A 57671-nucleotide genomic window follows, 5' to 3' on the forward strand; every position below is an offset into this window, starting at 1 on the left:
TCGCGGCCAACCTGGGCGCAGGCAAGCGTGACTTTGCCCAGGCAGCCATCGACACCGCAGCCGCCGTCGGCGACGCCGCCGGCGGGGGCAGCGGCACGGTTCCGAGCGGCAACTCGGGTGCAGCCGTTTTGATCGGAGCGGGTGTGGTTGCCGCGGGCGGTGTGGGCACGTACTTGTACTTCCGTAACCGCCGCAAGAAGGGCCAGGCATCCGGAACGAGCTACGGCCCGCAGGGAGAACAGCTCGATCCCCTGGCTTCCTTGAGCATCCCGGACTTGCGGCGAAAAGCCGGCTCCCTGCTCATCGAAGCGGATGACACCATCAAATCCAGCGAACAGGAACTCGGCTTCGCACAGGCGCAATACGGCGATGCCGCCGTCGGGAACTTCACGAAGGCATTGCTGGAAGCCAAGAACCACATGACCGAATCCTTCAAGCTGCAGCAACAGCTCGATGATCACATCCCGGACACCGAAGAGCAGCAGCGCAGTTGGCTCGGCGAAATCATCCGACGCTCGGAGGCTGCCCTCGAGTCGTTGCGTGAGCAAAAGGCCGATTTCGACTCCCTGCGCGAGCTCGAGAAGAACGCGCCGCAGGCTTTGGCCACTGTTGCCGCCGGCGCCAATGAAGCCGAGGCAAAGATCAGTAGCGCGGAGCAATCGCTCAACGGGCTGCGCGAGAAGTACGCGGACAGCGCACTTGGCCACGTGAGCGACAACATCACCCAAGCCAAGGACCGGCTCGCCTTCGTTCACAACGCGACAACGACGGCACAGGAAAAACTCGCCGCAGGTGAGAGCAGCCTTGCCGCAGTGGCAGTCCGTGCCGCCGAAGAGGGCCTGCACCAGACCAACGTGCTGATCGACGCGATCTCCAAGGTAGCGGGCAGCCTCGACGAGGCCCGGAACGCGTTGGAGGGCGCCGTGGTGGAGACCAGCCAGGACCTGGCACAGGCCAAGGCGATGATCCAGTCCGGCGAACACCCGGAGCTTGCGGGCCCGGTGGCCGGAGTCGAAGCCGCACTGGCGCAAGTCAAGGTTGAAATCCAGGGCGGGAAGATCGATCCCATTGCCACTTTGGACCGCGTGGAGAAAGCCCACCAGGCCTTGGACCAGTCGCTCTCGGGAATCCGTGACCAGCAGGAACAGGCAAGGCGTGCACAGGCCGCGCTCCAGCAGACCATTATGGCCGCCCAGTCCCAGATCAGCGCCACCTCGGACTACATCGCGGCCCGACGCGGCGGCGTGGGCACCGAGGCGCGTACCCGTTTGGCCGAAGCCCAACGAAATCTCGACTACGCCCTGTCCATTTCCCGCAATGACCCGGTCACGGCACTGACGTACGCCCAGCAGGCCCAGTCGCTCGCCGCACAGGCCGCGCAACTGGCCCAGTCCGACGTCGATCAGTTCGGCGGCTTCGCGAACCAAGGCTACGGCCGCGGCGGCATGTTCGGTGGCGGAGGCAATGGTGGTGGCCTCGGCGGAGCGATCCTCGGCGGCATCCTCATCAATTCCATCCTCCACGGCGGCGGAGGCGGCTGGGGCGGTGGAAACAACGACGGCGGAGGCGGAGGCTTCTTCGGCGGCGACGGCGGTGGGGGCGGAGGCTTCTTCGGCGGCGACGGTGGAGGTGGAGGCGACTTCGGCGGCGGCGACTCCGGCAGCTTCTAGCATTCAAAGACTAGGTGGGGGGCCGGTCCCCCACCTAGAAGCGGTACAAAAACTGATCACTGGATTCAGTGGGAATCACTGAGCAGGACGAAAGGCAACACCATGGTTAAGCAGTCCATTTTCGGGCGGATCGCACAGCTCGCCAAGGCGAATATCAATGCCTTGCTCGACCAGGCCGAGGACCCGCAGAAGATGCTGGACCAGATGGTCCGCGACTACTCGAACAACATCGCCGAGGCCGAGTCCGCCGTGGCGCAGACCATCGGCAACCTCCGCATGCTGCAGGCCGACTACAACGAGGACATCAAGAACGCCCAGGACTGGGGCAACAAGGCCCTCGCAGCCTCCCGTAAGGCGGACGAGTACCGCGCGGCCGGCAACGCCGCCGACGCCGTGAAGTTCGACAACCTTGCCAAGGTGGCCATCCAGCGCCAGATGTCGGCCGAGAACGAGGCCAAGGCCGCCGAACCCAACATCTCGTCCCAGTCGGAGGTCGTGGACAAGCTCAAGAGCGGTCTCGACCAGATGAAGGGCAAACTCAACGAGCTCACCAGCAAGCGCAATGAGCTGGTTGCCCGCTCCAAGACGGTTGCTGCCCAGACCCAGGTGCACGACGCCCTCAAGAGCATCGACATCATGGACCCCACCAGCGAGGTGGGCCGCTTCGAAGAGAAGATCCGCCGCGAAGAGGCCAAAGTCCTCGGCCAGCAGGAACTTGCGGCCTCGAGCCTGGATGCACAGTTCAACCAGCTTGAGGACCTCGGGGAGCAGACGGAAATCGAGGCCCGCCTGGCGGCGTTGAAGTCGGGCGGCTCGAAGGCTGCGATCGGAGCCGGCGCCACCGCTCCGGCAGACGACACTGTGGACGAAGCCGACTTCGACAAGCTCTAGTCCCACCAACGAAGGGCCGGACCTTGTGAGGTCCGGCCCTTCGTGCTTGCTGGGTGCCTTATGCCCCTACAGCGAGTCGTCCAACGATGAGCCTCATGATTTCGTTGCTGCCTTCCAGGATCTGGTGGACGCGCAGGTCCCTGGCAATCTTCTCGAGGCCGTATTCCGACAGGTATCCGTAGCCGCCGTGCAGTTGGATGGCTTTGTTTGCGACATTGAACCCGGCGTCCGTGGCGACGCGCTTCGCCATTGCGCATAACCTCACGGTGTCCGGGGCGCCGCGGTCCAAGGCGTCTGCGGCACGGAGGATCAAGGTTCTGGCAGTTTCGAGTTCCGTATCCATGTCGGCGATGTCAAACAGCAAGGACTGCTGGTTGATGAGCGGGCCACCGAATGCCGAGCGTGACTTGAGGTAGGCGATGGACTTCTCCAGGGCCGCCTGGCCGCCTCCCAGGGAACAAGCGCCCATATTGACCCGGCCTCCGTTGAGGCCCTTCATGGCGATGCCGAATCCGCTGCCTTCCTCGCCAAGCCGGTTCGCCACCGGGACCCGTACGTCCTCGAAGATGACCTGACGCGTGGGTTGGGCATTCCATCCCATCTTCTTCTCATTCGGACCGAAGGACAGGCCCGGCGCGTCCGAGGGCACAACGATCGCGGTGATGCCCTGGCTCCCCGTGTCCGCAGTCCGTGCCATGACCACATAGATGCTGGAAGCTCCTGCGCCCGAAATGAACTGTTTGGTGCCGTTAAGAACGTAACTGTCGCCGTCGAGCACTGCTTTGGTGCTCAGTGCGGCCGCGTCCGAGCCGGCTCCCGGCTCCGTGAGGCAATAGCTGCCCAAAGCCTCCATGGACGCAAGCTGCGGCACCCATTGGGCCCGCTGCTCATCATTGCCGAAAGCGTCAATCATCCACACCACCATGTTGTGGATCGAGATGTAGGCCGCGATGGTGGGGTCCGCCTTGGACAGCTCTTCAAAGATCAGCGCAGCATCCGTGCGGGAGAGCCCCGAGCCGCCGAACTCTTCCCGGACATAGATGCCTCCCATGCCGAGGGTGCCCGCTTCGCGCAGGACATCCACTGGGAAATGCTTGGTCTCGTCCCATTCCGCGGCGTGCGGTGCAATGGCCGTTGTGGCGAAGTCGCGCACCATCTCTACCACCGCTTGCTGGTCCTCTGTGAGCTCAAACATTGGCACTCCTTTGCAGTTCTTCCCAGTTCTCCGGTTGTCCGGTATTTCTGGCTATTCGGTGCGTTTACTTGCTGACTTTGCCCATCAGCGAAGCGACAGGGCGAAGGAACAGCGGCCTCGCGAGGAACCAGGCGCCCACAATCACCAGGAGGGACACGGCGAAAATACCGAAACCAACCCAGTTGATATCGTCGCTGCCGCCATACATATGGTTGAGGTTGCGCAGCGCCCCGGTGGCGAGGACCAAGGTGACGTGCACGATGGTGAAGAGCACGAAGTACACCATCACCGGGAAATGCACAGCCCGGGCAAGTTCGATGGGATAGATCTTGTTCACCGTGCCGGCCTTCTTGGGCCATGCCGAGGACGTGCGCAGGCCGGTGATGATGGCAAGCGGGGCGGCGATGAAGACCGTGACGGAGTAGGTCAGCAATTGCAGGGCGTTGTAGTTCACCCAGCCGTCTTCGGTGGGCCAGTTCAACGATGCGTACTGGAGGGCGGCGGAAAGGGCGTTCGGGAAGACATCCCAGCTGGTGGGGATGATCCGCATCCATTGCCCGGTGGCAAAGATCACGATGATGAAGACGATGCCGTTCAACACCCACAGGGCATCGAGAGTCAGGTGGAACCACAGGTCCAGGCTGATCTTGGTTGGCGCGTTCTTGGTCCGGATGAATCCCTTGTTGTTGCGGGTCCATTGGGCCGGCGGCCTCTTGGCCGTGCGGACCTGCCAACCGGATCGGACGATGAGCACCATGAAGAAGACGTTCAGGAAGTGCTGCCATCCGAGCCATGCCGGGAAACCTACAGGGGCGTTCGCCGGGAGACTGGATGCGCCTGGGAAGTCGTGCAAGAACGACTGCACACCCGACAGGCCCGTCAACCATTTGGCAAACAAGACGATGAGCAAAAGGACGAGCAGCACGCCTGGAACCACCCAAAGGGGTTGGGACCATTTGCTTTTGGCTGCTGTCGACTTTTTGGCGGGGGTGGACATCTTCTCAGGCACCTCTCGGAAGAACTTTGCAATCAGGGACGCATCAAGCTAACAGGCTTTGGACCGAAGCGGCCAAAGCCTGTTACGCCGTCAGTTTGAACGGGCTTTGACGGCCTCGATGAGTTTCGGGACCACCGTGAAAATATCGCCCACGATTCCGAAGTCGGCCACCTCGAAAATAGGAGCGTCCTCGTCTTTGTTGATGGCCACAATGGTCTTGGCGGTCTGCATGCCTGCGCGGTGCTGGATTGCTCCGGAAATTCCCAATGCGATGTACAGCTGCGGGGACACGCTCACACCGGTCTGGCCCACCTGGGCCGTCTGGGCAATGTACCCGGCGTCGACGGCTGCGCGTGACGCACCGACCGCCGCGCCCAAGGTGTCGGCGAGCTGTTCCACCAGCACGAAGTTCTCGGACGAGCCCAAACCCCGTCCCCCGGAAACCACCGTCGACGCAGTCCGCAGCTCGGGCCGGGCCGAGACGGCGGCATCGTCGTTGAACTGGTCAATGATGGCGACGCCTTCTTCTCTGGCGTCGAGGGACACGGTCTGCAGGTCTGCCGTGGCTGCCGGAGCCTGGCCTTCGATCACCCCCTGCCGGATGGTGAGGATGGGCAGCCCGCCTTCCGCCACGGACTCGACAGTGTAAGCACCGCCAAACACCGAATGCTGTGCAACAACGGTTCCGTTCTCGCTGCTCACCTGCACGACGTCGGCGAGCACGCTCCCGCCGACCCGCACAGCAAGCCGGGCGGCAGCTTCGCGGCCGTCCACCGAATTCGCAGTGAGAATGGCAGCCGGCTCGTAGGCGTCGACGGCCCCGCCCAGGGCATCCACGGCAGGTGCCACCAAAACACTGCCGGCCGCAGCTGTCACGGCCGAGTAGATCCTTGCCGCGCCCAGCTCACCCAAGCGCGCGACGTCGTCGTCCTCCAAGGGTGCGGGCGAGACGACGACGGCGACCGGCGACCCCAGAGTGGCTGCGGCAGCCAGCAGCCCGCGGGCGGAAGCGGCAATCTCGCCGCGGTGGGAAATTTCAATGAGCACCAAGATGTTCGACATTTCTCTTCCTCCCTCAGACCAGGCGGTTCGCAACGAGGAAATCGGCGAGCTCGTCGGCCGCGGTTCCGTCATCGATGAGTTTTCGTCCGGCCGCGCGCGGCGGCCGCTCAACGGTGGAGACCACCACGGTGCGGCTGGCGCCCGTCGGGACACCAAGCTCAGCGGTGGACAACGTGGTGACGTGTTTGCGCTTGGCCGTCAAGATGCCCTTGAAGTTCGGAAACCGGGCCTCCGGGAAACGCTCGGTCACAGTGACGATGGCAGGCAGTCCGGCACGGACATTGAGGGTTCCCCCCTCACCCTGGCGAACGCCGCTCACGCCGTCGTCGGCGATTTCCGCTGAGATCAATGAACCCAACAGTGGCAGCCGGAGATGTTCGGCAACCATGGCGGGCACGACGCCGGCGCGGCCATCCGTCGATTCGTTGCCGGCCATCACCACGTCGAACCCAGTGGACCTCAGTGCGGCCGCGAGCGTTGCGGCCGTTCGGCCGGTGTCGGCGCCGTCCAGGGAATCATCGACAATGTGAACCGCTGAATCGGCTCCCATGGAAAGGGCCTTGCGCAAGGACTGTGTGGCGTCATCAGGACCCATGGTCATTGCCACTACTTCGGCGCCTTTGTTGGCATCCTTGATGCGCAACGCGGCTTCGAGGGCGCGCTCGTTGATTTCATCGAGCACGGAGTCGGCGGCCTCACGGTCGAGCTGGCCCGTTGCCAGGTCGAGCTTCCGTTCCTCGGCCGTATCCGGCACTTGTTTGACGAGCACGACGATCTTCATTCAACAGCTCCCTCGATGCAAATGGCTGACGCTTGGAATCGAGAATACTAGGAACTCCTAGTATTTACCATGGAGCGAAGGAAGGAATGCTTGGAACTCCTATTGATTCTGCCGGGATTTTTCGCGCCGGGCATGGGGATCCGGCCCGGCGACAGGTATCAGGCTTTCGAAGCGATCGATCTAGCCCTGGCGGATGCCGAGGGTGTTCCCGTCGGGATCACGGAACCATGCGCCGCGGGCGGGGCCGAGCTGGGCGATGTGCCCTGTTGTGGCGAGGGATCCCTCTGTGTAGTCGAGGAACTCCACGCCCTTGGCGGCCAAGTCTTGGACGACCGCCTCTATGTCGTCCACTTCGAAGTGGGCCAGGGTGTGCTCCGTGGCAGTAGGCGGACGCTTGAAGACTGAGATCTCGCTGACGGATCCGCACCGGTATCGGACGCCTACCGGAGTCTCCCAGAGGAACGTCAACTCCAGGATGCCGCCGTAGAATTCCTTCGCCCGCTCCAGATCCGTGACGGGAATTGTCGCCACGACCATCGTTGCACTGATCACTAGGACCTCCTCAGGCCGGCCCATTCGGTCAGGATGAACGGGCCATTCGGCCCAAGTGTCTTCCTCCAGGGCCTGGACTGTCAACGAGGACCGGGAGTTTCCGCGATGCTGCTTCGCACGGCCATCACCACGCTGACAAGCACCGACAACGCTATGACCACGGCGATTCCTGCGAAGTTCGGCTGGAATTCCAAGGCCAGCGCCCCGTTTTCGCTTCCGGCAGTCGCGGCAAAAAGACCCGGCAGGGTCGCCGGGGAGCCCGTCGAAATGGCGATCACGCAAGTGGCCACGAACAGAATGAACGCCAGGGCCAATCCAACGGCCACGCCGTCTAGGGCTGCGCCAACTATTTTCGATGCCGCGTTCATTGGGTCCCTCCTCGAGCCGGCCACCGCGGAGCGCCGCCTGTAATCCGGTGATGAAGTTTTGTTCACCCGAGAATCTAGCCCAACATTTCGCCTCTCAGGGGTCGGAGTGGTTAAAATCCGTACAGATTTGCCAAAAATCAGTGTGTTTGCCGGCAATCTCAGTGTGGATCTGGGTGCTTCTGCGTGTGAAAAACGTTTCACCCGGATCGGCCCGCTTGGCTGTCCAAGACCGCGTCCAAGACCAGTTCGATGGACACCGTCGGATTCTGCTGGATCATTCTCTTCGCCGAAGCTGCCGGGGCCGTGATTCCGCGGGCCCGGAATTTATCCATTCGAATGATTGAGCAGAATCCAACATCCGAGCGAGGACGCGCCCGGGATTTGCACACGTTTTGTCCTATAACCCGGAAATTGCGAAAACAGGGGGTTAAACGAAAGAGTCCGCCCATGCGGGCGGACTCTTTCGTCTACTTGGTTGCGGGGACAGGATTTGAACCTGTGACCTCTGGGTTATGAGCCCAGCGAGCTACCGAACTGCTCCACCCCGCGTCGCAAAATCAACTCTACCGCACATTCGGGGACGCCCCTGACCACTCAGATGTGCGCTGCGGCACGTTGGGATCTGGAGGAGCCTTCAGGCAGGAGTGACAGCCCTTGAGAGGGGCTATTCTCGCTGGGACTTGGCGCCGTCCTGACCTTCTTTGCTTCGGGAAAGCGCTTGCGACACGGCGAGTCGCGTCCTTCGGGCGCCGGGGCGGCGCAAAGAAAGTCGGGACGGACAGCGCAGCCGTACCGGGCATACGTTCTACCCATCCCGCGCTCCCCCACCGGCAAATCGGTGGCGAAATCGAGTAGGTGGGTCGGGTTTCCCGACCCACTTCTCACACCCCCGTACGTCCGGGCCTCGCATACGGCGGTTCGCTAAGTCGTTTGAAAGCGATCCCATGCAGGGCGTAAGTGGATGAGGCCTTGACCTTCCCAGTACTCAGCCCAACTTGTCGCTGCAGACATCAAACAGACGGCAAGTCTTGACCCGGTAGAAGCCGCCCTCCGCAAAAGATTGAGGTTAGGCGATCAGCTTCAGGCTATTTGACGGGAACCCTGCGGTCTACGTAGTAGGCGGAGAACACGAGGGCCACCAGTCCCAGGAGAGCTGCACCGTAGTAGAACAGGAGGCCAGGAATGCCCAGGTGAACGCTAAACATGCCACTAAGGAGCAGCTGAACGCCAATGCAAAGCACCAAAAACACGGCGGCGACGTAACCGATCCGTGTGCCCCTGGAGATGCTGGTCCCGCGTGGGGTACTAGCCACAAAATCGGCAACGCTGAATCGATCACCTGCTGTCCGGCGTTGTTCCATCGCTTCGTCGAGGAGGCGCGGTATCTCGGTTTCTGCTACGCCCTTCTTCCTGAGGGCGTACACAATATCCTGCTTGAGGTTTAATTCCATTGTTTCACTCCGTTGTCAAGATCATGCGATTAAACTACATCCCGCGTTCGATTGCGCCAGACACCGATGACGCACGGCACAATGATCCAAATCGCTGCTGAGGAAATCGCCGCGATGGCGTTTCCTCCTTCAGTCAAAACGTTTGAAAGAGTGGCCGACTGCAGAAACGGTGTAGCGTTCCCCGCGAAAAGCCCGATCAGCGAGTCGAACACGAAGGATTGGAACAGGACGAAAACGATAGCTATTGGCGTGGAGAGAAGTGCCGATGCGACCGACGCACCTGAAATTGTTCCAATCACGGTGACGCACGTGAGCAGCCATAGGCTCTTTACGAGGTCACCTAGGACCAGCTCGTATTCCGCAATCGCTGAGAAGCCCGCCGAGGCGAAAAAAGCGACGGCGCAGACGAGCAGTATGACACCGAGGGCGAAGGTGGCCACCGCGAGATACTTCGCGAGGAGCAGCACGCCGCGCTTTGGCTGAAGGACAAAGAACTTGATTGCGTCACGGTGCTGCCAGTCAGAGGTTACAGCCAGAATTGAAATAATTGGCGCTCCAATTCCCGCCGGCAGCGCAAGCGCGGCAAGCATCATGGATACATTGATTGGCTCGCCGCGAGTGGCAGAGACAACGACGAAGACGGCGATCACGAGCATGCCAAGAAGCGCCATGGAGGAGAGGAGCCATCTTGAGCTGCGGGTATTCACCAGCTTCCGCATCTCGACATACATGGCGATTCCCACAGGGTTCGATGCGGCAACAGCCGTCGTCGAAATACTGACCGTCGACGACGCGGAAGTTGCAGTCGAACCAGAAACACTCCGGACAGCGCCCGGTGCCGAAAGGAGAATAACGCCCGCCAGCGCCGCAGCGACGCCCTTTTTACCCCAATCGAGCATGACTTCCCGCGTATCACGTGAACTCATGATTTCCCCCTTTCACTTCACCCACCTTGAGTGCAATGCCAACCTGAATGGGTGTTTTAGATTTAGTCAAATCAGTTTGGAATGGGTGTCCAGAGGCACACCGTTGACATCAAACTCCCTGGCTCGCTTCAAGCAAACCGCTCTGGATGTGACGGGTGGTCGATTTTCCGGACCCGTTCGGGCCGAGGAGTCCGAAGACTTCTCCAGGTACCAGCTCGAACGAGATGTCCCGCACCGCTTGTACCATTCCATAGTCCTTTCCGAGCTCCTCGAGCCTGCAGGTGAAATCCACAGATTTCAATGGTTCATTCACTGTTGGGCAATAGCGTTGAGAGTTTTCGCATCGGTTTCCTCCTATTTTCTTGAACTGGCTGACGGGGAAATCCAGTGATGAATGTTTGTTCCCCCGCCCAAGAAACTATCGCGATATTTCGCCTCTCAGTGTTCGAAGTGGCAAAACTCCGTGCAGATTTGCCAAAAATCAGTGTGTTTTTCGGCAATCTCAGTGTGGATCTCGGCGCCTCCGCGTGTGAAAAAACGTTTCACCCGGATCGGCCCACATAGCCGTCTAAGACCGTGTCCAAGCCCTCCCTGGGGAAGTGGGGGCGGCCGTCTCCGCTGCTCGAATACGACATCCGAGCGAAGACGATCCCGGGCCGGACATGACGCGCCTGGAATTTGCACACGTTTTGTCCTGCAACCCGTGCTTCACGACCGACGAGGGGGTTATAGGACAAAACGTGTGTATGGGAGGGGCTTCCCTCCCAGTGTTGGCGGGCGAATTTCGGGATAGCTAAGCTTTGGAAGCTTAGGGTGGCTGGGGTGCTCGCAGCGGCCCTGTCGGAGCGCTGGTCCGAAAGCGCGGTGCAACGCTGCCTGGTCCATGTCCAGCGCAACGTCCGCACCTACCTGACCGGTCGGCCCAGGACCGAGGCGGGCAAGGCGTTGCTGCGGCTGGGACGGGCCTTGACCAGGATTCACGCTCCGGCGGAAGCGGCGGCCTGGCTGGCAGGGCTCCATGACTGGCACCAACAGCACGGGGATCTCGTCAAAGCCCGCACCTACCGGAGCACGACCGCGATAGGTGCGGGCTAACCAGCCCTGGTGGTACGCGCACGACAGGCTTTGCAAGGCCTACCGGCTCCTGGAACGCCTCGGCCAAGCGGGCACACTCTTCACCTACCTCGAAGGGCGAATACGCCGGGCTGGACATCGCCTCGACAACCAACAGGAACGAACGCCCAGCTCCGGCTCCTGCTGCGGGCACACTGGGGCATGAGCCAGGAACACCAGAAGCGTGCGATCGAGTGGTACCTCTACCTGCACAGGGCAGGACGCTCATGACGCGCCCGGGATTTACACACGTTTTGTCCTACACCCCACGTTTTTCCCATCCCGCACTCCCCCCCACATGTCGATGGAAAACAAAAAGATCCGGCACAGTGTTTCCACTGTGCCGGATCTTTTTCTCCAGTTGCGGGGACAGGATTTGAACCTGTGACCTCTGGGTTATGAGCCCAGCGAGCTACCGAACTGCTCCACCCCGCGTCGCAAGATCTACTTTACCTGTAGGTGAATGTCAGGCCAAATCGAAACGACGTGACCTCCGTCTCCCCGGCCCTGCGGCCAAGCTGCAGGTGCCACCAGATCAAAGAGACCGGGCCAGCCCTTGTCAGGGCTGGCCCGGTCTTTCAAAGGCCCCAGCTAAGCCGAAATCAGCCCGCTGGGGAATTGCCTACTTGCTCGGCGAGGGCGACGGCGACGGGCTCGCCGACGGGCTGGCACTTGCCGACGGGGCCGGGGTGGCACCAAGCCGGGACTCGGCGTCGAGCGCTTTCTGTATTGCCGCGGACAGGAGGCTCTGCTGGGCCCCGTATCCGGCGAAGTCGCCCTTGGCCAGCGCAGCCTGGCCATCCTGGATGGCCTTGTTGGCCTGATCCAGCGCGGCCTTCAGCTGGGCCTGTGCATCCGCTGCGGCGGGCGGCGTAGTAGTCCCCGGCGGAGTGGTGGGGGTCTGGCCGTTATTGGCCGAGTCTCCCGCCGAGGCCCCGGAGTCACCCCCGAAGAGGATCTTCAATGCGCCGTCAAGCGTGGGGGCAAAGCCGACCTTGTCGCCGAAGGCCACGAGCACGCGCTGAAGCGTCGGATAGGACGTCTCACCAGTGGACTTCAAATAGACCGGTTGGACATAGAGCAGGCCGCCGCCCACTGGCAATGTCAATAGATTGCCGTTGAGCACATCGGATGCTCCCTGCCTGAGCAGGTTGAGTTCCCGCGACACTTCAGGATCGGAGTTGAACTTGTTCTGGGCCTGTCCGGGGCCTGGAACCTGGGTGTCCGTTGGCAATTGGAGTAATCGCAACTGGCCGTACGTGTCCGCCTTCACGCCCTTCTGGCTACCGGCGTCGGAATCGGCTGCGAGGAAGCCGTACAGGATGTTCCGGGCGGCGCCGTTGACCACCTGTGGAATGAAGGAAGACGTCAGCTGGAAAGCCGGCTTGGTCTGGTCGGGCATCTGCAGGGACATGTAGAACGGAGGCTGCCGGACGGGATCCGTGACCGTGGGGTCGTTCGGAACGCTCCACGCGTCGTTGTTCTGGTAGAAGCTGTCCGCGTTGGTCACGTGGTAACGCCCAAGCAACTCACGCTGGACCTTGAAAAGGTCCTCCGGGTAGCGGACGTGGCTCATCAGCTGTCCCGACATCTCCGAGTACGGCTTGACAGTGGTCGGGAAAATCTTCTCCCACGCTTTCAGGATGGGGTCCTGGTCATCCCAGGCGTACAGCGTGACCGAGCCGTCATAGGCGTCAACAGTGGCCTTGACCGAGTTCCTGATGTAGTTGACCGCGCTGTTCGGCAAGGCCACTGTGCGCCCGGAGGTCGTCTGCGAATCTGCCGTAGCGTTTCCCAGTTGCTGCTGCTGGGAGTAGGGGAAGTACTGGCTGGTGGTGTAACCGTCCACGATCCACTTCACCCGGCCGTCTACCACTGCGGGATAGGCGCTTCCGTCCACCGTCAGGTAGGGAGCAACCTTTTGCACGCGCTCACGCGGAGTGCGGTCGTAAAGGATCTGGGACTTCTCGTTGACGCCGTCGGACAGCAGCAGGTCCGAGGACTGGAACTTGATCGAGTACAAGAGGCGGTTGAACCAGTTGCCCACGTTGGGGCCACCGTTGCCCGTAAAGGTGTACTGCGTTTCGGTGGACGTGTCCTTGCCGGCCGGTCGGTCCTGTTCGCGGTGCGGGGCGCCGTCCGGGGCGCCGACCACCGAGTAGTCGGGCGAATCTTCACCGAAGTAGATGCGGGGTTGGTAGCTCGCATCGCTGCCAAGGGTACCCATGGATGGAATTCCGGACAGAAGGAAGTCCGGCTTGCCATCGACCGTGAAGGTATTGCCCTTGGCGGCTACGACGCCGTAACCGTGGGTGTAGACGATATGCCGGTTGACCCAGGTCTGCTGGCTGGCGTTCAGCCCGTCCTGGTTCAACTCCCGGACAGCGATCACCGTGTCCTGGGTCTTGCCGTTCACGGTGTAGCGGTCGACGTTCAGAGCCTTGGGGAACTGGTAGTACGGGCGGTATTGCTCCAGTTGGGAGAACGCCGAGGAAACCAGGTTCGGGTCCAGCAGCCGGATGTTAGCGGCAGTCTGGGCATCCTTGGCAAGCGCCCCGGTCTTGGCGTCGGTGGTGGCGTTGTAGGGAGAAACCTTGATCTTGTCCAAACCGTAGGCGGACCGGGTCATGGCAATGTTGCGGTCAATGTACTTGTTTTCCAGCGTCTGCTCCGAGGGGCGGACTTGGAATTGCTGGATGACCCAGGGGTAGACGCCGCCCGCGAGGATGGACGTGATGATCAGCATGGCCGTGCCGATCACGGGCAAGCGCCAACGGCCAATCACGGCGGCCACAATGAAGAGGATGGCCACCAGACCCGCGGCAACGGCCAGGATGGTCTTCGTCGGGATCACGGCGTTGACATCGGTGTAAAGGGCTCCTGCCCAGTGTCCGCCGTTGTTCTGGACGGTGCTGTAGACGTCAAGCCAGAAGTTGGCTCCTAGCAGCAGCAGGAAAACGGCACCGGTCACGGCCAGGTGGATTTGGGCCGCCCGGCTGGTGAAGATACCACGTTCCATAAGCCGGATGCTGCCATAGAGGTAGTGGGTGAGGATTCCCGCGATTCCGGCAATCACCACAACGCTCATGAGGAAGCCCGTGACAAAACCAAGGAACGGCAAGGTCATGAGATAGAAGCTGATGTCCAGGCCAAACTGGGGATCGGCCTGGCCGAAGGGCACCTGGTTGAAGAACAAAAGCACCGCTTGCCACTGGCTCGCGGCCGCGCTCCCGGCAAAGAGGCCGAACAGCGCGGGGATGCCGATCATGACCACGCGTCGCACGGGTTCGAGCTGGGCCTGGTACCGGTTAAGGTTGTCCCTGACCTCGGAGTCCGGAGCGTAGACGGGCCGTGCATGGTAGGCAACGCGGATTGCGTAGAAGACCGGTACGAACATCAGGACGAATCCGGCGAGGAAGATCAGGATCCGGGCAAGGTTCTCCCTGAAATAGACTTCGAAGAAACCTAGCTGCTGGTACCAGAGGACGTCTGTCCACACATTGGCGAAGAAAATGAATCCCACCACGGCGACGGCGACGATGATCAGAGTTGGAGTAAGTGCACCCCGTCTCCGCTGCGGTCTTCCGGGCGGGCTGGTGCTGGCTGGACGGGACAAACTCGATACCTCATCGCTGGTCGTCAGTTAACGGTCATCAGTGCGTGTGTTCGTCGGCCCCGGTGCCGGGTGCTAATGGCGGAGGCCGTCATTAGTGCCACGAGTGGCAGTGGAGCTAAGTTCCATCATCAGTCTAGTTGTTGGAGCATGTCGGGAGGCGGGACACATTCTGGCCCGAGGCGAGTCGCTCGACGGCTGATTTTGCGTCCGCCAAAGTGTCCACTTTGACTACCTGGAGCCCGTCCGGAACGTGTCCAACGACCTCGTCGCAATTGGCGGCAGGCGCGAGGAAAAGCGTGGCCCCGCCGTTGCGGGCTCCGCGCATTTTCTGGGCGATTCCACCAATGGGTCCCACGGTGCCGTCCGGTGAAATGGTGCCGGTGCCGGCCACATGCTTGCCCCCCGTGAGGTCGCCGGGGGTGATGCTGTCGATGATGCCCAGTGCGAACATCATTCCGGCGCTCGGTCCGCCCACCTGGTCCAGGGAGATCTTGACGTCGAACGGGAAAGTGAACTTGTACTGAAGCAGTACGCCCAGGATGTACTTGCCGTTCGAGCCCTTGCCCGGAGTGATGCTCACCGTCACGGGCTTGCCGTTCCGATCGACGACGACGGCGGCAGGCGCGCCCGCGCCGTCGGCCAGTGCGGTTTGGACGACGTTCAGGGACGTGACCGCCTTGCCGTTGATCGACGTGAAGACGTCCCCTGTTTGGAGTTTGCCTGCCGAGGCCGAGCCATCGGACAACCCTGCGACTGCAAGCTTCTGCCCGTACGGAATGTTCTCTTCCTTGAGGGCCGATGCAACTGCGTTCTCCTGGGAGGTAGTCATGGCAAGCGCGCTTTCCTGTTCGGATTGCTGCTTGGTGACGCCCTTGGGATAGAGAAGTTCTTCGGGGTATACGGCCTTGGAACCATCCAGCCAGGCTTGGAAGGCCTCGAAAATGTTGACGGGGCCGTTGGGGCCGCCGTTGATGTAGACGGTGGTCAGGTCCAGATTTCCTTTGGCAGGATATGTCGCGTGCCCGGTAATGCTAATGACCGGCTTGTCGTGGTCCGTGCCCAAGGTGTTGAACGTCGGTCCGGGAGATTCCACGACGTAAGGAACAGGGAGGACAGCCGCGGCGATTCCCAACACAATGGTCAGGGCGCCGGAGACAAGCATCGCGACGTACCGGCCGTCATGGCGCCGTGCCGGTTGGGGTGCGTGGGGCGGTTCCTCCCCCGCGTCCTGGCCTGGCCCCTGCGACGGTGCGGTGTCGTGCTCCGGGGAATGGCCTTGCGACGTTGGCACGTCCGGGGAGTTGGAGGGGTCGAGAGGCTGTCCGGGTTCCCCGGCAGCTCCGGGGCTCGGCAAACTAGTCAATGAAAGACCTCTCCGCGCCGGGAACCGTGTGCCCGGCGCTACCGTTTCGACCCCCTCATGGCGGAGGCCAGTAAACATACCAACGATCCACCCTACTTTGCTGTGCCCGCCTGAGGTGCTTTGCCTAGAGCGAACGACGCGTTCCTGAGGCAGACAGCCCCGGGGCATCGCGGTACCTTGAAAGTGATCACCAGTCACACCGACGATCGGCGGCACCATGACTTCCAACCCCAATACCCCTCCCAACGGAGACGATTCACCCGTGGATCCCTTGGCAGAAATGCTGAAGAACCTGATGGGCGGGCAAGGCATGGGCAATATCGACCCCGCCGAATTGGCAAAGGCCGCAGGGCTGCCGAACGACCCCAACATGCTGCAGCAAATGTTCGCCCAAGTGCAGGCCATGATGAGCTCCACTTCAGAGGGTCCCGTCAATTGGCAGCTCGCCCACGAAAATGCACGCCGTGTTGCCGCTGCCGGCACGGATCCTTCCGTGAATGCCGTGCAGGCCCGCGAAGTCGACGAGGCGCTCCGGCTCGCGGAACTCTGGTTGGATCCGGTCACCGACCTTCAGGCAACGGGCCTCATTGGCCGCGCGTGGTCCCGCGCGGAATGGGTGGAAGCCACCCTCGCTACGTGGAAACGGCTCACGGAGCCGGTGGCCAACAGCATCGCCAATGCCCTGTCTGACGCCCTGACCCAGCAAATGCCGGAAGAAATGAAGGCCATGATGGGTGGCACCTCGTCCATGTTGCAGAACATGGGCGGAGCCATCTTCGGCATGCAGCTGGGCCAGGCGATCGGCGCCCTGTCAGCCGAGGTGGTCAGCTCTACCGACATCGGCGTTCCACTGGCTGATCTCGAGATGGCACTGCTACCGGCCAATGTGGCGAAATTCGGCGAAGGCCTGAGCGTCCCTGAGAACGACGTCCGGTTGTTCCTCGCCGTCCGCGAAGCCGCGCATGCCCGGCTCTTCGTGCAGGTTCCATGGCTGCGCGGCCATCTTCTTGGAGCGATCGAAGCTTACGCCCGGGGCATCCACATCGACTTGTCCCGCGTCGAGGACCTCGCCCGGGACCTGGATCCCGGCAACCCCGAGGGCATTCAAGAAGCCCTCTCCCAAGGGGTGTTCACGCCCGAGCGCACTCCCGAACAATCGGCTGCCCTGGAGAAGCTCGAAACGGCACTGGCGCTGGTTGAGGGCTGGGTGGACGAACTCACGGCCGCCGCCACCGAGAATGTGCTGCCATCCGCGGTCGCACTCCGTGAGACGGTGCGGAGGCGCCGCGCCACGGGCGGACCCGCTGAACACGCGTTCTCGTCCTTGGTGGGACTCGAGCTGCGTCCGCGACGCCTGCGCGAAGCCGCAACGTTGTGGGCGGCCCTGAAGGACGAACGTGGAATCGCCGGCCGCGATGCCATCTGGCAGCACCCCGATTTGCTCCCCACGGCGCAGGACCTCGACGACCCGGCGGGCTTCACCGAACGGCGCCGCTTGGCTGAAGCGAGCGACACCGAGGTGGACGATGCGCTGCAGAAGCTCCTTGAAGGCGGCTACGACGCTCCGAAGGATGAGAGGAACACAGAAGGCAACGAGGAGGCTCCGAAGCCTGAAGACGGAGACTCCCCTGACAACACGGAGCCCGGCGAGCCGAAGGCTTAGCCACTCCTTGAGCGCCTAGTCGGCGTCGGCGTCCCAGCCTCCGGTTGGAGCGCCGGCGCCTTCTTCATCCGGTCCCAGCCCACGGGACGTCGCAAAGGCGACGCCCTCCAGGAAGGCCTTCGCCCGCTGTGTTTCGGGGTACGCCTCGAGCAAGCGCCAGAACGCGGCGTTGTGGCCGGCCACCAGCAAATGCGCGAGTTCGTGGAGCAACACGTAGTCGATCACCCATTGCGGCATCGACTGAAGCTTGTCGGAAAGCCGGATGGTCCCGTCCGCCGGAGTTGCCGAGCCCCACCGTGACTTCTGGTTGCTGACCCAGCGGACCGACGTCGGGATGGCTCGCCCGCCCAGGTACTTTGAGGACAATTGCGCGGCATGACCCGCAAGGGCTGCATCGCTCGCGGGTTTCCGCCTGCCGGCGCCCCTGGCGCCCCGCTCCCCCTGACGCTTGAGCTTGTCCAGCATCCGCCGGACCCATTCGTTTTCTTGTGCCTTCGTGAAATGGGCAGGGATCGCCACAACGGCGTTCCCGTCCTCCCAGAAAGCCGCCACGGTACGACGCCGGCGGGCAGAGCGGCGGACGACGACGGGAATGCCATCATCGGTGGTCAGCGGCAGATCGGGCTGGCCTGCTACCCGGGGCACTAGGCCGACCCGTTCTCGACCAGAACTGCCAGCACGGCTTCGCCGTACTTTTCCAGTTTGGAAGGCCCGACACCGGCGAGTTTCGCCAGTTCCTCAAGGGACTCCGGCCGCGCCTCGGCGATGGCCGTCAATGTCGCGTCAGTGAAAACCACGTAGGCGGGAACTTCGTTGCTCAGGGCCTCTTCCTTCCGCCATTGCCGCAAAGCCTCAAAGGTCTGGTCCTCGTACGTGGGCGGGCACTGGCTGCAGCGGCCGACTTTGCGTTCAGCCCCAGTGGCGAGCATGGTGCCGCAGACCCTGCACGACGCCGGTGCTGCCGCCTTGCGCCGTGGCGTGGGGCGGCTGCGCGCGCTGGCTCCGAGCACAGAGTCGGGACGGAGGCCGTCGAGGAAGCGCGAAGGCTTGCGGTTGGCACGGCCACCAGGCGTGCGGGCCGTGGACCAGGACAGGTTCAAGTGCTCGCGTGCCCGCGTGATCCCGACATAGAGCAGGCGGCGTTCCTCGTCGACGCTCTCGGGAGTGTCGGCGAAGGAAATAGGCATAAGTCCCTCGCTCAAGCCCACCAGGAATACGGCATCCCACTCCAGGCCCTTCGCGGCGTGCAACGATGCGAGCGTCACGCCCTGGACGGTCGGGGCGTGCTGGGCCACCGAACGCTCCTGGAGTTCGTTGACGAATTCCATCAACGTGAATTCGGGCCCTCGGCTGACGACGAGTTCGTCCGCTAGGGCCACCAGTGCGGCCAGCGACTCCCAGCGTTCGCGGAGGGCGCCGCCGCTATGCGGGGCGGCATCCGTATAACCGAGCGAAGCCACGATGTCCCGGACAAGTTGGCCCAGCGGCTCCTTGGCGGAGTCTTCGGCTACAGCACGCGTGGCGGCGCGCAACTGCAGGATGGCGTCACGGACTTCCTTGCGCGCGAAGAACCGCTCACCGCCGCGCAACTGGTAGCCGATACCCGCCGAAGCAAGGGCTTGTTCGTACGCTTCCGATTGGCCATTGGTGCGGAACAGCACGGCAATCTCGCTCGCCTTGGTGCCGGCGTCGATCAATTCCCGGATCCTGCCTGCGACCACCGCCGCCTCGGCCTCGTCGTCGGGGCATTCCATGAACCGCGGTTCCGGTCCGGCCGGGCGCTGGGCGACCAACTGCAGGGGTTTGGCCCAGGCTGCGTCGGCAACAGTTCCACCACTGCGTCGGGATCCGAGGAGGTCGTTGGCGAGCTTCACCACTTGGGGCGTGGAACGGTAGTCGCGAACGAGTTTGACGACCGTCGCCGAAGGATAATGACCCTTGAATCCAAGGAGGTGCTTGGGAGAGGCTCCCGTGAAGGAGTAGATGGTCTGGCTGGAGTCGCCCACCACGCAGAGTTCGTCGCGGCCGCCAAGCCACAGCTCAAGAAGCCTCTGCTGCAGCGGGGAAACGTCCTGGTACTCGTCCACCACAAAGTGCCGGTACTGCTCGCGGACCGTGGCTGCCACTTTCGGGTCCTCCTGAAGGATGCCCACCGTGATCAACAAGACGTCCTCGAAGTCGATCACGTTGCGGTCCGTCTTCACATCCTCGTAAGACTGGAAAACCCGCGCGACGGCGGTGAGGTCGAAACCTCCTGGAGTGCCGCGGCCGTGCGCGTTCTCAAGGTAGTTGGCCGGCGTCAGCATGGAAACCTTGGCCCACTCGATCTCCGCCGCAAGGTCGCGGATTGAAGCGCGGTCGGTACTCAGCCGGAGCCGCCGCGCGGCTTCGGCGATCATGTTCGCCTTGTGGTCCAGCAAGTTTGGCAGTACGCCACCCACCGCCTGCGGCCAGAAGAACTGCAGTTGCCTGAGCGCAGCAGCGTGGAAGGTGCGGGCTTGGACGTTGCCGACGCCGAGATCCCGCAGCCGGCTGCGCATCTCGGCGGCGGCCCGGGAAGTGAAGGTGACAGCCAGGAGGCGCTGAGGGCTGTAAACGCCGGAGTGCACACCGTAGGCGATGCGGTGCGTAATGGCCCGGGTTTTTCCCGTACCCGCTCCCGCGAGGACGCACATGGGACCAGTAAGGTTGCTGGCGACTTCCCGTTGCTCGGCGTCAAGGCCGCCGAGAATCCGGTCCTCGAGTGAAACGGTGTCGCTGAAAATGCCCTCTGTCACTGCTGGAGATCCTCGATGACGCCGCCGTACCAGTGCTCGATCAGGGAGCGGGCAATCGAAAGCCTCGTGGAGATCGTGATCTCGCCGCTGAGCACGGCTGCCTGGAGTTCCGCACGGCTGAACCAGCGCGCCCGGGTGACCTCTACGCCGTCGGGCCGGGCCTCGACGTCGTCCGTCGTTGCAGTGAACCCGAGCATCAGCGAGGCCGGAAACGGCCACGACTGCGAGCCAAGGTACTGGCAAGCGGTGACCCGCACACCCACTTCTTCCCCGATTTCGCGAACCACGGCCTGTTCAAGCGATTCCCCGGGCTCAACGAAGCCGGCCAGCGTGGAGTAGTTCTTGGCGTCAAGCGGCCCTCCTCCTCCCAGGAGCAGCCTGCCGTCGGAACCGACCACGGTGACGATGATGGCCGGATCGGTCCGCGGATAGTGCTCCGATTTATCCCGCGGGCACCGCCGGACCCAGCCGCCGGCTTCGATTTCCGTGGGAGTCCCACACTGCGGGCAGTGGGTATGGGTGGCATGCCAATTGGAAATGGCGCTGGCCTCGACAAACAAGGCTGTGTCCATGGCACCGAGGCGGGCGGCGACCTCCCGGAATCCCGCCCAGGAGCCGGCGGCAGGAAGGCCCGCGGCTCCAGGCGAAACCGGCTCAGTCGGAACGAAGAGGACGATCGGTGTTTGCTCCGGGACCGAGGAAGCAACAAGGGTCCGGCCGAGATAAACCACGGTGAGCGGTCCGCCGGCGGCTTGAAGGTTTTCGAAGAGCGGCGCGGCGTCGCCCAGCCACAGCTTGTCACCCACCACGAGGGCCTGGCGCTGCGACAACACCATGGCCTTGGCCGATCCTGAGGAGATCACTTCGCCAAGCATGCCTGGCTTCAGGCGCTCGGCAGATCCGCGGTCAACCATGGCAGGGCGCACTGGAAGAACGGTATCGATAAGGTGGTTTGCCGGCGCCTGGAACTCGGTGAAACTCATGTACCTACCGTACTGACTCCCACAGACAATTGACATTTGGATCTTTCAGCGATCCACGCCCCTTGATGCTGTTTTCCAGCGGATCTCAAGACTCGCCGCACTGCATCGCTGCCAGAAGCGCTTGTCAATCTACCGTGGAAGACGTGAGAAGAACACCGTTCGAACTGGCCGCTGTAGCTACTGCGGCGGTGCCCGGCCTGACGCCCATGGCTGCCGCCTCCGCCCCGGATGATGCTGCCGATTTCGATTCGGCGCTTCTGCTGGACTCCGAGGGCAAACGGTGGCGTGTCCGTTCGCCGCGCCATCCGGAAGCCAGCACTCGGCTGGAAACCGAATTCATGATTCTGCGGGCTTTCGCTCCGGCGATCCGGGCCGAGCTGCCTTTTCTGATGCCCACTGTGGCCGGAACCGTTCGCCAAGGTGCGCTGAGCACATTTGTGTACGCCCACTTGGCTGGCGCCACGCGCAGCATCGAAGAGTTGTCGACCTGCAGTGATGCCTTGGCCAAGGAGATCGGTGTGGCACTGGCCGCCGTACACGATCTCCCCCAATCGCTCGTCAACAATGCCGATCTCCCCAGCTACACGGCCAACGAATTCCGCCAGCGCAAGTTGAACGAACTGGACCAGGCCGCCACCACGGGCAAGATTCCGCCCGCGCTGTTGCGTCGCTGGGAGCACGCACTCGAGGACGTGGCGTTGTGGCGCTTCAACCCGTGCGTGGTCCACGGCGATCTCCATGAAGACAATCTGCTGGTCGAAGGCGACAGCGTGACGGCCGTGACGGGGTGGACCGATCTGCGCATCGGCGATCCCGCGGATGACTTCGCCTGGCTCGTGGCGTCAAACGAACAGCGCTTCGTGGAGTCCGTATTGCGGCACTACACGGAAGCCCGGCGGGACACGCCCGATGGCCACCTGCTGCGACGCTCGGCGCTTCTCGCCGAATTCGCCCTGGCCCAGTATCTCGTCAAGGCCTTGGCAGCCGGTCATAACGAGATGACGGCAGAGGCCGAGGCGATGCTCAAATCCCTCGCCGACGACATCGAGGAGCAAAACGCATTGGCAGCCGAGGAGGCCGAAGCCGCCGCGGCGGAGCTTGCCGCCGCGCAAGGGCTCGCAGCATCGGCAGTCGTTATGGCTTCGGAAGAGAAGGTCCCGGAGGGCGACTCCGCGAAGCCCACGGTGAGCGTTACAGCTATCCCGGAGCCTTCGGGAGATTCAGCAGACCGGACCGACCCGTCGCCGGCGCCGCCGTCCGAAGCAGACGACACCTCGACGACGGCCCTCCAGATAGTGGAGCCCATGCCGCTCCAGGACGCCAAGGACCACTAGTCCTTCCCGGCTTGGCTGCCGTGGTTCCGGCTGCCTATCGGCTTCGGCTGCCCAGCGCGGAAGCGATGATCTTCTCCAGTTCTTCGGCCGTGCCCAGGTCATGCGGCCTCACGACAGCGTCATCGGCAACGTAGTAGAACGCTGCACTGACCTGATCCAAGGGCACACCCTTGAGGCGCGCCCACGCCAGGCGGTAGACGGCCAGTTGCACCGCACGCGTCTTGAGTTGCCTGCCGGCCGGGCGCTTGCCCGTTTTCCAGTCCACCAATTCCCAGGTGCCGTCCGCGCCGCGGAAAACTGCGTCAATCCGTCCGCGCACCACGACGTCCCCGATCCTTGTTTCCACGGGAACTTCAACGAAGGCCGGGGACCGGTGTGCCCATTCTGAATTGCTGAATGTCGCCACCATGTCATCAAGTCCGTAGGCTTCGTCAATGTGGGAATCAAAGCCCGGCGCTTCGTCGAGATCCAACATGCCCGTGGATCCGTAGTATTCCTCAACCCAGGAATGGAAAGCGGTGCCTTTGCGTGCCGAAATCCCGGGTTGCCGGGGCACTGGGCGCCGGAGCTGGGCAAGGACCGCGGTGGGGTCGTCTCCCAGGTCAACGAACATCGATGCCGAGATGTGTCCGGGCAAATGGACGTCATGGACTGGCTTCCGCCGCGACTGGCGTTCCAACAACAACTCCGCTTCGGCGGCCCAGCCCGCTGCGGCACCGCGGAGGGAGGTCCGGGAGGCATCGACGACCAGTGGCGAATCCGTCCGCAGTCCCTCGACGGTCTCCCTGACCCGGTTTGCTGCCGCCTCCATGGCGGCCCGCCGCCCCGGTACCAAGCGGAGCCGTTCCCCCGTACGAGGGTCGCTGGGACCTTCGAGCGGATCATAGGGGAAGGTGGCCACCTCCGTGCCGACGGTCAGGGGGCTCTCAGTGGGCAGCGCGTCTTCGCTGAGGGACTGCGGGTGAATGGCAGCCGATGCTCCGCCCTCGTTGCCTCCTGCCTCACCGGCAAGGCCTGCCAGCTCGGCAAGGAAAGGTGACGTCTCGGCAATGCCCGCCCGGGAACCGTTCCACGCGGCGCTCGATGCCCACAGGACGAACTTTGCGCGGGTATAGGCAACGTAGGCGAGTCGCCGCTCTTCGGCCTCGCCGTGGTGCTGGACTTCGGATTTGAAGTCCTTTTCGGCATCCAGCCAGCCCTTTTGGTCCGGCTGGTCCAGATCCCATTGAGGGAGATCCGCCCGGTCGCCACGCAGGGGCCATGGCAGGGCAGCGGTACCGCTGCTCCACCGGGAGTCCCGGTTGCTCGGGAAGGCCCCGGCGTTGAGACCGGGGACGAAAACGACGTCCCATTCCAAGCCTTTGGAGGCGTGGACCGTCAGCAATTGCACGGCCTCGTGGTTCACTTCGGCGTCGGCCATGTCCAGTCCGCCTTCCTCCGATGCGGCTGCTTCAAGCCATCCCAGGAAAGCCAATAGATCCACGCGCAGCGAAGTCTGCAGGAAACCCGCCGCGGCATCATGGAATGCGTCCAGGTTCCGGCGGGCCTGGTGGATGCTCGTCCCGGGCTTGGCAGCGACCTCAATGTCCAGAAGCATGGCACGTTCCACCTCGCCGATCAGAGTGGTCAGATCGTCTCCGATGAACCCCCGCAGGTTCCGAAGCTCGGCCGACAGCCGGCCGAGACGGTCCAGGGCCGTCGTGCTGAGGGAGCGCCCGTGGCCGGAAGTCCACCCCGGGCGTGGCAGGAAGTCCAGCGCTTCCACAAGGCTGGCCGCATCGGTGATGTCGCTCTCCACGACCGTCTCCATCGGGCTTTCGTCCGCGATTGGCGCATCGTCTGCGGCGCCGCGGTCTCCGGCGCCGTTGTCTCGCGAACCGCCGTGGGATCGCCGCCTAGCGAGGAACTGGGACCAGTCGCGGAATGCCATCAGATCAGCAGTTCCGATCCTCCACCGGGCGCCTGCCAGCAACCGCATCAGGGCATCGGAACGGCCGGGATCGGCGAGGACCCGGAGCGCTGCAACGAGGTCCACTACTTCAGGAGTGTCGAGGAGCCCGCCGAGACCGACTATTTCGTAGGGGATCCCCTGGACCTCGAATTCCCGCCGCAAGCACTCCATCTGTGCCCGACGGCGGCAGAGCACCGCCATGGTCGGAGAAACCGGCGTACCGTCGGCCGCGGTTTCAAAGACAGTGCGCCGGTAGCGCCGGACGTCCCGGGCAATCGCTGCGGCTTCGTCTTCGTCGGTGGCAAATCGTCCGAGGACGACGTTGCCGTCCACGGCTGCGGGGCTCGGCTGCAGCGGAGGCACTGTGACGGAACCGTCATCGGCCCTGGAGCCCGGGGCTCCATCATTCGCGGCGGCCTTGTTAAGAGGCGCGGAAATGACGTTGGCGGCGGCCAGGATGTTGCGCCCGTTCCGCCAGGCAGTGGTCAGGTACGAGGTGGGTGCGGTGGCAAGGGACGCTGTTCCAAAACCGTCTTCCACCCGGACCGGAAATTCCTGGACAAAGTGGAACAGTTGGCCTGCCGACGCACCCCTGAACCCGTAAATGGACTGGTTCGGATCCCCCACCGCCGTCACAGCGTGCCCTCCCCCGAACAGGCGGGAGAACAGGACTAGTTGCGCGTGGGAGGTGTCCTGGAATTCATCCAACAGCACCACCTTGTAACGGGCCCGTTCGGTGGCAGCCGCCAAGGGTATGTCCTGGGCAATCTTCGCGGCGAGCGCAACGAGGTCGCCGAAGTCGAGGACGCCGCGATTCCTCTTTGCCTCCTGGTAGCGCCCCACCATGTCCGCGACGCTGGCCCTGGTCCGCAACATGGCGCCGAGATCACCGGCAGCCTGGCTTGGGTTCTTTTTCGCCGCGGACACATAGGGCAATTGCGCGAATTCGGACAACCGGTCCATCAACCAGCGCTGAACCTCGGCTGGCTCTCGCAAGTGTTCGGCGCACTCGCCGGCCAGTTGCATCACGGCGTTGACCAACGTGGACTTGGCTGCGGTGAAGTGCTCATAGTCGCCGTCGTACGCTTCGACCACTTCACTCGCGAGCTGCCAGGCCTGGGCGCCGCCGAGCAGCACCACATCGCGCTCGATGCCCAGCCGCAGGCCGTAGTCGGACACGATCCCGCTGGCGTAGGAATGGTAGGTAGACACTTTGGGTTCAAGCTCGTCGGAGCCTGCAACCCCGTCCGGGAAGCCGTACTGCCCGTTGTCCGAGGACGCGATGCGCTGCAGGGTGGCCAATTTCGCGCGGATACGGCTGGCCAGCTCCCCTGCGGCTTTGCGGGTAAAGGTGACGCCAAGCACCTCTTCGGGGCGAACCCATCCGTTCGCGACGAGCCACACCACACGGTCCGCCATGGTTGCGGTTTTCCCCGATCCGGCGCCGGCGATGACCAGCCGGGGGGTCAACGGTGACGCAATAATGGCGGATTGTTCGTCCGTGGGGCGGTTTCGCTCGCCGAGGATATCGGCCAATTCGCCGGGCGAGAATCGAGCTTCCGGCAATACCGCGGCATCTTCTGCCGCGTCGCCGGCCCCGACTCCGGTGAGTGTCTGGACGGTCATTCCGTGACCTGCTTTCCCCTGGCGCACAACGGGCAAATATCGGGCAATCGGCAGCCGTGGCCTCCATGGCTGCCTTTTGAGGGATCGTGACGGGCTTCGAAGCTTGCTCCGGCCATGAGCACGGCGGCCTCGCTGACAAGGTCCTGTGCCCAGTTATCTCCCGGGTCCAGGGGCTCCTGGGCTTGGACTGCAGGCGTCTTTGTCTTGGTCCCCAGCTGTGCCAGTACGGCACCGCCGGGAACAATCCCCGGAACAGGCAAATCCTGGAACGCCCCGTGCAGTACCGCCGCCTGATACGCACCGAGCTGGGGGTGACGGGCGAGTTCGGCTTTGCCGGGCTGGCGTTTGCCCGTCTTAAGATCAACAATCACCAGCCTGCCCTCTGCGTCTATTTCCAAACGATCCACTTGTCCCCGAAGCACGGCGTTCCGGACAACATCGGAATCCTCGGCGGCGTTGTCCAGGCGTACCTCTGGCAGGGGAACCTCGAAGTCCACTTCGACCCCGGCCAGGCTTCGGCCTTCGCTCCGCATGACAAGGACGTATTGGGCGAGTTTCCGGACCATTTGCTCTGCCCGTTGGAAGTCGAGCCTGCCCTCCCAGTTGTCCTTCATGCCCAGGGTCGGCCAGCGACGCACGAGCTCCGCGACATATTCGGCGCCGGAAGCATCGGGCAACTCCTGGGCAATCGCATGGACCAAGGTGCCCAGGCTGCGGGCAAAGTCGGTAGCGGCTTCGCCCCCGGCTGCCTGGACAAACCAATCCAACGGCGATTTGTGCACGGTTTCCACCTTCGAGGGAGAAACGAACACCGTGCCTTCCCCCGGCACTACCGGCGCCTCGCTGCTGAGCGGTGCCAATCCCCACCAGGAATCCGGATGCGCGCCCGGCACTGCAGGCTCCGCGGTGGCAAGGTGTGCCAGCACGCGCGCAGCTTCCGCGGCGTCCTCTGCCACGCCCGGGCGGCCAAGCGCGGCGTCGTCCGGCTGAACGCGCTGCCTCAGCTCGGCCACCAAGGCACGCAGCGTCATGGGTCGGCCAACCGGCGTGTACTCACGTTGGTACTGTCCCGGTTCCAAAGGGGCCACATAGTCGAGAAAGGCCGACTGCTGCTCGTCTTCGGAAGAAACCGCGGTGCAGATGAGGACTTCCCGGGCCCGCGAAACGGCTGTGGAGAAGCTGCGCAGTTCGTCGTAGCGGATATCCCGCAGCCTGCTGAGGGGCCCGCGTTGCAAGGCATGTTCGACTCCGTGCTCCACGGCATCGGCGAACAAAGTGCTCCCGAGGAGTTCACCACGGAGCCTCGTATTGGGCCAGACGCCTTCCTGCAGTCCCGCCACGATGACCACGGCCCACTCGCGCCCGGCCGCGCTGGCCGGCGTCATGAGCTCCACTGCTTCCTCCAACTGTGCCCTGGCGGCAAGGGTGTCCATGGGGAGTTCCTGGCTGAGCAGATACTCGAGGAACTGTTCGGGGCCGGAACCGGGGAGTTGGTCGACATAGCGCTCAGCAGTGTGGAACAGTGCCATCATTGCGTCAAGATCCCGGTCCGCCCGGGCGCCGGCCGCGCCGCCGTCGAGCGCCTTTTCCGTCCAGCGCGAAGCAAGCCCGGTGGCTTGCCACAACGCCCACAACACCGTCTCCGCATTGGCTCCGGGTTCGGCGGCCGCCGAACGTCCCGCCGCGATCATGCGGGCCAAACGGCGGGCCGAGCTACCCTCGATGCCCAAAGAACCCAGTGCCCCAGGCTCCAGCAACGCTTCAACCAACAACGCATCGCTGGACCGTCCACCACCGCCCAACAGTTCCTCCCGGCGCAGCGATTGCCGCAGGCGGCGCAACTCGATGGCGGTAGCCCCGCCGATCCTCGACGTGAGAAGCGAGACGGCAGACTCAGGCGTCAGCTTGGCAGCATCCAGCACCACGCCGTACACCTCAAGCAGGGGACGGACGGCCACTTCGTCGCGGACAGCCGAGTCCGCGACGGGGACGCGGACCGGGATTCCCTGACCGCTCAGATAGCGCTGGAGTTGCGCCAATTGCCCACCGTTGCGCACAATCACTGCGATGTCGCCGAACTCGTGGTTCTCGCGCAGCTGTGCTTCCAGGATGCGTTGTGCCACGTAGCGCAATTCGTGGACTGTGGAGGGCAGGACATGTGCTTCCACCCGGCCCGGTGCCCGGCTCCCTGCGGAAGGAGACTCGTCCGCCGATGCGGGAAGCGGGTCCAGTCGCCGGGCCAATTGGCCTCCCGCACGCTGCGAGATACGGGCAGCCACGCCTGTCCACGCTTTTGCGACGTCGGGGAGGTGCCGGTGGGTGTGCCACAGGGGAAGCTCCCGAACGGCACCCGCAAGGCCTCCGAGAAGCCGCGGCAGTTCGGCGACAAGGTCCGGCCGGGCACCGCGGAACCCTTGGACCACGGTGTCCGGGGAGGACGCCACCAAAACGTCTTTTCCTTCGGCGATGTCCGCGAGCAGTTCAAACACGGCGGGGTTTGCCTCCTGGACGTCATCCACCAGGATCAACTGCAGCCGCTCGCGCTCCGCCGCCAGGAATCCGGGCGAGTCCTGGAAGATTTGGCGCGCAGCGGTAATGATTCCTGCCGGGTCAAAGGCCTCCGGCATGCGCAGGTCCAGGACATCCCGGTACTCCGAATAGAGGTCTGCGGCAGCGATCCAGTCCGGTCTGCCGCATTCATAGGCAAGCGACGTGAGATCGTCCGCAGTGCGGCCGGATTCGATGATCCGGTCGAAGAGTTGCCGGATCTCCTGCCGGAAACCCCGAGTTGGCAACGCGGCCGTCAAGTCCTGCGGCCAGGGAAGTTCGAAGCCCGGCCGGGAGTGCCCCTCCAGCAGTTCCTTGATGATGAGGTCCTGTTCCGGCCCCGAGAGCAACTTGGGCGGCCGCTGCAGCGGCAGCACGCCCTCGGCCTTGGCTCGCCGGATCAGATCGAAAGCGTACGACGCCCAGGTGCGCGCCGGCGTCGTACTCAAGCTGCGATCCAGCCGCCCTGTAAAGGTGTCCCGCAACGCCGACGCCGCATGCCGGCCGGGTGCGAGAATCAGGATCCGTTCCGGATCCACGCCGTCGCGCTGGACCCGGCGGACGGCGGTTTCCACCAGCACGGTGGATTTTCCGGTGCCCGGCGCCCCCGGTACCAGGACCGGCCCGGATCCGTGCGGAAGCCCGACGACGGCGGCCTGGTCGGCGGACAACTCCGGTGCTGCGTAGTGGACCTCGCGCGGGGGAAGCAGGCGCAAGCGGGCGGGCGCCTGCCGCGATGGTGCTTGTGGCTGCTGTTCGTGTCGCGGTGCGGGTGTTGCTTCCTGCGTTGTTGTTGCTTGAGGTGTCGGTGTTGGACTCACACGGTCATTTCATCATCGGGTACCGACAATTTATGGAGCTGACGCTCGAGTTGTTCAGAGATCGCGTCGATACTGTCGAAGTCGCGGTCAGTCGGAGCCCACCGGGCCAGGACCAGGTCAACCCGCCAGCGGCCCTCGCCGGTCCGCAGATACTCCGCGTAGGCGCCGTGCAGCGGAGTTCCCTCATCGAGGTAGTGATGCAGCGCTTCCGACTCAAGGCCTGGGGGCGCCTCGCCACTTGCACGCAGTACCCGCCACCAAGCCACCGTGCTCCCGTGGTGGCTCATGACCGATCCGATCTGCCGGGGACCACCCGAGCCCAGAAGCTCGGCAACATCCCCATACGACACGGCAACGCCGGGCGGCATGAGATCCACGACGGCCAGTACCGCCGTCACAAACTCCATCCGCATGCCACCAGCCTATCGGCACGCGCCGCCGGATCGGCGCAGAAGGAGTGTCGCTCCGGTTCTTGTCGGAGGGCGCCGGTAGCGTTGAAGCATGAGCTCCTGGAACACCCTCCCCCGCGCCGCGTTCGACCTTGAGACCACGGGACGGAACTCCCGTTCCGCGAGGATCGTCACCGCTTCCGTCACGGTAGTGGACGACGACGGCGGCATCGTCAAGGAACTCGAATGGTTGGCGGACCCTGGAGTGGAGATCCCCCTGGAGGCCAGCGAGATCCACGGCATCACCACTGAAAAGGCGAGGGCCGAAGGCCGACCGGCGGCAGAAGTGACGCGCGAACTCGCGGCAGCGCTCCAGGAACTTTTCGACGACGGCGTGCCGGTCATTGCGTTCAACGCCAGCTATGACTTCACGGTCCTGGCGGCCGAATCCGCCCGCTACGGCGTGCCGCAACTCAGCCGTTTCCCCGTGCTTGACCCCTACGTCATGAACAAGCAGGTCGACCGGTACCGCAAGGGCAAGCGGACCCTGACCGCTTTGTGCGAGGAGTACGGCGTGAACCTCGATAACGCCCACACCTCCGCTGCAGACGCCCTCGCCACACTGCGCGTCCTCGATGCCATGGCCGGCAAGTTCCCGAAACTGCAAATGCCCGCTTCCAAGCTGCACCACCTCCAGGTCGATTGGGCGGCTGCACAGGCCGCCGATTTCCAGAGCTACTTGCGCAAGACCAAACCGACAGCCGTCATCGAGGGCAATTGGCCGGTCCTTCCCCCGGAAGATGCCAGCCGGGGAGACTTCTAAAGCGGCCGGACTTTCATAGCGCCCGTCCACGTACCGGACGCTTTTCCAGAGTCCGCATGATGGGACGCACGTCACATGGCGCTTGCTGCCTGAAAGCCAGCTGAACGTCAGTCACGAATTCCCCTCGATGCCTGAGGGGCACGGCACTTCAAGCACATTTCCATTCAATCTTGAATTTAATTCGGAGTTTCCGGGAATCCCACGTCTTATCGCCGCCAATTTATCGCTGAATGCGCGGATGACATAATTAAGTTTGGCGGGTCGAGTCCTGATATTGCAGCCCAAACCTGCTTTGGCTGCGTTCCCCGCCCGTCTCGATACGAACGCGTGTTCCCCGATGAAAGTGATTTGCTTGATGAAAATCAAAGCCCTGAAGTGGTTCTCTGCTGTCCCCGTGGCAGCAGTCCTCGCCGTCTCCCTGGCCGCGTGTGGTGGCGGAGCGGGCAGCACCAGCAGCGCCTCGCCGACCGATGCCCTCCAAGGCAGCGACCAGAAGACGCTGGACAAGTACACCACCAAGGACGTCACCCCGCTGGACAAGATCGACAAGTCCAAGCTGGGCCTCATCACCGACGGCACCCTGCGCGTCGGCACCCTCTCGGACGCCCCGCCGAACATCTTCATCGATCCCTCGGGCAAGTTCACCGGCTACGACAACGAGCTGCTGCGCGCCGTTGGAGCCAAGCTGGGCCTCAAGGTCGAGTTCGCCTCCACTGACTTCTCCGCACTGCTCTCCCAGGTCAAGAACAAGCAGTTCGACGTCGGATCCTCCTCGATCTCCACCACGGACAAGCGCCGCGAGTCGGTCGGCTTCACCAATGGCTACGACTTCGGCTACATGGCCGTCGTGACCAAGTCCGACTCCAAGGTCAAGGGCTTCGCGGACCTCAAGTCCGACGTCCGCATCGGCGTCGTTCAGGGCACCGTCCAGGACGACTACGTCACCAACACGCTCAAGCTTGAGCCCGTCCGCTTCCCGGACTACAACACGGTCTACGCCAACGTGAAGAGCGGCCAGGTTGACGCCTGGGTCGCCCCGTCACAGCAGGCAACCGGCCAGGTCAAGGACGGCGACAACACCAAGATCGCCGAAAAGGTCGTCAACACCCAGAACTTCACCGCATGGGCCGTGAACAAGGACAACCAGCCTCTGCTCGATGCCCTCAACTCCGGCCTTGACGCCGTGATCGCAGACGGTACCTGGACCAAGCTGACGGCTGAGTGGTACAAGGACCGCCCGACGACGGCGGAGCAGACCCCGCAGGGCTGGAAGCCGGGCAGCAAGGCCGTCCAGATCCCGGCCAAGTAACCCAGGCGTTCCATGGATCTCCAGGAAATCCTCAAACAGCTCGGCGAGACCTTCCTCGACTGGAAGGCGATGGGCGAAGTCATCCCCAAGATGTTCGCGGTCGGCTTGCCGAACACGCTTGTCCTCGCCGTCACCTCCGGCATCATCGGAACGCTGCTCGGGATGTTGCTCGCCCTCATGGGGATCTCCCGGAATCCTGTCGCCCGGTGGATTGCCAGGATCTACACGGATGTCCTCCGCGGACTCCCGGCAGTACTCACGATCCTCGTGATCGGCCTCGGTTTCGGACCCATCATCCGGCATTTGACGGGTTCAACAAGCCCGTACCCGTTGGCTGTCGCGGCTCTGTCCCTGATGTCGGCGGCGTACATCGGCGAGATCTTCCGCTCGGGCATCCAGAGCGTCGACAAGGGGCAGCTCGAGGCAACACGCGCCCTGGGGTTCGGCTACGGCCCTGCCATGAGGCTTGTGGTGGTTCCCCAGGGTGTTCGCCGCGTGCTGCCCGCGCTCGTGAACCAGTTCATTGCGCTGATCAAGGAGTCCTCCTTGGTGTTCGTCCTGGGCCTCCTGGCCTCTGAACGGGAAGTTTTCCAGATCGGCAAGGACTTTGCGTCGACGAGCGGCAACTTGTCCCCCTACGTGGCGGCGGGGCTGTTCTACCTGGTCATGACGATTCCGCTGACGCATTTCGTGAACTGGCTGGACCGCCGCCTTCGTTCGGGACGACCGGAAAAGAAAGAACCGGACGAGGCGGCCGCCGTCGTCGGGAAGGGAGCCCAGGCATGAGCGAGTTCGCTTCAGGAACACTGACGGCTAAAAACATCCATTTGTCCTTCGGGTCCAACCATGTCCTGCGCGGCATCGATCTGCACGTCGAGAAGGGGACCACGGCTTCCGTGATCGGTCCTTCCGGTTCGGGGAAATCCACGCTCCTGCGGGTCATGAACCGGCTCATCGAACCCGAGCAGGGTGACATTTTGCTCGACGGCCGTTCGGTGCTCAAGGACAACCCGGATGAACTGCGCCGGCGGATCGGCATGGTTTTCCAACAGTTCAACCTGTTCCCGCACAAGACCGTGGCGGAAAACGTCTCCCTCGCACTGCGGAAGCTCCGTGGCATGTCCAAGGAGCAGGCACGGGAGGATGCCCTGGCCCAACTGGACCTCGTAGGCCTCAAGCACAAGGCCGATGCCCGGCCAGCCAACCTCTCCGGCGGGCAACAGCAGCGAGTGGCCATTGCCCGGGCGCTCGCCATGAAGCCCGAAGTGATGTTCTTCGACGAAGCAACATCGGCCCTGGACCCTGAATTGGTCAAGGGCGTTCTGGCGCTCATGACCGATCTGGCCAAGGGCGGCATGACGATGGTGGTTGTAACCCACGAAATGGGCTTCTCAAGGAACGTGTCCGACACCGTGACGTTCATGGACGCAGGTGTCGTCGTGGAAACCGGATCGCCGGAACAACTCTTCACGGAGCCGCGGACCGATCGCCTGAAGGGCTTCCTTTCGGACGTGCTCTAAGCCTTAACAACGAAAATCCCCGGTTTCCGGACGAACCACCCACAGTGGTGAACCGTCCGGAAACCGGGGATTTTTCCCGTCCGGGCTACTGCCCTGCCTTCACTTGAAGAACAGTCAAAGCAGCGGCATCGACTGATTTGCGGAATTCAGGATCGCCCTGCGCACGTTGCAGGACCTGGGTGTACATCGCAGGAACCGAAGCAGTGTCTGCGCACAGAACCATGGTGCCGCCCGCCCCGATGAAGTTCGTTGCCCTATCCCCCATGCTCCAAGGCGACATCTGCACGGCGTTGCAAAGGTCATCGGACACTATGATGCCGGTGAACCCCGCGTCCGTCCGCAACATGGTGCGCATGATCACCGACGAAAACGGGGCCACATGGTCGGGATCGATCTTGTCGTAGTAGGCGTTCGAAATCATGACCCACCGGAGTCCGCCGTCGATCGCCGCTTTGAACGGCATCAGGTACGGATCCGTCCGGGTGGTTTCGGCGTCGTGGACGTTCGCGCTGACGTCAGTGTTCAGGCTGACGCGCCCCATTCCTGGAAAGTGCTTGACCACCGGCGCCACCCCCGCGTCACGCAGTCCGGCCGCCATCGCGTTCCCGTGCTCGGACACCGCGGACGGGGTGAAGCCGTATTCGCGCTTGAACGCCCCAATGGGCTTGTTCGAGGGCGCGAATTCGGGGCTGGGAACCGTATCCAGTACCGGCGCCAGGTCAACATTCACTCCGGCGCGCAGGAGTTCGGACCCCCAGTTCCGGGCATCGGCGCGTAGTTGTTCGGGGCTCGAATTGCCCTGGTCCAAGGCTGCGGGAATAGCCTGGAATCCAGGCCCCCTGAGGACTTGGACGGAGCCACCTTCCTGGTCCGTCGCGACGGACAGAGGCAACCCTCCGCTTGAGGCCGGCGAAATCGCTGCCCTCAGCGTTTCCACAACCGATGCCGTTGCCGCAACGCCTGCCTGGCTGCGTCCGGCCAGATAGATGTTGCCCACGTGGTTGTTCAGGAGATCGGCCACTGCACTCGAATCGCTTCCGTCGGCCTTGGCCGCCACCATGAACAACTGCCCTACCCGTTGTTCCAGGGTCAGGCCCGCGAGCCGCTGTTCCGGCGTCGGGTGCGGAGGCGGCGGATCAGCAGGCCGGGTTGGCGTTGCAGAAGCACTCGGTGATGCCCCGGACGGAGAGATGGAAAATTCGGGGACCGGGGCGGCCTGTGGGGTGCTTGGCGCCGGGGGCGGGTCTCCGACGGCCGTGACCCCGCGGTCAGGGGCGTCGGCATGCGCAATACCGGCAAATGCCCCGGCCATCAGGGCGAAAAGCACGAGCAGTGAAATTCTGGACGGCTTGAGCAGATAAATCATCGCCTTGTCGATTCGATCGTTGCGCACAGCCTGCTCCCGGCCCGGCGGGGCGTGCAAGGACCAGGCTGCAAAACATCGGAAAAGACCCGCTACAACGCGGTGGCCTCCGCTGCGGCCTTGGCTGCCGCAGGGAGCGCGTCGAAGATCCGGTTCATCGCCGCGTCGTCGTGGGCAGCAGACAGGAACCATGCCTCAAAGACGGACGGCGGCAGGTAGACGCCGGAGTCCAGCATGGAATGGAAGAACGGTGCGTAGCGGAAGACCTCTTGGGCCTGGGCGTCGGCGTAGTTGTGGACTCCGCTGGCCGAAGTACCGAAGGCCACGGAGAAGAGGTTCCCTGCGCGCTGAATGGAGTGGTCCACGCCGGCGGTGTCCAGCGCCGATGAGAGCGCCGCCGAGAGTTCCAGCGAGCGGGCATCCACGAAGCTGTAGACCTCCGGGGTCGCGAGCGTCAGGGTGGCGACGCCGGCGGCCATCGCCACCGGGTTCCCGGACAAGGTTCCTGCCTGGTACACCGGGCCAAGGGGCGCAAGGTAATCCATGACGTCCGCACGCCCGCCGAGCGCCGCCGTCGGCATGCCGCCACCGATGACTTTGCCGAAGGTCAGCAGGTCCGGCGTCCACCCTTCCTGGCGGCCCGTAAGGCCCCAGTAGCCTGCGTAACCGGTGCGGAAGCCGGTGAGTACCTCGTCCAGGATCAACAGCGCGCCGTGTTCGCGGGTGATGCGGGACAGTCCCGCGTTGAAGCCTTCGTTCGGCGTGACGACGCCCATGTTGGCGGGAGCGGCTTCGGTGATGACGGCAGCGATGTTGTTGCCGTGCGCGGCGAAAGCGGCTTCCACCGCGCCGAGGTCGTTGTACGGCAGGACGAGGGTCTCAGCGGCGGCAGCTTCAGTGACCCCTGCGGAACCGGGCAGAGCCATGGTGGCAAGGCCCGAGCCGGCCGCGGCGAGCAGTCCATCAAGGTGGCCGTGGTAGCAACCGGCGAACTTCACGATCAGGTTGCGGCCAGTGAACCCGCGGGCCAGACGTACGGCGGTCATGGTGGCCTCGGTGCCCGTGGACACCATGCGGATGCGTTCGACGGCGGAGACGCGTTCCTTGACGATCGCGGCGAGGTTTGCTTCATCCGGCGTGGAGGCGCCGAAGGACAAGCCGCGGTCGACGGCGGCGTGGACGGCGTCGAGGACGGCCGGGTGCGCGTGACCCAGCAGCGCCGGGCCCCATGAGCACACGAGGTCGACGTATTCGCGGCCATCCGCATCAGTCAAGTACGGACCCTGGGCCGAAACCATGAACTTCGGAGTGCCGCCGACGGAACCGAAGGCGCGCACCGGAGAGTTGACGCCGCCGGGCATCAGGGAACGGGCGCGGTCGAACAGCTGGTCGGAGACAGGGGTGTTTGAAGTCATGGTGTCCATTCTTTCAGGGAATCGGGGAGGTTCAGGCGCCGGCAGAGACGGTTCAGCCGCGTTCAAGCGTCGGCAAGCTCCTTGGCCACCAGTGGGGCCACCACGGTGCCGAAGAGTTCGATGCAGCGCATCATGGATTCGTGGGGCAGGGTTCCGTTGCTGTATTTCAGGTCGAAACGGTCGACGCCGAGGTTCCGCTTCAGCAGGACGATCTTCCGGGCGACCGTTTCCGGGGAACCCACGTAAAGTGCACCCTCAGGGCCGCACATGGCGTCGAACTCGCCCCTGCTCGCCGGTCCCCAGCCGCGCTCGGCGCCGATGCGGTTGCGCTGGGCAAGCCAATGCGGGAACAGTTCCTCCCGGGCCTGCTCGTCGGTGGGAGCGACGTAGCCGGGCGAGTGCGTGGCAATCTGCTGCATGGGGTGTCCATATTTCCCCATTGCCTCGCGGTAGAGCTCCACGAGCGGGGCAAAGCGGCGCGGTTCCCCGCCGATGATGGCGAAAATGATCGGATAGCCGTATTGGGCGCAGCGCAGCACCGATTCAGGGGTACCGCCCACACCGATCCACGTTGGCAGCAAGTGGTGTTCCAGCGGCGGAAAGACGCTCATTCCGTTCACGTTCGGCCGGGTACGGCCTTCCCAATGCACGGGCTTCTGGGCCCGGACCTTGTCGAAGAGTTCCAGCTTCTCCTCGAACAGGACTTCGTAGTCCGCCAGGTCCAGGCCGAACAGGGGGAACGATTCCACGAACGAGCCGCGGCCCAGCATCACCTCCGCACGACCGTTGGAGATCGCGTCAACGGTCGAGAAGCGCTGGAAGACCCTGATGGGGTCGTCGGAGCTGAGCACGGTGACCGCCGAACCAAGTTTGATCTGCGATGTCCGGGCGGCGGCGGCCGCCAGGAACACTTCGGGCGCGGAGACAGCGAAGTCGCGGCGGTGGTGCTCCCCCACCCCAAAGGCATGAAGCCCGACGGCGTCCGCCAGTTCCGCTTCCGCCAGCAGCTCCCGCAAAACCTGTGCATGCGGTTTCGGATTGCCGTCGGCGTCCACCCCGGCGTCACCGAAAGTATTCAGTCCGAGGAGGATTTCCGTAGCTCCTACAGGGGCCGTGGGTGTGGAAGCGGTATCTGTCATCAGGACTCCTTAAGCCAGCCGGCAAGTTCGGAGGCCCAGTACGTCAGCACCATGTCGGCGCCGGCCCGCTTGATGCCGAGCACGGATTCTGTGATGGCGCCGCGGCGATCGATCCAGCCGTTCGCGGCAGCCGCTTCGATCATGGCGTATTCACCGGAGATTTGGTAGGCCGCAACGGGAACCGGGCTCATGGCGGCGACGTCGGCGAGGATGTCGAGGTAGCTCATGGCCGGCTTGACCATCACCATGTCCGCGCCCTCTTCGAGGTCGAGTTCCACCTCGATGATCGCTTCGCGGCGGTTGGCGGCATCCATCTGATACGTCCGGCGGTCACCCTTGAGCTGCGAGTCCACTGCTTCGCGGAAAGGGCCGTAGAAGGCGGAGGCGTACTTCGCCGCGTAGGCCAGGACCGCGGTGTTCTGGTGTCCGGCCTCCTCAAGGGCCTGGCGAATCACGGCGATCTGGCCATCCATCATCCCGGACGGCCCCAGGACGTGGGCTCCGGCGTCGGCCTGCGCGACTGCCATTTGAGCGTAGATTTCAAGGGTGGCGTCATTGTCCACGTAGCCGTTGGAGTCCAGGACACCGCAGTGGCCGTGGTCGGTAAATTCGTCGAGGCACACGTCGCCCATGACCACCAGGTCATCGCCGACTTCCGCGCGGACATCCCGGATGGCCTTGTTCAGCACGCCGTCCGGATCCAGGGACGCTGTGCCGCGGGCATCGCGGACGGCCGGAACACCGAACAGCATGATGCCGCTGACGCCAAGTTCCACGGCTTCCGCAGCGGCGCGCCTGAGCGAGTCGGTGGTGTGCTGCACGACACCGGGCATGGAGCTGATCGGTGCCGGTTCGCTGAGTCCTTCGCGAATAAAGGCGGGCAGGATGAGGTCCGCGGGAGCCAACCGGTGTTCGGCGGTCATCCGGCGCATGGCGGGGGTGGTGCGGAGCCGGCGGGGCCGGTGGTTTGGAAAGCTCAACTTTCGTTCCCTTCGGTGGCGAATACGGTGCGTAGGGCGGTCACGATGCCGTCGGGTGAGGGTTCTTTGGCGGTTGCCGCGACCGGGATGCCGAGAGCGGCGGCCTCTGCCGCCGTCGAGCGCCCGATCGCAATAAAGCGGCAATCCCGCAGCGGCCCCAGCGAGGCGTGGATGCGGCGTGCCGCACTGGGTGAAGCGGCGACGACGGCGTGGAGCCGGCCGCTGGAAAGTTCGGCCTTGGCGGCTTCGGGGGTGAGCTCCGGCGCCCCGGATCCCGCCCCTGTCTTCCAGCCGTTCGCCGCTACCAAGGCAGCAGTCAGCCTGCGTTCGGGGGCTGCCGGGTAGTCCACCGTGTGGTAGGCCGTCACTGACTGGACCGCGGCTCCCTTGGCTTCGATCCCCTCCGCCAACATCGCGTCGGCGATGTCCGCTTGGGGCAACAGCACACTGCCCGGGCCTGTCGGCCAGACTGCCACGAGTCCCGCGGCCGACTGGGCGTCTTCCGGCGCGAGGTCCACGGGAATGCCCTCCGCTTCGAGGACCCGCCGGCTCGACGGACCGATCGTCGCGATCCGGACGGAATCCGGGAGCAGGTCCTTCAACTCCAAGCGACGCTCGGCCGCTTTTTCCTTCAGGGCCCGCACCGTGGTGATACTGCTGACCACCAACCAGCCGTACGCTCCCGCGCGGAGGGCGTCCAAGGCGACCTCGAGGGAATGCTGGTCCCGGGCACGCTCAAAGTCGATCAAGGGCAACAGGAACGGTTCCGCGCCGGCTTCGCGCAGGGCGCTGACGAGCGGGGCGGCACGGTCCGGGCTGCGCGTCACAAGGACCCGGGCGCCTTCAAGGACCCGGGCCTCCCCCGACTTCACCGCGCTGTGCCGTCCCATGGTCTCCTGTTGGCTCCGGTTATCGGGAAGCTGCAAGATCTGTGATGTCCGCGGCACCGGCGGCAAGCAGGAGTTCGGCGACTTCGATGCCCAGCAACGTGGCGCCCACCTCAGTGAGTCCGTCAGTGGCCTTTTTCTCGCGTACCGACTTGCTCCCGTCCACGGCGCAGACAACGGCTTCAAGGTACAGCATGCTGCCCTTGCGGTAAGCGTAGGCGCCAACGGGCGCTGCACAGCCGGCTTCGAGGCGGGCCAGGACGGCGCGCTCCGCGGTGACGGCCAGCCGGGTGTCTTCATCGTTCAATGCGGCCAGGGCCTGGGCGAGGGCGCCCTGGGCACCTTCGGCCGAGCCGGACTGCCCGGGAGCGTCGACGGTGCGGCACTCGATCGCAAGTGAGCCCTGTCCGGGAGCAGGAAGCATGACGTCGGTCTCGAAGAACTCCGTCACGACGTCGAGCCTGCTGATCCGTTCCAGACCCGCCGCGGCGAGGACGACGGCGTCGAGGTCCCCGGGTGAATCTTCCGCGTTGCCGGCGAGCCCCGGAACGCGGCCCAGCCGGGTGTCGACGTTGCCGCGGATGTCCACGACGTCCAGATCCGGGCGGGCGGCGCGCAGCTGGGCGGCGCGGCGCGGCGATCCGGTGCCGACCTTCGCGGCTGCCGGAAGATCCGCCAACTTGAGCCCGTCACGGGCGCACAAGGCGTCCCGAACGTCGACGCGTTTGGGCGTTGCGGCAATGGTGAGTCCCGGCGCCGCACCCGTGGGGAGATCCTTCAGGGAGTGCACCGCGACGTCGCACGCGTTCTCCAACAGCGCGTCGCGAAGGGCGGCGACGAAGACTCCCGTGCCGCCCATCTGGGACAGCGAGCCCGTCCGGACATCGCCTTCGGTCTTGATGCGCACCAGTTCAACGGGAAAGCCACCGACGGCGGCCAGCTGGTCCGCGGCCTGCTGGCTCTGGGTGAGCGCGAGTTTGCTCGCGCGGGTGCCGATCCGTACGGTCATTTCGCGTTTTCTCCTACGGGGTAGGCATCATGTCCGGTGCCCACTGTGGTGTCCGCACCCGCAATCGTGGGCTTCTCTCCACGGAAGTTGGCGCAGCAGCCGGGACGGCAGATGTCGTACCACGGTCCCAGCCCGGTCATGGCAGGGCGATCGGCGATGTTGTTGGCTGCGGTCCGCTCGCAAATGAGGTCCACCAAGCCGGAAACGAACTTGCGGTGGGTTCCCGGCGTGGGGACGCGGGTCGCCGTGAGCCCGAGGTTCTTGCACGTTTCCAAGGCCTCGGTGTCCAGGTCCCAGGCCACTTCCATGTGGTCGGAGACGAAACCGAGCGGAACGATCACGACGCCCTTGATCCCCTGGCCGGCCAGTTCCTCAATGGCATCGTTGATGTCCGGCTCAAGCCATGGAACACTCGGTGCGCCCGAACGGGACTGGTACACCAAGGACCATGGTGCGGTGAGTCCGGATTCGGCTTCGACCCGCCGAACAACCTCGGCGCCGGCGGCCAGGTGTTGGGCCACATATGCCGAGTCCTGCTCGAACTCGCGGGGCTCGGCGTCCGAACGCCCGGCGGCCTCGGCGTCGCGGGTAGGAATGGAGTGCGTGGCAAACAGGATGTGGACGGGAGCGTCCTGGAGACCGGCCGCGGCCAGTTTCGCCTTGACCTCCGCAAGTCCCGCAGCCGTTCCTTCCACGAACGGTTCGACGAAGCCGGGGTGGTCGAAGTACTGGCGTACCTTGTCCACCTCGAGTTTGCCGTCAAGGCCGGTCTCCGTCAGCGCAATGCCGATGTCCTCGCGGTATTGGCGGCAGCTGGAGTAACAGGAATAAGCACTGGTGGTGACCATCAGCAGCTTGCGGTGGCCGGCGTCGTAGGCTTCCTGGAGCGTCTGCGGGATGTAGGGATCCCAGTTGCGGTTGCCCCACAGCACGGGCAGGCTGATCCCGCGCGCCGCAAGCTCCGCCTCGAGGGCGGCCTTGAGGTTCCTGTTTTGCTGGTTGATGGGGCTGATCCCGCCAAAGGCGCGGTAGTGGTGGGACACCTCTTCGAGGCGCTCATCCGGGATGCCGCGGCCACGGGTCACATTGCGCAGGAAAGGAATGACGTCGTCCTGGCCTTCGGGCCCGCCGAACGAGGCGAGGAGGACGGCGTCGTACTCTTTGGGAGCCATGCGTCCGGCCTCGGTGACGTCATTGACCTCGGTGAGGCTGGCCGGACCGGCGGAGTGACGGCCGCTCACGCGAGGACCTCGGCGATCTCCGCGGCAGTGATGCGGCGGCCGGTGTAGAACGGGATTTCCTCGCGGACGTGGTTGCGGGCGTCCGTGGCCCGCAGGTGGCGCATGAGGTCCACCAGATCAACGAGTTCGGGTGCTTCCAGTCCGAGGATCCACTCCCAGTCGCCCAAGGCGAACGAGGACACCGTGTTGGAAATGACCTGGGGGAAGTCGCGGCCCAGCATGCCGTGATCGCGCAGCATCTTTCCACGCTCTTCGGCCGGGAGGATGTACCACTCGTAGGAGCGCACGAACGGGTAAACGCACAGCCAGGTGCTCGGCTCGACGCCGCGGGCGTAGGCCGGAACGTGGTTCTTGGCGAATTCGGCTTCGCGGTGGACGCCCATGGCGGACCAGACCATCTCGGTGCCGTCGAACAGCGCGCTGCGGCGGATGTCACGGACGGCCTGTTGCAGGGCCTCTGGTTTGGCTCCATGGAGCCACACCATGATGTCGGCGTCGGACCGCATCGCGGAGACGTCGTAGCTTCCGCGGAGGACAACGCCGTCCTCGGCGAGCTTGGCAGCCAGCTTCTCGAAATCCTGGACAGCATCGGTGCTGCGCAGGACATCGCCCGACCGCTTGAAGACGGTCCACAGCGTAAAGAACTGCTCTTCGGATTCGGCAGTTTTAGTGACAGATTCGGCAGAAGTGTGGCTCATGGTACAAGTCTGCCCCGTGGATGCCGCTAAGTCGAAATGCACCACTTCTACAAGGCGTAGAAGTGGTGCATTTCACAAAATTGCGTCGATCTGCGCGGACGTGTCCGCAACCACCGCGGCCAGGCCGTTTCCGGCGAGCCAGCCACCCACAACCGACAAACCCTCTGCTTCGGCGCAGATGCGCCGCACCTCGGCAACGCGCTGTTTATGACCGACGGCGGCGAACGGCAACGCGCCCGCCCAGCGGACAACGTCCCAATCAAGCACGTCTTCGCGGACAATCGGCACCGTCAGCAAGGTCGAGGCGTCGCGGAGCGCAGCCTCAAACAGGGCATCGTCGGCCAGCTCGGCCGCCGATTCAGGGGCGTCCGCTCCCTCGCCCCGCCCATAGGACAGGCGCAGCACGTGCGTGCCGGGGCCGGCTTCTTCCGCCAGCCAGTCCCACTTTGCCGTGGCATGCGTGAGCGCTTTCGCCTCGATCCCCTCGGTTTGAGGAGCAACGAGAATGCCGGTGCCGCGGGGACGGCGGTCCAGTTCGGGCACGTCCACCACCAGGGTCACGAGGCTCACCAAGGGGCCCGGGGCGGGACGCAGCGCCGACAGCTCCGGAAGCGCCCCCTCCAGCAGCCCGACGGCGGCCGGACCGTCGAGCGCCACCACGAGCCGGCCGGCGTCGTAGGTTGTGCCCGCTGCGCTGGCCTGCCAACCGCTTTCAGTGCGGGAAATCGACTCCACCCGGGCACCGGAAACGAGGGCGACCCCCTGCGAACGCAGCTCCGCGACGAGGGCGGAGACGAGGGTGTTCATTCCGCTTTTCAAGCCGCCGACGGCGGATCCGGCCTTCGCCGCCCCGGTTCCGTTTTGCTTTGGACCGGCTACGCGCTGGCTGGCCACCGCGGCGGCCAACGAACCGTGTTTCCGCAATGCGGCGCGCAGCCCGGGGGCCACCATGTCGACGTCGAGCAGTCCGGGATCCGCGGAGTGCACCCCCCCGACGACCGGTGCCACAAGTCGATCGAGGACCCGCTTGCCCATCCGCGCCCGGACCAACGAGGAGACACTCGTAACTTCGGCGGCGGTACCCACAGAGACGGGCAGGTAGCGGTCGAGCGAGGCCCGCAAGGAGCCCGCGAAGCCCAAGGACCGGCGGACCTCGCGGTCCCAGGGGTTCGCCGGAATTCCGAGCACTCCGGTCCTGGGTAGTTCCTGCGGGCCGTCGGGCAACTGCACCCAGGCTCCGCCAGGATGGGGCGCCACGATGTTGCCGCCGAGCCCGAGGTCGCGGGCGAGATCGGCCACGGCGGTGGAGCGCGTGGCGAAGGATTCCGCCCCGCTGTCCAGCTCAAGGCCGCCAACAGTGTGGCGGCCCACGCAACCGCCCCACGCGTCGCCCGCTTCGAGCACGGTGACAGCGATGCCGGCCTTGGCCAGCCCGCGGGCGGCGAGCAGGCCGGAAATGCCGCCGCCCACGACGACGGCCGTCAGCCTAGTTGCTGAATCTTCCGGAAGTGCGTGTTCGGGCCGTGCATGTGTCCCGCGCATGCCCGCTATCCTGCCGGGATCGAGTGGATGAGTTCCACTACCCGGGTCAGGACGGCGGGGTCCGTCTCGGGAGGCACGCCGTGGCCGAGGTTCAGGACGTGGCCCGGCGCTGCGGAACCGGCGGCGATGACCTCGCGCACATGGGCTTCCAGGACCTCCCACGGGGCGGAAAGCAGCGCTGGGTCCATGTTGCCCTGCAAGGGCACGGTGCCACCCAGTCGCCGGTTTGCTTCGTCAAGCGGCAGCCGGTAGTCCACGCCTACGACATCCACGCCGACGTCCCGCATCGCGACGAGCAACTCGGACGTTCCCGTACCGAAGTGGACCAGCGGCGCGCCGAGGTGGCGGACGTGGTCAAGGGCGCGGCTCGAGGCGGGGGCGACGTACTTGGCGTAGTCGGCCAAGCCAAGGGAACCGGCCCAGGAGTCGAACAGTTGCCCTGCGGAGGCGCCCGCTTCCAGTTGCGCCCGCAGGAACATGCCCGATGCGTCGGCTGCCCAGTTGGCCAGGGCGGTCCAGGTTTCCGGATCGGCGTGCATCATGGTGCGCGGACCGAGGTGGTCGCGGGAAGGCTTGCCTTCCACCATGTAGGCGGCGAGCGTGAACGGCGCACCGGCGAAGCCGATCAGGGGCGTGGTGCCGAGCTCCGCCACTGTCAGGCGCACGGCCTCGCGGATCGGCTCAAGGGCTTCCCAGGTGAGCTGCGGCAGGGCGGCCACGTCAGCGGCCGTGCGGACGGGCTTGTCCAGGACAGGACCCACGCCGGGGACGATGTCTACGCCGACGCCCGCCAGCTTGAGGGGAATGACGATGTCCGAGAAGAAGATGGCCGCATCAACGTCGTGGCGGCGGACAGGCTGCAAAGTAATCTCGGAGGCGAGCTCGGGACGCAGGCAGGAGTCCAGCATCGCCACGCCTTCACGGACTTTGAGATACTCCGGTAACGAGCGGCCGGCCTGGCGCATGAACCACACCGGACGGCGGGACGGCTTGCCTCCACGGTATGCCTGGATCAGCGGGGAGTCTGCGGTGCGGCCATCCATGAGCGGGTGGCTTGCATCAAGGCTCGAGGCGGCGGTGCCGGAAACGCCGTTGGCCGACACAGAATGAGGCAGTGCGGAACTGGAAGTCATGCCTTCGATTGTGCCGAAGATCGGGATCAAAAGATAACGACAGCCTGTCCCGCGCACTGCGAGGTGACGGGCGTCACTCCGGACAGTGCGGAGAACCACTCGCGCGCGTTGTTCTACATGGCGCCGAAAAAGCTATGATTGCTTTGCTGTGGTTCTTTTCTCATTGGTGGCTACACACGCCGACATCGATCTTGAGACCGTCGCTCAGTTGAGCAACGGTTCATCCGAGGTTGCCTCGTCCGCTTTGGCCGATTCCCAACTTGTGTCAGGCGCCGTGGTCCTGGCTACCTGCAACCGTTACGAAATCTACGGCGAAACGCCGCACGCCGAGAACCTTGAAGCTGCCCGCTCGGCGCTCGTCACGCAGATCAGTGGCTTGAGCGGACTCAGCGAGAAACTCGTCTCGCGCGCCTTCAGCACCCGCACCGGCCCTGAGGTCAGCAGGCACCTCTTCGCCGTCAGCGCCGGACTGGACTCCGCCGTCGTCGGCGAACGCGAAATCGCCGGCCAAGTGCGCCGCGCCCTCATCACTGCCCAGCACGAAGGGACCGCGAGTTCCGGGCTGGTCCGCTTGTTCCAGGCCGCTTCCAAGACGGCCAAGGACGTCGGGGCCCAGACCGCCCTCGGTTCCCGGGGCCTGTCCATAGTTTCAGTTGCCCTGGACCTCGCCACGGACCTCTCAGAGAACGCCGACTGGAGCACCAAGAAGGTAGTTGTCTTCGGGACAGGGGCCTACGCCGGGGCCACTATGTCCCTGCTTCGCGATCGCGGCTGCACCGACGTCTCGGTCTACTCGTCTTCCGGCCGCGCGGAGGCTTTCGTGGCGACCCGCGGCGGAACCGCGCTCGACGCCGAAACCCTTCCGGCCGCCGTCGCTGCCGCCGATGTCATGATCGGTTGCAGCGGATCGGACACCCGCGTCGAGGCCACAGAGCTTGCCAAGGTCCGCGCGTTCTCCGCCCAGACTCTCATCGCGATCGACCTCGCGCTCACCCACGACTTCGACCCCGCGGTGGGCGAGCTCGACGGCGTCGAGCTCCTGACGCTCGAATCCGTGCGGCTCGCGGCGCCCCAGGAACAAGCGGAGTCGCTAGCGCAAGCGAGCACTATTGTTTCCGGTGCGGCAGAGGCCTTCGAGCAAGAGCGCGAAGCCCGGTCCGTGGATTCGGCCATTGTGGCGCTGCGCCGGCACACCATGAACGTGCTCGACGCCGAGATGGAAAAAGTCCGGGCCCGGCACGGCTGCACCGCCGCGGCTGAAGAAGTCGAGTTCGCGCTCCGCCGCATGGTCAAGCAATTGCTCCACATCCCCACGGTCCGCGCACGCGAGCTCGCCGCCAACGGCCAGCAAGACGATTACGTGGCAGCCCTCGAGGCCTTGTACGGCATCCAGGTGGAACAGCCGGCTGCGGCGGCTCCAGCAGCTGAATGCCCCGTGGACCACCACCAGGCATCCCAGCAGGCTGAAAGCGCCTAGCCCTCGTAGCCCAGCCCGCTAGGTCCATCCTGCAACACCTCTGGGGACATGCGCTCCCCTGATCACCAGGACCGGACATAACAGGATCATGTCCAGCAACAATGACCAAGAATGGGCATGTCCCTCTGAAGCGGTGCTTCCCGAGTCACTGCGCTGATCCGCCCCACGCAGAGCATGCCCTCCCCTGATCACTAAGACTGGACATAACAGGATCATGTCCAGCAACAATGACTCGGAATGAGCATGTCCCTAGGTTCTCGAAATCTGGTTATGGTTCGCGAATCGCCGTGCAGGTACGCTCCACCCGGAGCATGCCCTCCCTTGATCACTAAGACTGGACATAACAGGATCATGTCCAGCAGCAATGACTAAGAATGAGCATGTCCCTCTGAAGCGGTGCTTCCCGAGTCACTGCGCTGATTCGCCCCACGCAGAGCATGCCCTCCCCCGATCACCAGGACTGGACATAACAGGATCATGTCCAGCAGCAATGACCAAGAATGAGCATGTCCCTTTGATGTTGTGGTTCAAGAATGGGCATGTCCCACTGTGGTGCCCCGCGAATCCTAGGCGAAGGCGTTGACGCCCGTCATTTCGGCCGACACAGCCCATAGCCTTGTTGCGGCTTCCGGATCCACTGCGTGCGCATCCACTCCTTGGTACCGAGCGAGCGGCGAGGCCGGGTCCGTGGGCTTGGCGATGTCGCAGTCTTCGCAATACACCCCGCCCATGCCCGCCAGGGCCGAGGACGTGGCCGCCCACGTGGACGTGGCAGCCCCCTGCTCCGGAGTCTTGAAACCCTCGCGGACGTTGCCTGCGTCGTCCATCCAACCCGCCGCGACCATCTCTTCACGCGGAAGGTAGCGCTGGAGCTCGGTCATGATGCCGCCGGGATGGACCGCGAAGGTCCGCACGCCGGCGGATTTAGCCAGGCGGTCGAGTTCCACGGCGAACAGCGCATTTGCGGTCTTTGCCTGGCCGTAGGCCTTCCACTTGTCGTAACCGGTCTCGAAATTGATGTCCTCGAAACGGATGGGCGAGAGTTTGTGTCCCGTGGAGGACAGGGAGACTACTCGGGCCGAACCGGCGGCCGCCAGCGCCGGCCACAAAGTGTTGAGAAGGGTGAAGTGGCCCAAGTGGTTGGTGGCGAACTGGGACTCCCAGCCCGGGCCCACGCGTCGTTCCGGGCTCGCCATGATGGCGGCGTTGTTGATCAGGATGTCCAGGGTTGGGTTCGATGCCAGGAAGCGGGTCGCGAAATCCTTCACTGCATGCTGGTCGGCCAAATCCAAAGTTTCCACATTGACCTGCTCCGGGGCCAGGCCGGCCGCGGCGAGGACTTCCCTAGCGTGTTCAGGACGCCGGGCGGGAACCGTGACCCGGGCGCCAGCGGAGGACAACGCCCGCACCGTTTCCAGGCCAAGCCCGGAATAGCCTCCCGTGACGATTGCCGTCTTACCGCGGAGATCGACTCCGGCCACAACTTCCGAAGCCGTGGAGCCGTGGCCGAAACCCGATCCGATGGGGTGTTGCGGTGTGGTCATGGATTCCTCGCTCATATCGGATCTTCGTGTTCTGCGGCACTGGGTTCAACGGCACAGTGGGTTCAAAAGCACAGTCGGTTCAGTAGACCGGTTTGCCCGGCTCGACGTCCCGCACCCACGCCAGGATCCCGCCGTCGAGGTGGCTGACCCGGGTGTAACCGGCGCGCTGCGCAGCGGCGAGCACCGTGGCGGAACGGGTGCCGGCCTTGCAGTGGAACACGATCTCTTTGTCTTGCGGCAGTTCCGTCCAGGCCTCTCCCGCCAGGATGCGTCCCTGCGGGATGAGCACCGAACCGTCGATGTTCACAATCTCGTGCTCGCCGACCTCGCGGACATCCACCAGTTCAAAGTCGCGTTGCCCCGCCGCGCGGGCCTCGAGCATCCCGGAAAGTTCGGTGGGTGTGACGGTCGGAACCGAGTCGCCTGCGGGGGCCGGGGTGATGCCGCAGAAGGCTTCGTAGTCGGTCAATTCAGTGATCGGCTTGGCCTCCGGGTCTTTCGAGACCTTGATTTCGCGCCAGCTGCCGCCGAGGGCGTCGAAGAGCGCCACGCGTCCCAGCATGGAGCGCCCGACGCCGGTGATCAGCTTCACGGCCTCCGTCACCATGAGCGAGCCGACGGCGGCGCACAGCATGCCGAACACGCCGCCTTCGCCGCAGGACGGGACGGAGCCTGCAGGAGGGGCTTCTGGATAGAGATCGCGGTAGCTAGGGCCGTGCTTCTCCCAGAACACGCTGACCTGGCCGTCGAAGCGGAAAATGGATCCCCAGACGTACGGCTTGCCGAGGATCGCGGCAGCATCGTTGACCAAGTATCGGGTGGCGAAATTGTCTGCGCCGTCCAGGATGAGGTCGTAGCCGGAGAAAATCTCCAAAGCGTTGGAAGAGTCCAGGCGCACGTTGTGCAGTTGCACGTTGACCAGCGGATTGAGTTCCTTGATGGCGTCACGTGCCGATTCGATCTTCGGCCGTCCGACGTCGCCCACGCCGTGGATGATCTGGCGTTGCAGGTTGCTGAGGTCGACGTCGTCGTCGTCCACGATTCCGAGCGTCCCCACTCCTGCCGCGGCCAGGTACAGCAACGCCGGAGAGCCCAGTCCGCCTGCCCCGATCACGAGGACTTTTGCGTTCTTGAGCCGGCGCTGACCGGCCGCTCCGATTTCGGGAATAATGAGGTGGCGCGAGTACCGTTCGACCTCTTCGGTGGTCAGCTCCGCGGCCGGTTCCACAAGTGGCGGCAGCGCGGCAGAAGGAGAGGGCGGCAACGTTTGGGCAGCAAAAATAGTGGCCATACTCCAAAGTATGCCTGCCGCTGCCGCCCGGTCATATTACTGCGCAGTATTGTGGTCATAACTGCAAAGGAAAGGCGGCAGACAAGTGGCTGAGAGTGCACGTATCAAACAGGAGGCGCAGGTCAGGCAAGATCGGACCGGTTCCTCACGCTCGGCGAGGCTGCCACGCGATGAGCGCCGGGCCCAGCTCCTGAACGCCGCATTGGAAGTCTTCGTTGCCAACGGCTTCCACGGTGCAGCGATGGACGAAATCGCCGAGACCGCCCACGTCAGCAAGCCGGTGTTGTACCAACACTTCCCGTCCAAGCGGGAGCTTTACATGGCCCTCCTCGACAGCCACCTGGCCATGCTCACGGACCAAATGCTCACGGCGCTGAATTCGACGTCGGACAACAAGGAACGCGTCCAGGCCGTCATGCGCGCCTACTACCGTTTCATCGCGGGCGATGACCAAGCCCACCGGCTCGTCTTCGAATCCGATCTCATCAATGACCCGGATGTCAGCTCGCGACTGGAGACTTTCAACCGCACCTTCGCCGACGCCGTCGCCAAGGTCATCGCCGAAGACACCAAGCTGCCCCTTCTGGAGGCCCAGTTGCTCGGCCGGGGCCTGGCAGGAATGGCGCAGGTCAGCGCCCGGTACTGGCTCGAAACCGACGGCGATTTGGACCTCGATGTCGCCAGCGACCTGATCTACCGTTTAGCTTGGCGCGGAATCAGTCGCTTCCCGAAAGAGTCCTAGACTACAAATAGAGGACTGAGTAATTTTTTGATTGGCTGGGAGGCCCCGCTGTGGAAGTAAAGATCGGCATTCAGAATGTTGGCCGTGAGATCGCGCTTGAGTCCGCTCTCGATGCCGAGGCTGTTGCCAAGATCGTGAGCGAGGCCATTGCCAACGGCACGGACCTGCGCCTGACCGACGAAAAGGGCCGTCAGGTCATCGTTCCCGGCAACGTCCTCGGATACGTGGAGATCGGCGCCGAGGAAGTACGCCGGGTCGGCTTCGGAGCCCTCTAAGCAAGACGCAAGAACACCAGCGAGCCAGGAGTCCGCATGCTCTCACTTGTCATCGTGGCGCTAGCCACCATCGCCTCAGGCTTCATCGTCTGGGGAACTGACAAACACCGTGGCACGTACGGAATCACCCTGCCCGCCGGCGTTTCGGTGGCCGTCGCCATGCTGAGTTGGATGATCTTCATCCAACTTGGCTTTGGCTACCAGCCTGGCGTGACGTGGATCCCGTGGGTGCTGCCCATCCTCCTGGGCACCGTGGCTGCCGCGGTGGCCTCCAAGTTCCTGGGTCGCCATCGGACCCGGCACGACACCGCCCAGCTGACCGCGGCGCTGCGACTCTAGCTGGCGCTGCGGCTCTAGCCGGCGCTGCGACTCTAGCTGGCGCTGCGGTTCCAACAACAAGTCCGGCTCATGGTGTGGCTTCGGGTTTGGCCACTGCCCCCACTTCCGCCGCTGCTTCGCTGGCGCTCGTGGCCGCCCGGACGTCGCGACGGGTCACCTCACTCCCGGCATCGTGGGAGGTGTACCGGATGAACACCCGGTTGTACCGCCAGTCCAGGTCCGGGTGATGGTTCTGCTGTTCGGCGATGCGCCCGACGGCGGCAATCAGTTCGAGCGCGGCAGCCGACGTCGGGCATTTGTAGACCGTGACTAGGTCGCCCTGGCGGTACCGCCAGTCCGGCAGCTCCGCCAGGGCGTCGTCGATCTCGGACTTCGTGAGCATGTCATCCTTGCCGGCCATGGGGCGCTCCTTCGCTGACGTGGAATTCGCAGGAATCCCCGAAGCAGCCAGCGTAGGCCGCTAGAGGAACTCGGCCCGGCCTTCCATCGCCGAGGAGGCCAGGGCGTGTTCCCGGCGCGGGATGCGGCCGGCCTGCTTCGCCAGCCTACCGGCGATGACAGCGTGTTTGAAGGCTTCGCCCATCTTTACCGGGTTCTGCGCACGGGTGACCGCGGTTGCCAGCAGCACTGCGTCGCAACCGAGCTCCATGGCGAGTGCGGCGTCGGACGCTGTGCCGATGCCGGCGTCGAGCACTACCGGCACTGATGCGCGGGACACAATCAGCTCGATGTTGTGGGGATTCAGGATGCCCAGGCCGGTGCCGATAGGCGCGCCCAAGGGCATCACCGCCGTGGCTCCGAGGTTTTCCAGGCGAAGCGCCAACACGGGGTCGTCGTTGGTGTACGCGAAGACCTTGAAGCCGCGGTCCACCAGCTTCTCCGTTGCATCCACGAGCTCCACGGCATCAGGCAGCAGCGTCTGTTCGTCGGCGATGACCTCGAGCTTCACCCAATCCGTTTCCAGCGCCTCCCGGGCAAGCTCGGCTGTCATGACAGCGTCCTTGGAGGTAAAACAGCCGGCTGTGTTGGGCAGGACACGGATGCCATGGTCCACGAGCAACTGGAAAAGCGAACCTGTTTCCGTCGGTGAGTACCTCCGCATGGCAACGGTGGTGAGTTCGGTGCCGGAGGCCAGCAACGCTGCCCCCAGGCCGTCCAGGCTCGGGGCTCCGCCGGTCCCCATGATGAGGCGCGAGCCGAACTCGACGCCGTCGATCACCAGGGCGTCGGTGTGGGTGCTTACTTCGTGTGTGCTTGCTGTGGTCATGGTTCAGCCTCCCTGTACTGCGGTAACGATTTCGAGTTCGTCGCCCTCTGCGAGCGCGGTGGCAGCCCACTGGCTGCGTGGCACCACTTCGGAATTGCGCGCGACGGCGACGCCGATCTTGCGTCCGTCGGCCGCCTGGCCGCTGGGGTCCACAACACGTCCGGTGATGTGGCTGACGAGGGTGGTGACAGACGCGTCGTCGCTCAGCGTGTGGTCTGCACCGTTCAATTTGATGTTCATGCGTGGTCCTTCGGAAGGGGATTTGAGGTACCGGCCGATGGGCCGTCTGTTGAGGCCCGTGCCGCCGAAAGCTGGCGGGAGAAGCGGTCCGGGCGGAACTTGTTCCAACGGGGATCCGCGGTGCCGTCCATGAGTCCGAGGCAGATCTTCGCCGCTGCCGGAGTGAGGAGCACGCCGTGGCGGAAGAAACCGCTGGCCACGATGAGGCCGGGCACAGTTCCTTCACGCCCTTCCACGCGGCCGAGCAGCGGTGCGTTGTCCGGAGTGCCCGGACGGGCACGAGCAGTCGCTTCCAGGAGTTCCAGTTCTGCGACAGCCGGAACCAGTACCTGGGCGTCGCGGAGCAATTGGTACACGCCGCCGGCCGACACCGGATTGGCCGATCCCCCGGACGCCGACAAGCCGCCTTCGCGCTGCGTCGCGCCGATCACCACGGTCCCGTCGTCGCGAGGGACGATATACACGGGCACTCCGCGCACCATTCCGCGAACCGTAGCGGTGACCAACGGTTGCAATTGCTCCGGGACGCGCAAACGCAGTATGTCGCCATACACCGGACGCAACGCGAGTGACAACCCATCCGGCAGGCCGTCCAAGCGGGCGGCATTCAGCCCGTTGGCAACCACCGTTTCCGTGGCGAGCACGTTGATGCCCGAGTCCATCACAGCCCCCACGACGCGCCCGTCCTCCCACAGGAGGCCCGCCGCAGTTTCCTGGACCGCAAAACCGTCCTCGGCGCCCGGAATCCAGCTCGAATCGCCGGGCTGGTGGTCTGCCAGCGCGCCCAGGATCGCGGCTGAAAGCCGGCGCGGATCCACTTGGTGGTCGCCAGGAATGTCGTAGGCACAGGAAATCTGCGGGCTCAGCAACGGCTCACGCTCCCGCGCCTCGCGCAACGGCACGGATTCCACCACGAGGCCGTTGGCCAGCTGGACGTCCCGGAGATCGGCGAGCGCCCGGCGGTCCGCGGCGTCCGCACCGACGGCGAGGGTCGGCGTCGTGCGGTAACCCGTGCTGAGTCCGGCCCTTGAGCCGGTCACATTGCGTTCGAAGTCCGGCCACAACGCCGACGATTCGAGCATGAGCTCCAGGAGGTCCTCTTCCTGGTAGTGCAGTTCACTGACGGGTGCCAACATGCCCGCCGCCGCGAACGTAGCGCCGCTGGCCGGTGCGGGATCGATGAGGACAACCGAACGGCCGGACCTGCGGGCTTCCCACGCGATGCCGAGGCCAATGACACCGCCCCCGATCACCGCGACATCCGCGCGCAGCGGTTCGTGCTGGGTGTTTACTTCGTCCATGGAGTCCTTCCCTACGCCGGTACTAGCCGGATCAGGTCAAGCGGTCGGCGCTGAAGCCCTCTCAGCCGCGCGGCGATTGTGACTGCCGCCGCGGCTCCCGCGGTACCAGCCCAGTTTAGAGGAACTACTCTGTTTCCATGACCCAGCACGATGTCCACACCACCGCCCGCCTTTACCTGTGCACCGACGCCCGCAAGCAACAAGGTGATTTTGAGCAGTTTGTCGATGCCGCATTCGAGGGCGGCGTGGACATCATCCAGCTGCGTGACAAGACGATTGAAGCGGCAGAAGAACTCGAACTCCTGGCGATCCTGCAATCCGTGGCACACCGTCACGGCCGTCTCTGGGCAGTCAACGACCGGGCGGACGTAGCTTCCCTCTCGGGCGCACCTGTTTTCCATATCGGCCAAAAGGACATTCCGCTGCGCTCGGCCCGGAAGCTGCTCCACGACCCCACCATCATCGGCCTCTCCACGCACACGCCGGAGCAGATTGACGCCGCCATCGCCGCATCGCCTGGCCGCAGCGGCCTGGACTACTTCTGCGTCGGGCCGGTGTGGGCCACCCCCACGAAGCCGGGGCGCTCCGCCGTCGGGCTCGATCTGGTGAAGTACGCTGCCAACGCGGTGAAGCAGGCAGACGAAGAGACCGTCGGGGGCGTCGTGCTCCCTTGGTTTGCGATCGGCGGGATCGATCTCGGCAACGTGGAAGAGGTCGTGCAGGCCGGCGCGAGCCGCATCGTGGTGGTTCGCGCCATCACTGAGGCGGAGGATCCGACGGCGGCAGCCCGGGCACTCCTGGATGCCTTGGACGCAGCGGCGGCCTAGCGAGACTCCGGAAGATTTTGGAGTTACCCTGACTTTCGTGTCACATCAGCGGTTAGCCCCGAATGTCAGTGAAACGTCGAACCAGCTCGCGGAAGCGCTGGCGGCGCTTCGGACTGAACTCGAGCTGCCCGCAGGTTATCCCGCTGAAGCGCTGCGGGACGCCGAAGCCGCGGTTTCCGGACACACCCTGCCGGCGCAGGACTTCACGGACGTTCCGTTCATCACGATCGACCCGGCTTCTTCCACGGATCTCGACCAGGCCCTCTTCATTGACAGGTCCGGCGATGGTTACAGGGTTCTCTACGCCATCTCGGATGTGCCTTCCTTTGTGCCCCCGGGAGGCGCTCTCGACGCCGAGACCCGCCGCCGCGGGCAAACGTACTACGCCCCGGACGGCCGCATCCCGCTGCACCCCGAGATCATCAGCGAGCATGCCGGGAGCTTGCTGGCCGGCCAGACGTGCGGCGCGTTCGTGTGGGACTTCGAACTCGATGCCGAGGCGGAGTTCCGCACCGTCTCCGTGCGCCGGGCAAGCGTACGAAGCCGCGCCAAGCTCAACTACAAGGGCGTGCAGCGGGAGATTGATTCCGGAACGGCTGATCCCGTCCTGCAGTTGCTGAAGGAAGTCGGGCTCAAGCGGGTGGAACTCGAACGCCGCCGCGGCGGGGCAAGCCTGAACATGCCTGAGCAGGAAATCGTCCAACTGCCCGACGGCGAGGGGTACAGGATCGTCGCCGCTCCCTCGCTGCCGGTGGAGGACTGGAACGCCCAGATCTCGCTCATGACGGGGATGGCTGCCGCCCAGTTGATGCTCGACGGCAAAGTGGGGATTTTGCGCACCATGCCGGCCCCCGACGAGCGCTCGCTGCTCCATTTCAAACGGCAAACGGGGGCACTCGGGAAACCCTGGACCGAGGGGACCAGCTATGGAGAGTACCTCCGGACCCTCGACGCAAAGGACCCCCGGCAACTCGCCATCCTCCATTCAGCGGGGCTGCTTTTCCGTGGTGCCGGCTATACGCCTTTCGACGGCGAGGTGCCGGGCAGCGTCATGCAGTCAGCCATCGGGGCACCGTATGCCCACACCACCGCGCCGTTGCGCCGGCTTGTCGATCGTTTCGTGCTGGTCATCTGCGAAGCATTGAGCAATGGAACTGAGATCCCTGCATGGGCCCGGCGTGCTTTGCCGAGCCTGCCCGAGATCATGGCGTCATCCGACCAGCTTGCCGCCAAAATGGAGCGCCTGGCCTTGGACACGGTGGAGGCAGCCCTCCTGGTGAACCACATCGGACAGGAATTCGACGCCGTAGTGATTTCCGGATCGAAACCCGCCAAGAACAACGGAAACGGCAACGGGAACAGCGCCAACGGCAACGGCAACAACGGCAACGGCAATGGGAACGGAGCCCCGCACGGCCCTTACGGCATCGTCCAGATCGCCGAGCCGGCGGTCACCGCTCGCTGCGACGGCGAAATGGAGTCCGGCACGAAAGTCCGGGTGAAACTGCTTGACGCGGATATTGCCACCCGCCAAATCACCTTCGAACTGATCCCGTAGCACACTCCATTCGCGGGCCCGGGACCGGGATCCGGGGATTATCGCCCCCAGACGCTAGACTGGGTGAGTAGTAATGGATGCCCGGTCGTTGATTCAGTTAATTTTTTGACATCAACAAGCCCGCCCCTACGCGATCTTGAGATACACCAGCTGGTCCCCAGTGCCAGTATTTAGATAGCCCGCGATCGGCTTCCACTGGATTTGCTTGCGCCCATCCGTGCTCCGGAACGGCCCTGCCACAACCGTTGAGCACGCAGCGCAGCCCAAATGAATAAGGAAAACTCCACTGTGAGTGAATTGCACACCCATGAAGTTCTGACAGACGGAACCGAAACGATCGAACCCGAGGAAACCATTTCCTCGGACGAAACACCCCACGAGATCGCAGAAAAGACCTTCGCCGACTACAACGTCCGCGCCGACATCGTCGAATCCCTCGCCGACGCCGGAATCACCCACCCGTTTCCCATCCAGTCCATGACGCTCCCGGTCGCCCTAGGCGGTCACGACATCATCGGCCAGGCCAAGACCGGTACCGGAAAGACTCTCGGCTTCGGCATTCCGGCGCTGCAGCGCGTTGTCGGACCGGACGACGCCGGGCACGACAAGCTCGCTGTCCCGGGTGCACCCCAGGCCCTCGTGATTGTGCCTACCCGCGAACTCGCCGTTCAGGTGGCCAACGACCTCCAGACGGCGTCCCGGAAGCGCAACGCCCGCATCGCCACCATCTATGGCGGCCGCGCTTACGAGCCCCAGATCGAAGCCTTGCAAAAGGGCGTCGAAGTTGTTGTCGGCACGCCCGGCCGTCTGATCGACCTGTACAAGCAGAAGCACCTGAACCTCAAGAACGTTCGCATGGTGATTCTCGACGAAGCAGACGAGATGCTTGACCTCGGCTTCCTTCCGGACGTCGAGACCCTGATTGCCGGCACACCCGCCGTCCGCCAGACCCTGCTCTTCTCGGCCACCATGCCTGGCCCGGTCATCGCCATGGCGCGCCGTTACATGACGCAGCCCACGCACATCCGTGCCGCCGACCCGGACGACGAGGGCCTGACCAAGCGGGACATCCGGCAGCTCATCTACCGCGCCCACAGCATGGACAAGGTCGAGGTTGTCGCCCGCATTCTGCAGGCCCGCGGCCGCGGCCGGACCATCATCTTCACCAAGACCAAGCGCACCGCGGCCAAGGTTGCCGAGGAACTCGTGGACCGCGGCTTCGCGGCCGCCGCCATCCACGGTGACCTGGGCCAGGGTGCCCGCGAGCAGGCCCTCCGCGCCTTCCGCAACAACAAGGTGGACGTCCTCGTGGCCACCGACGTCGCCGCCCGCGGCATCGACGTCGATGACGTCACGCACGTGATCAACTACCAGTGCGTCGAAGACGAAAAGATCTACTTGCACCGCGTTGGCCGCACCGGCCGCGCAGGCAACAAGGGCACGGCCGTGACGTTCGTCGATTGGGACGACATGCCGCGCTGGGGCCTGATCAACAAGGCGCTGGGCCTGAGCTACCCGGAGCCGGTGGAAACCTACTCCTCGTCGCCGCACCTTTTCGAGGAACTGGACATCCCCGCGGGCACCAAGGGCCGCCTGCCCCGCGACAAGCGCACCCTCGCGGGCGTCGACGCTGAGGTCCTGGAAGACCTGGGCGAGACCGGCAAGAAGAACTCCC

General features: G+C 64.3%; 50 protein-coding genes, 2 tRNA genes and 1 riboswitch (2 of these 53 running past the window's edge). Of the genes, 16 read left to right on the forward strand and 36 right to left on the reverse strand.

The features are described from left to right. Both LFT47_RS14890 and LFT47_RS14895 read left to right on the forward strand, forming a co-directional pair. On the forward strand, positions 1–1670 hold the 3' portion of the coding sequence (locus tag LFT47_RS14890; protein WP_236811950.1) for a TPM domain-containing protein. 394 nt of this gene lie to the left of the window's left edge; the window shows 1670 of its 2064 coding nt (coding positions 395–2064); its start codon lies off the left edge, out of view; the stop codon is at positions 1668–1670. A 102-nt stretch (positions 1671–1772) separates the two neighbouring features. Further along, positions 1773–2561 carry a PspA/IM30 family protein gene (locus LFT47_RS14895; protein ID WP_236811951.1) on the forward strand — a complete coding sequence of 263 codons (789 nt, stop codon included), beginning with the start codon at positions 1773–1775 and terminating at the stop codon, positions 2559–2561. A gap of 58 nt (positions 2562–2619) precedes the next feature. On the opposite strand, the gene LFT47_RS14900 is transcribed toward LFT47_RS14895, so the two are convergent. The 11 genes from LFT47_RS14900 to LFT47_RS21535 form a co-directional block, all read right to left on the reverse strand. After that, complete coding sequence (locus LFT47_RS14900) at positions 2620–3756, reverse strand: acyl-CoA dehydrogenase family protein (protein ID WP_236811952.1); 1137 nt, start codon at positions 3754–3756, stop codon at positions 2620–2622. A 64-nt stretch (positions 3757–3820) separates the two neighbouring features. Further along, positions 3821–4753 (reverse strand): cytochrome b/b6 domain-containing protein, encoded by a 933-nt coding sequence (locus LFT47_RS14905; protein WP_236811955.1) that lies wholly within the window; start codon positions 4751–4753, stop codon positions 3821–3823. A gap of 90 nt (positions 4754–4843) precedes the next feature. Next, positions 4844–5815, reverse strand: a complete 972-nt coding sequence (locus tag LFT47_RS14910; RefSeq protein WP_236811957.1) for an electron transfer flavoprotein subunit alpha/FixB family protein — start codon at positions 5813–5815, stop codon at positions 4844–4846. Between the two features lie 13 nt (positions 5816–5828). Beyond that, a complete protein-coding gene (locus tag LFT47_RS14915; protein WP_236811959.1) occupies positions 5829–6596 on the reverse strand; it encodes an electron transfer flavoprotein subunit beta/FixA family protein in 768 nt (255 codons plus the stop codon). A 180-nt stretch (positions 6597–6776) separates the two neighbouring features. Then, on the reverse strand, positions 6777–7148 hold the full coding sequence (locus tag LFT47_RS14920; RefSeq protein WP_236811961.1) for a VOC family protein: 372 nt from the start codon (positions 7146–7148) through the stop codon (positions 6777–6779). Between the two features lie 80 nt (positions 7149–7228). Further along, a complete protein-coding gene (locus tag LFT47_RS14925; protein WP_236811963.1) occupies positions 7229–7516 on the reverse strand; it encodes a hypothetical protein in 288 nt (95 codons plus the stop codon). A gap of 197 nt (positions 7517–7713) precedes the next feature. After that, positions 7714–7848, reverse strand: coding sequence for a hypothetical protein (locus LFT47_RS21385; RefSeq protein ID WP_272909585.1), 135 nt, complete (start codon positions 7846–7848; stop codon positions 7714–7716). Between the two features lie 140 nt (positions 7849–7988). After that, a tRNA-Met gene (locus LFT47_RS14930) sits at positions 7989–8065 on the reverse strand. Positions 8066–8601: 536 nt separating this feature from the next. Continuing rightward, positions 8602–8967 (reverse strand): hypothetical protein, encoded by a 366-nt coding sequence (locus LFT47_RS14935; RefSeq protein WP_236811965.1) that lies wholly within the window; start codon positions 8965–8967, stop codon positions 8602–8604. Between the two features lie 29 nt (positions 8968–8996). After that, positions 8997–9893 (reverse strand): hypothetical protein, encoded by an 897-nt coding sequence (locus tag LFT47_RS14940; protein ID WP_236811967.1) that lies wholly within the window; start codon positions 9891–9893, stop codon positions 8997–8999. A 109-nt stretch (positions 9894–10002) separates the two neighbouring features. Continuing rightward, on the reverse strand, positions 10003–10140 hold the full coding sequence (locus tag LFT47_RS21535; protein WP_442863474.1) for an ATP-binding cassette domain-containing protein: 138 nt from the start codon (positions 10138–10140) through the stop codon (positions 10003–10005). A 566-nt stretch (positions 10141–10706) separates the two neighbouring features. Between LFT47_RS21535 and LFT47_RS14950 the strand changes: the two genes are divergently transcribed. Then, positions 10707–10988, forward strand: a complete 282-nt coding sequence (locus LFT47_RS14950; RefSeq protein ID WP_236811970.1) for a hypothetical protein — start codon at positions 10707–10709, stop codon at positions 10986–10988. Between the two features lie 379 nt (positions 10989–11367). Here LFT47_RS14950 and LFT47_RS14955 read toward each other — a convergent pair. The 3 genes from LFT47_RS14955 to LFT47_RS14965 form a co-directional block, all read right to left on the reverse strand. Continuing rightward, positions 11368–11441, reverse strand: a tRNA-Met gene (locus LFT47_RS14955). Between the two features lie 187 nt (positions 11442–11628). Next, positions 11629–14622: a UPF0182 family membrane protein gene (locus LFT47_RS14960; RefSeq protein WP_236811972.1), complete on the reverse strand. Its 2994-nt coding sequence runs from the start codon at positions 14620–14622 to the stop codon at positions 11629–11631. A 133-nt stretch (positions 14623–14755) separates the two neighbouring features. Continuing rightward, positions 14756–15976, reverse strand: a complete 1221-nt coding sequence (locus LFT47_RS14965) for a YlbL family protein (RefSeq protein ID WP_442863475.1) — start codon at positions 15974–15976, stop codon at positions 14756–14758. Between the two features lie 226 nt (positions 15977–16202). Between LFT47_RS14965 and LFT47_RS14970 the strand changes: the two genes are divergently transcribed. Then, positions 16203–17648, forward strand: coding sequence for a zinc-dependent metalloprotease (locus LFT47_RS14970; RefSeq protein WP_236811974.1), 1446 nt, complete (start codon positions 16203–16205; stop codon positions 17646–17648). A 15-nt stretch (positions 17649–17663) separates the two neighbouring features. On the opposite strand, the gene LFT47_RS14975 is transcribed toward LFT47_RS14970, so the two are convergent. The 3 genes from LFT47_RS14975 to nudC are packed head-to-tail and all read right to left on the reverse strand — an operon-like array spanning position 17664 to position 21408. Further along, on the reverse strand, positions 17664–18293 hold the full coding sequence (locus LFT47_RS14975; RefSeq protein WP_236811976.1) for a M48 metallopeptidase family protein: 630 nt from the start codon (positions 18291–18293) through the stop codon (positions 17664–17666). Beyond that, positions 18293–20425: an ATP-dependent DNA helicase UvrD2 gene (locus LFT47_RS14980; RefSeq protein ID WP_236811978.1), complete on the reverse strand. Its 2133-nt coding sequence runs from the start codon at positions 20423–20425 to the stop codon at positions 18293–18295. Before LFT47_RS14980 ends, LFT47_RS14975 begins: the two co-directional genes overlap by 1 nt. Further along, positions 20422–21408 carry an NAD(+) diphosphatase gene (gene nudC, locus LFT47_RS14985; RefSeq protein ID WP_236811980.1) on the reverse strand — a complete coding sequence of 329 codons (987 nt, stop codon included), beginning with the start codon at positions 21406–21408 and terminating at the stop codon, positions 20422–20424. The genes LFT47_RS14980 and nudC overlap by 4 nt, the downstream gene beginning before the upstream one ends. Before the next feature lie 143 nt (positions 21409–21551). Between nudC and LFT47_RS14990 the strand changes: the two genes are divergently transcribed. Beyond that, the gene (locus tag LFT47_RS14990) at positions 21552–22742 is read left to right on the forward strand and encodes a macrolide 2'-phosphotransferase (RefSeq protein WP_236811982.1); all 1191 of its coding nucleotides are present in this window, start codon (positions 21552–21554) and stop codon (positions 22740–22742) included. Between the two features lie 34 nt (positions 22743–22776). On the opposite strand, the gene LFT47_RS14995 is transcribed toward LFT47_RS14990, so the two are convergent. From LFT47_RS14995 to LFT47_RS15005, 3 genes are all read right to left on the reverse strand, one after another. After that, a complete protein-coding gene (locus tag LFT47_RS14995; RefSeq protein WP_236811984.1) occupies positions 22777–26319 on the reverse strand; it encodes an ATP-dependent helicase in 3543 nt (1180 codons plus the stop codon). Further along, on the reverse strand, positions 26316–29582 hold the full coding sequence (locus tag LFT47_RS15000; RefSeq protein WP_236811986.1) for an ATP-dependent helicase: 3267 nt from the start codon (positions 29580–29582) through the stop codon (positions 26316–26318). Before LFT47_RS15000 ends, LFT47_RS14995 begins: the two co-directional genes overlap by 4 nt. A gap of 101 nt (positions 29583–29683) precedes the next feature. Beyond that, positions 29684–30100, reverse strand: a complete 417-nt coding sequence (locus LFT47_RS15005; RefSeq protein ID WP_236811987.1) for an MGMT family protein — start codon at positions 30098–30100, stop codon at positions 29684–29686. 88 nt (positions 30101–30188) lie between these two features. On the opposite strand from LFT47_RS15005, the gene LFT47_RS15010 reads away from it, so the two are divergent. From LFT47_RS15010 to LFT47_RS15025, 4 genes are all read left to right on the forward strand, one after another. Beyond that, positions 30189–30899, forward strand: coding sequence for a 3'-5' exonuclease (locus LFT47_RS15010; RefSeq protein ID WP_236811988.1), 711 nt, complete (start codon positions 30189–30191; stop codon positions 30897–30899). A gap of 355 nt (positions 30900–31254) precedes the next feature. Next, positions 31255–32208 carry an ABC transporter substrate-binding protein gene (locus LFT47_RS15015; RefSeq protein ID WP_236811989.1) on the forward strand — a complete coding sequence of 318 codons (954 nt, stop codon included), beginning with the start codon at positions 31255–31257 and terminating at the stop codon, positions 32206–32208. A 12-nt stretch (positions 32209–32220) separates the two neighbouring features. Beyond that, a complete protein-coding gene (locus LFT47_RS15020; RefSeq protein ID WP_236811990.1) occupies positions 32221–32994 on the forward strand; it encodes an amino acid ABC transporter permease in 774 nt (257 codons plus the stop codon). Next, positions 32991–33728, forward strand: a complete 738-nt coding sequence (locus LFT47_RS15025) for an amino acid ABC transporter ATP-binding protein (RefSeq protein ID WP_236811991.1) — start codon at positions 32991–32993, stop codon at positions 33726–33728. The genes LFT47_RS15020 and LFT47_RS15025 overlap by 4 nt, the downstream gene beginning before the upstream one ends. Positions 33729–33813: 85 nt before the next feature. Here the strand turns inward: LFT47_RS15025 and LFT47_RS15030 are convergent, their stop codons facing one another. From LFT47_RS15030 to hemE, 10 genes are all read right to left on the reverse strand, one after another. Then, positions 33814–35121, reverse strand: coding sequence for a glycoside hydrolase family 3 N-terminal domain-containing protein (locus LFT47_RS15030; protein ID WP_236811992.1), 1308 nt, complete (start codon positions 35119–35121; stop codon positions 33814–33816). A gap of 62 nt (positions 35122–35183) precedes the next feature. Further along, positions 35184–36506 (reverse strand): glutamate-1-semialdehyde 2,1-aminomutase, encoded by a 1323-nt coding sequence (gene hemL, locus LFT47_RS15035; RefSeq protein ID WP_236811993.1) that lies wholly within the window; start codon positions 36504–36506, stop codon positions 35184–35186. A 62-nt stretch (positions 36507–36568) separates the two neighbouring features. Then, complete coding sequence (locus LFT47_RS15040; RefSeq protein ID WP_236811995.1) at positions 36569–37645, reverse strand: LLM class flavin-dependent oxidoreductase; 1077 nt, start codon at positions 37643–37645, stop codon at positions 36569–36571. Beyond that, entirely contained in the window at positions 37645–38625 is a 981-nt protein-coding gene (hemB, locus tag LFT47_RS15045) for a porphobilinogen synthase (protein ID WP_236811997.1), read from the reverse strand. The genes LFT47_RS15040 and hemB overlap by 1 nt, the downstream gene beginning before the upstream one ends. After that, positions 38622–39515 carry a uroporphyrinogen-III synthase gene (locus tag LFT47_RS15050; protein WP_236811999.1) on the reverse strand — a complete coding sequence of 298 codons (894 nt, stop codon included), beginning with the start codon at positions 39513–39515 and terminating at the stop codon, positions 38622–38624. Before LFT47_RS15050 ends, hemB begins: the two co-directional genes overlap by 4 nt. 19 nt (positions 39516–39534) lie before the next feature. After that, the gene (gene hemC, locus LFT47_RS15055; protein WP_236812001.1) at positions 39535–40521 is read right to left on the reverse strand and encodes a hydroxymethylbilane synthase; all 987 of its coding nucleotides are present in this window, start codon (positions 40519–40521) and stop codon (positions 39535–39537) included. Continuing rightward, positions 40518–41693, reverse strand: coding sequence for a ferrochelatase (locus tag LFT47_RS15060; RefSeq protein WP_236818614.1), 1176 nt, complete (start codon positions 41691–41693; stop codon positions 40518–40520). The genes hemC and LFT47_RS15060 overlap by 4 nt, the downstream gene beginning before the upstream one ends. Before the next feature lie 65 nt (positions 41694–41758). Further along, positions 41759–42460 (reverse strand): hydrogen peroxide-dependent heme synthase, encoded by a 702-nt coding sequence (hemQ, locus tag LFT47_RS15065; protein ID WP_236812002.1) that lies wholly within the window; start codon positions 42458–42460, stop codon positions 41759–41761. Between the two features lie 72 nt (positions 42461–42532). Continuing rightward, positions 42533–44002 (reverse strand): protoporphyrinogen oxidase, encoded by a 1470-nt coding sequence (gene hemG / locus LFT47_RS15070; protein ID WP_236812003.1) that lies wholly within the window; start codon positions 44000–44002, stop codon positions 42533–42535. A gap of 5 nt (positions 44003–44007) precedes the next feature. Further along, on the reverse strand, positions 44008–45135 hold the full coding sequence (gene hemE / locus LFT47_RS15075) for a uroporphyrinogen decarboxylase (protein WP_236812004.1): 1128 nt from the start codon (positions 45133–45135) through the stop codon (positions 44008–44010). Between the two features lie 148 nt (positions 45136–45283). Between hemE and LFT47_RS15080 the strand changes: the two genes are divergently transcribed. Then, a complete protein-coding gene (locus LFT47_RS15080; protein ID WP_236812005.1) occupies positions 45284–46612 on the forward strand; it encodes a glutamyl-tRNA reductase in 1329 nt (442 codons plus the stop codon). 566 nt (positions 46613–47178) lie between these two features. Here LFT47_RS15080 and LFT47_RS15085 read toward each other — a convergent pair. Both LFT47_RS15085 and moeB read right to left on the reverse strand, forming a co-directional pair. Then, complete coding sequence (locus LFT47_RS15085) at positions 47179–48156, reverse strand: SDR family NAD(P)-dependent oxidoreductase (protein ID WP_236812006.1); 978 nt, start codon at positions 48154–48156, stop codon at positions 47179–47181. A 79-nt stretch (positions 48157–48235) separates the two neighbouring features. Then, positions 48236–49447, reverse strand: a complete 1212-nt coding sequence (gene moeB, locus LFT47_RS15090; RefSeq protein WP_236812007.1) for a molybdopterin-synthase adenylyltransferase MoeB — start codon at positions 49445–49447, stop codon at positions 48236–48238. Positions 49448–49532: 85 nt separating this feature from the next. Between moeB and LFT47_RS15095 the strand changes: the two genes are divergently transcribed. From LFT47_RS15095 to LFT47_RS15105, 3 genes are read left to right on the forward strand one after another with little or no spacing between them, the layout of a single operon-like run. Further along, positions 49533–50189 carry a TetR/AcrR family transcriptional regulator gene (locus LFT47_RS15095; protein ID WP_442863402.1) on the forward strand — a complete coding sequence of 219 codons (657 nt, stop codon included), beginning with the start codon at positions 49533–49535 and terminating at the stop codon, positions 50187–50189. Between the two features lie 50 nt (positions 50190–50239). Next, the gene (locus LFT47_RS15100) at positions 50240–50464 is read left to right on the forward strand and encodes a DUF3107 domain-containing protein (RefSeq protein ID WP_059387503.1); all 225 of its coding nucleotides are present in this window, start codon (positions 50240–50242) and stop codon (positions 50462–50464) included. Positions 50465–50500: 36 nt separating this feature from the next. Continuing rightward, complete coding sequence (locus LFT47_RS15105) at positions 50501–50803, forward strand: hypothetical protein (protein ID WP_236812009.1); 303 nt, start codon at positions 50501–50503, stop codon at positions 50801–50803. A 67-nt stretch (positions 50804–50870) separates the two neighbouring features. Here LFT47_RS15105 and LFT47_RS15110 read toward each other — a convergent pair whose 3' ends face one another. From LFT47_RS15110 to thiO, 4 genes are all read right to left on the reverse strand, one after another. Continuing rightward, positions 50871–51203: a 4a-hydroxytetrahydrobiopterin dehydratase gene (locus LFT47_RS15110; RefSeq protein ID WP_236812011.1), complete on the reverse strand. Its 333-nt coding sequence runs from the start codon at positions 51201–51203 to the stop codon at positions 50871–50873. Positions 51204–51263: 60 nt separating this feature from the next. Then, positions 51264–52070: a thiazole synthase gene (locus LFT47_RS15115; protein ID WP_272909586.1), complete on the reverse strand. Its 807-nt coding sequence runs from the start codon at positions 52068–52070 to the stop codon at positions 51264–51266. A 3-nt stretch (positions 52071–52073) separates the two neighbouring features. Continuing rightward, positions 52074–52310 (reverse strand): sulfur carrier protein ThiS, encoded by a 237-nt coding sequence (thiS, locus tag LFT47_RS15120; RefSeq protein WP_236812013.1) that lies wholly within the window; start codon positions 52308–52310, stop codon positions 52074–52076. Beyond that, a complete protein-coding gene (thiO, locus tag LFT47_RS15125; RefSeq protein ID WP_236812015.1) occupies positions 52307–53611 on the reverse strand; it encodes a glycine oxidase ThiO in 1305 nt (434 codons plus the stop codon). The genes thiS and thiO overlap by 4 nt, the downstream gene beginning before the upstream one ends. Then, positions 53603–53722, reverse strand: a riboswitch (TPP riboswitch). It overlaps the preceding gene by 9 nt. A 26-nt stretch (positions 53723–53748) precedes the next feature. Here thiO and thiE point away from each other — a divergent pair. From thiE to LFT47_RS15140, 3 genes are all read left to right on the forward strand, one after another. Further along, positions 53749–54438, forward strand: coding sequence for a thiamine phosphate synthase (gene thiE / locus LFT47_RS15130; protein ID WP_236812016.1), 690 nt, complete (start codon positions 53749–53751; stop codon positions 54436–54438). 37 nt (positions 54439–54475) lie between these two features. Further along, positions 54476–55996, forward strand: a complete 1521-nt coding sequence (locus LFT47_RS15135) for an RNB domain-containing ribonuclease (protein ID WP_236812018.1) — start codon at positions 54476–54478, stop codon at positions 55994–55996. A gap of 288 nt (positions 55997–56284) precedes the next feature. After that, positions 56285–57671, forward strand: partial view of a DEAD/DEAH box helicase gene (locus tag LFT47_RS15140; protein WP_236812019.1) — the 5' portion only. It continues 323 nt past the right edge of the window; the window shows 1387 of its 1710 coding nt (coding positions 1–1387); its start codon is at positions 56285–56287; the stop codon falls past the right edge of the window.

Source organism: Arthrobacter sp. FW306-2-2C-D06B, assembly GCF_021789175.1.
Taxonomy (GTDB): domain Bacteria; phylum Actinomycetota; class Actinomycetes; order Actinomycetales; family Micrococcaceae; genus Arthrobacter.

Bases quoted from the DNA above. Each gene is read 5' to 3' on its own strand.
- thiS (WP_236812013.1), bottom strand. From the start codon at position 52,310: ATGAACATCAAATTGAACGGTGCAGACCACACGCTGAGCGACGACGCG.
- LFT47_RS14910 (WP_236811957.1), bottom strand. From the start codon at position 5,815: ATGTCGAACATCTTGGTGCTCATTGAAATTTCCCACCGCGGCGAGATT.
- LFT47_RS15010 (WP_236811988.1), top strand. From the start codon at position 30,189: ATGAGCTCCTGGAACACCCTCCCCCGCGCCGCGTTCGACCTTGAGACC.
- hemQ (WP_236812002.1), bottom strand. From the start codon at position 42,460: ATGAGCCACACTTCTGCCGAATCTGTCACTAAAACTGCCGAATCCGAA.
- LFT47_RS14895 (WP_236811951.1), top strand. From the start codon at position 1,773: ATGGTTAAGCAGTCCATTTTCGGGCGGATCGCACAGCTCGCCAAGGCG.
- LFT47_RS15020 (WP_236811990.1), top strand. From the start codon at position 32,221: ATGGATCTCCAGGAAATCCTCAAACAGCTCGGCGAGACCTTCCTCGAC.
- LFT47_RS15060 (WP_236818614.1), bottom strand. From the start codon at position 41,693: ATGGCTCCCAAAGAGTACGACGCCGTCCTCCTCGCCTCGTTCGGCGGG.
- thiE (WP_236812016.1), top strand. From the start codon at position 53,749: ATGACCCAGCACGATGTCCACACCACCGCCCGCCTTTACCTGTGCACC.
- LFT47_RS14995 (WP_236811984.1), bottom strand. From the start codon at position 26,319: ATGACCGTCCAGACACTCACCGGAGTCGGGGCCGGCGACGCGGCAGAA.
- hemE (WP_236812004.1), bottom strand. From the start codon at position 45,135: ATGACTTCCAGTTCCGCACTGCCTCATTCTGTGTCGGCCAACGGCGTT.
- LFT47_RS15105 (WP_236812009.1), top strand. From the start codon at position 50,501: ATGCTCTCACTTGTCATCGTGGCGCTAGCCACCATCGCCTCAGGCTTC.
- LFT47_RS15025 (WP_236811991.1), top strand. From the start codon at position 32,991: ATGAGCGAGTTCGCTTCAGGAACACTGACGGCTAAAAACATCCATTTG.
- LFT47_RS14905 (WP_236811955.1), bottom strand. From the start codon at position 4,753: ATGTCCACCCCCGCCAAAAAGTCGACAGCAGCCAAAAGCAAATGGTCC.
- LFT47_RS15005 (WP_236811987.1), bottom strand. From the start codon at position 30,100: ATGCGGATGGAGTTTGTGACGGCGGTACTGGCCGTCGTGGATCTCATG.
- LFT47_RS21385 (WP_272909585.1), bottom strand. From the start codon at position 7,848: ATGGATAAATTCCGGGCCCGCGGAATCACGGCCCCGGCAGCTTCGGCG.
- LFT47_RS14940 (WP_236811967.1), bottom strand. From the start codon at position 9,893: ATGAGTTCACGTGATACGCGGGAAGTCATGCTCGATTGGGGTAAAAAG.
- LFT47_RS15115 (WP_272909586.1), bottom strand. From the start codon at position 52,070: ATGACCACAGCAAGCACACACGAAGTAAGCACCCACACCGACGCCCTG.
- LFT47_RS21535 (WP_442863474.1), bottom strand. From the start codon at position 10,140: ATGGTACAAGCGGTGCGGGACATCTCGTTCGAGCTGGTACCTGGAGAA.
- LFT47_RS14900 (WP_236811952.1), bottom strand. From the start codon at position 3,756: ATGTTTGAGCTCACAGAGGACCAGCAAGCGGTGGTAGAGATGGTGCGC.
- hemC (WP_236812001.1), bottom strand. From the start codon at position 40,521: ATGACCGTACGGATCGGCACCCGCGCGAGCAAACTCGCGCTCACCCAG.
- LFT47_RS14970 (WP_236811974.1), top strand. From the start codon at position 16,203: ATGACTTCCAACCCCAATACCCCTCCCAACGGAGACGATTCACCCGTG.
- LFT47_RS14925 (WP_236811963.1), bottom strand. From the start codon at position 7,516: ATGAACGCGGCATCGAAAATAGTTGGCGCAGCCCTAGACGGCGTGGCC.
- LFT47_RS15050 (WP_236811999.1), bottom strand. From the start codon at position 39,515: ATGGGACGGCACAGCGCGGTGAAGTCGGGGGAGGCCCGGGTCCTTGAA.
- LFT47_RS14935 (WP_236811965.1), bottom strand. From the start codon at position 8,967: ATGGAATTAAACCTCAAGCAGGATATTGTGTACGCCCTCAGGAAGAAG.
- LFT47_RS15110 (WP_236812011.1), bottom strand. From the start codon at position 51,203: ATGGCCGGCAAGGATGACATGCTCACGAAGTCCGAGATCGACGACGCC.
- LFT47_RS15040 (WP_236811995.1), bottom strand. From the start codon at position 37,645: ATGACAGATACCGCTTCCACACCCACGGCCCCTGTAGGAGCTACGGAA.
- LFT47_RS15085 (WP_236812006.1), bottom strand. From the start codon at position 48,156: ATGACCACACCGCAACACCCCATCGGATCGGGTTTCGGCCACGGCTCC.
- thiO (WP_236812015.1), bottom strand. From the start codon at position 53,611: ATGGACGAAGTAAACACCCAGCACGAACCGCTGCGCGCGGATGTCGCG.
- moeB (WP_236812007.1), bottom strand. From the start codon at position 49,447: ATGGCCACTATTTTTGCTGCCCAAACGTTGCCGCCCTCTCCTTCTGCC.
- hemG (WP_236812003.1), bottom strand. From the start codon at position 44,002: ATGCGCGGGACACATGCACGGCCCGAACACGCACTTCCGGAAGATTCA.
- nudC (WP_236811980.1), bottom strand. From the start codon at position 21,408: ATGAGTTTCACCGAGTTCCAGGCGCCGGCAAACCACCTTATCGATACC.
- LFT47_RS14915 (WP_236811959.1), bottom strand. From the start codon at position 6,596: ATGAAGATCGTCGTGCTCGTCAAACAAGTGCCGGATACGGCCGAGGAA.
- hemL (WP_236811993.1), bottom strand. From the start codon at position 36,506: ATGACTTCAAACACCCCTGTCTCCGACCAGCTGTTCGACCGCGCCCGT.
- LFT47_RS15015 (WP_236811989.1), top strand. From the start codon at position 31,255: ATGAAAATCAAAGCCCTGAAGTGGTTCTCTGCTGTCCCCGTGGCAGCA.